Origin of the sequence: Sphaerisporangium perillae, assembly GCF_023276435.1 — a bacterium.
Taxonomy (GTDB): Bacteria; Actinomycetota; Actinomycetes; order Streptosporangiales; family Streptosporangiaceae; genus Sphaerisporangium; species Sphaerisporangium perillae.
Genome location: NZ_JALLPO010000062.1, coordinates 1 through 42,917, shown reverse-complemented (window position 1 = coordinate 42,917; position 42,917 = coordinate 1). Strand labels below are relative to the sequence as shown.

General features: G+C 66.4%; 41 protein-coding genes and 3 pseudogenes. 27 read left to right on the top strand and 17 right to left on the bottom strand.

What is annotated here, in order from left to right:
• From MYF83_RS38715 to MYF83_RS38705, 3 genes are all read left to right on the top strand, one after another.
• On the top strand, positions 1-685 hold a 685-nt coding region (locus MYF83_RS38715; RefSeq protein ID WP_248965790.1), incomplete at its 5' end, for a hypothetical protein.
• Between the two features lie 179 nt (positions 686-864).
• Positions 865-1,167: a DUF1905 domain-containing protein gene (locus MYF83_RS38710; RefSeq protein WP_248965789.1), complete on the top strand. Its 303-nt coding sequence runs from the start codon at positions 865-867 to the stop codon at positions 1,165-1,167.
• 19 nt (positions 1,168-1,186) lie between these two features.
• Complete coding sequence (locus tag MYF83_RS38705; protein WP_248965788.1) at positions 1,187-1,378, top strand: hypothetical protein; 192 nt, start codon at positions 1,187-1,189, stop codon at positions 1,376-1,378.
• Positions 1,379-1,527: 149 nt separating this feature from the next.
• On the opposite strand, the gene MYF83_RS38700 is transcribed toward MYF83_RS38705, so the two are convergent.
• A complete protein-coding gene (locus MYF83_RS38700) occupies positions 1,528-2,418 on the bottom strand; it encodes an SDR family oxidoreductase (RefSeq protein WP_248965787.1) in 891 nt (296 codons plus the stop codon).
• 153 nt (positions 2,419-2,571) lie between these two features.
• Between MYF83_RS38700 and MYF83_RS38695 the strand changes: the two genes are divergently transcribed.
• Positions 2,572-3,090, top strand: coding sequence for a TetR family transcriptional regulator (locus MYF83_RS38695; protein ID WP_248965786.1), 519 nt, complete (start codon positions 2,572-2,574; stop codon positions 3,088-3,090).
• A gap of 136 nt (positions 3,091-3,226) precedes the next feature.
• On the opposite strand, the pseudogene MYF83_RS38690 reads toward MYF83_RS38695, so the two are convergent.
• Positions 3,227-3,594, bottom strand: a pseudogene (locus tag MYF83_RS38690) (globin domain-containing protein); the annotation flags it as partial.
• Positions 3,595-3,621: 27 nt separating this feature from the next.
• Between MYF83_RS38690 and MYF83_RS38685 the strand changes: the two are divergent.
• From MYF83_RS38685 to MYF83_RS38675, 3 genes are all read left to right on the top strand, one after another.
• The gene (locus tag MYF83_RS38685) at positions 3,622-6,864 is read left to right on the top strand and encodes an ATP-binding protein (RefSeq protein ID WP_248965785.1); all 3,243 of its coding nucleotides are present in this window, start codon (positions 3,622-3,624) and stop codon (positions 6,862-6,864) included.
• A gap of 67 nt (positions 6,865-6,931) precedes the next feature.
• Positions 6,932-7,567, top strand: a complete 636-nt coding sequence (locus MYF83_RS38680) for a hemerythrin domain-containing protein (RefSeq protein WP_248965784.1) — start codon at positions 6,932-6,934, stop codon at positions 7,565-7,567.
• Positions 7,564-8,514 (top strand): pyridoxamine 5'-phosphate oxidase family protein, encoded by a 951-nt coding sequence (locus tag MYF83_RS38675; protein ID WP_248965783.1) that lies wholly within the window; start codon positions 7,564-7,566, stop codon positions 8,512-8,514. The genes MYF83_RS38680 and MYF83_RS38675 overlap by 4 nt, the downstream gene beginning before the upstream one ends.
• Before the next feature lie 540 nt (positions 8,515-9,054).
• Here MYF83_RS38675 and MYF83_RS38670 read toward each other — a convergent pair.
• The 3 genes from MYF83_RS38670 to MYF83_RS38660 form a co-directional block, all read right to left on the bottom strand.
• Positions 9,055-9,483, bottom strand: a complete 429-nt coding sequence (locus tag MYF83_RS38670; RefSeq protein ID WP_248965791.1) for a helix-turn-helix domain-containing protein — start codon at positions 9,481-9,483, stop codon at positions 9,055-9,057.
• A gap of 35 nt (positions 9,484-9,518) precedes the next feature.
• On the bottom strand, positions 9,519-9,743 hold the full coding sequence (locus MYF83_RS38665; RefSeq protein WP_248965782.1) for a hypothetical protein: 225 nt from the start codon (positions 9,741-9,743) through the stop codon (positions 9,519-9,521).
• Between the two features lie 192 nt (positions 9,744-9,935).
• A complete protein-coding gene (locus MYF83_RS38660; RefSeq protein ID WP_248965781.1) occupies positions 9,936-11,093 on the bottom strand; it encodes a DUF6236 family protein in 1,158 nt (385 codons plus the stop codon).
• Between the two features lie 960 nt (positions 11,094-12,053).
• On the opposite strand from MYF83_RS38660, the gene MYF83_RS38655 reads away from it, so the two are divergent.
• On the top strand, positions 12,054-13,322 hold the full coding sequence (locus MYF83_RS38655; protein ID WP_248965780.1) for an IS110 family RNA-guided transposase: 1,269 nt from the start codon (positions 12,054-12,056) through the stop codon (positions 13,320-13,322).
• Between the two features lie 523 nt (positions 13,323-13,845).
• Here MYF83_RS38655 and MYF83_RS38650 read toward each other — a convergent pair.
• The 4 genes from MYF83_RS38650 to MYF83_RS38635 all read right to left on the bottom strand — a co-directional run bounded on the left by MYF83_RS38650 (position 13,846) and on the right by MYF83_RS38635 (position 18,630).
• Positions 13,846-15,732, bottom strand: coding sequence for a hypothetical protein (locus tag MYF83_RS38650; RefSeq protein WP_504974999.1), 1,887 nt, complete (start codon positions 15,730-15,732; stop codon positions 13,846-13,848).
• 243 nt (positions 15,733-15,975) lie between these two features.
• Positions 15,976-16,701, bottom strand: coding sequence for a hypothetical protein (locus MYF83_RS38645; protein ID WP_248965778.1), 726 nt, complete (start codon positions 16,699-16,701; stop codon positions 15,976-15,978).
• Between the two features lie 100 nt (positions 16,702-16,801).
• Positions 16,802-17,521 carry a vWA domain-containing protein gene (locus tag MYF83_RS38640; protein ID WP_248965777.1) on the bottom strand — a complete coding sequence of 240 codons (720 nt, stop codon included), beginning with the start codon at positions 17,519-17,521 and terminating at the stop codon, positions 16,802-16,804.
• Positions 17,522-18,288: 767 nt separating this feature from the next.
• Positions 18,289-18,630, bottom strand: coding sequence for a nucleoside triphosphate pyrophosphohydrolase (locus MYF83_RS38635; protein ID WP_248965776.1), 342 nt, complete (start codon positions 18,628-18,630; stop codon positions 18,289-18,291).
• An 81-nt stretch (positions 18,631-18,711) separates the two neighbouring features.
• Between MYF83_RS38635 and MYF83_RS38630 the strand changes: the two genes are divergently transcribed.
• Positions 18,712-19,218, top strand: a complete 507-nt coding sequence (locus tag MYF83_RS38630) for a hypothetical protein (RefSeq protein ID WP_248965775.1) — start codon at positions 18,712-18,714, stop codon at positions 19,216-19,218.
• 191 nt (positions 19,219-19,409) lie between these two features.
• On the opposite strand, the gene MYF83_RS38625 is transcribed toward MYF83_RS38630, so the two are convergent.
• Both MYF83_RS38625 and MYF83_RS38620 read right to left on the bottom strand, forming a co-directional pair.
• Positions 19,410-20,963: a hypothetical protein gene (locus tag MYF83_RS38625; protein ID WP_248965774.1), complete on the bottom strand. Its 1,554-nt coding sequence runs from the start codon at positions 20,961-20,963 to the stop codon at positions 19,410-19,412.
• 906 nt (positions 20,964-21,869) lie between these two features.
• A pseudogene (locus MYF83_RS38620) lies at positions 21,870-22,114 on the bottom strand (transposase); the annotation flags it as partial.
• A 111-nt stretch (positions 22,115-22,225) separates the two neighbouring features.
• Here MYF83_RS38620 and MYF83_RS38615 point away from each other — a divergent pair.
• On the top strand, positions 22,226-22,792 hold the full coding sequence (locus MYF83_RS38615) for a hypothetical protein (RefSeq protein WP_248965773.1): 567 nt from the start codon (positions 22,226-22,228) through the stop codon (positions 22,790-22,792).
• A gap of 71 nt (positions 22,793-22,863) precedes the next feature.
• Positions 22,864-24,402 (top strand): annotated as a pseudogene (locus tag MYF83_RS44645) (ISKra4 family transposase).
• A gap of 23 nt (positions 24,403-24,425) precedes the next feature.
• On the opposite strand, the gene MYF83_RS43425 reads toward MYF83_RS44645, so the two are convergent.
• Positions 24,426-24,548, bottom strand: coding sequence for a hypothetical protein (locus tag MYF83_RS43425; RefSeq protein WP_279340658.1), 123 nt, complete (start codon positions 24,546-24,548; stop codon positions 24,426-24,428).
• Positions 24,549-24,565: 17 nt separating this feature from the next.
• Between MYF83_RS43425 and MYF83_RS38595 the strand changes: the two genes are divergently transcribed.
• From MYF83_RS38595 to MYF83_RS38575, 6 genes are all read left to right on the top strand, one after another.
• On the top strand, positions 24,566-24,769 hold the full coding sequence (locus MYF83_RS38595) for a hypothetical protein (RefSeq protein WP_248965770.1): 204 nt from the start codon (positions 24,566-24,568) through the stop codon (positions 24,767-24,769).
• On the top strand, positions 24,766-24,900 hold the full coding sequence (locus MYF83_RS43420; protein WP_279340657.1) for a hypothetical protein: 135 nt from the start codon (positions 24,766-24,768) through the stop codon (positions 24,898-24,900). Before MYF83_RS38595 ends, MYF83_RS43420 begins: the two co-directional genes overlap by 4 nt.
• Positions 24,901-24,985: 85 nt before the next feature.
• A complete protein-coding gene (locus MYF83_RS38590; RefSeq protein WP_248965769.1) occupies positions 24,986-25,795 on the top strand; it encodes a hypothetical protein in 810 nt (269 codons plus the stop codon).
• 130 nt (positions 25,796-25,925) lie between these two features.
• Positions 25,926-26,606, top strand: coding sequence for a hypothetical protein (locus MYF83_RS38585; protein ID WP_248965768.1), 681 nt, complete (start codon positions 25,926-25,928; stop codon positions 26,604-26,606).
• 1,237 nt (positions 26,607-27,843) lie between these two features.
• Positions 27,844-28,350 (top strand): HNH endonuclease family protein, encoded by a 507-nt coding sequence (locus MYF83_RS38580; protein ID WP_248965767.1) that lies wholly within the window; start codon positions 27,844-27,846, stop codon positions 28,348-28,350.
• Positions 28,351-28,553: 203 nt separating this feature from the next.
• Positions 28,554-28,781 carry a hypothetical protein gene (locus MYF83_RS38575; protein ID WP_248965766.1) on the top strand — a complete coding sequence of 76 codons (228 nt, stop codon included), beginning with the start codon at positions 28,554-28,556 and terminating at the stop codon, positions 28,779-28,781.
• Positions 28,782-28,840: 59 nt separating this feature from the next.
• Here MYF83_RS38575 and MYF83_RS38570 read toward each other — a convergent pair whose 3' ends face one another.
• The 5 genes from MYF83_RS38570 to MYF83_RS38550 all read right to left on the bottom strand — a co-directional run bounded on the left by MYF83_RS38570 (position 28,841) and on the right by MYF83_RS38550 (position 35,796).
• Positions 28,841-29,098 (bottom strand): hypothetical protein, encoded by a 258-nt coding sequence (locus MYF83_RS38570; protein WP_248965765.1) that lies wholly within the window; start codon positions 29,096-29,098, stop codon positions 28,841-28,843.
• 549 nt (positions 29,099-29,647) lie between these two features.
• Positions 29,648-30,631, bottom strand: coding sequence for a hypothetical protein (locus tag MYF83_RS38565; RefSeq protein WP_248965764.1), 984 nt, complete (start codon positions 30,629-30,631; stop codon positions 29,648-29,650).
• Between the two features lie 1,189 nt (positions 30,632-31,820).
• Positions 31,821-33,935 carry a serine/threonine-protein kinase gene (locus tag MYF83_RS38560; protein WP_248965763.1) on the bottom strand — a complete coding sequence of 705 codons (2,115 nt, stop codon included), beginning with the start codon at positions 33,933-33,935 and terminating at the stop codon, positions 31,821-31,823.
• A 912-nt stretch (positions 33,936-34,847) separates the two neighbouring features.
• A complete protein-coding gene (locus MYF83_RS38555) occupies positions 34,848-35,423 on the bottom strand; it encodes an ImmA/IrrE family metallo-endopeptidase (protein WP_248965762.1) in 576 nt (191 codons plus the stop codon).
• A 7-nt stretch (positions 35,424-35,430) separates the two neighbouring features.
• On the bottom strand, positions 35,431-35,796 hold the full coding sequence (locus MYF83_RS38550; RefSeq protein ID WP_248965761.1) for a helix-turn-helix domain-containing protein: 366 nt from the start codon (positions 35,794-35,796) through the stop codon (positions 35,431-35,433).
• 195 nt (positions 35,797-35,991) lie between these two features.
• On the opposite strand from MYF83_RS38550, the gene MYF83_RS38545 reads away from it, so the two are divergent.
• From MYF83_RS38545 to MYF83_RS38505, 10 genes are all read left to right on the top strand, one after another.
• Positions 35,992-36,264, top strand: a complete 273-nt coding sequence (locus tag MYF83_RS38545) for a hypothetical protein (RefSeq protein WP_248965760.1) — start codon at positions 35,992-35,994, stop codon at positions 36,262-36,264.
• A 7-nt stretch (positions 36,265-36,271) separates the two neighbouring features.
• Positions 36,272-36,709, top strand: a complete 438-nt coding sequence (locus MYF83_RS38540) for a hypothetical protein (RefSeq protein WP_248965759.1) — start codon at positions 36,272-36,274, stop codon at positions 36,707-36,709.
• Positions 36,706-37,200 carry a hypothetical protein gene (locus MYF83_RS38535; RefSeq protein ID WP_248965758.1) on the top strand — a complete coding sequence of 165 codons (495 nt, stop codon included), beginning with the start codon at positions 36,706-36,708 and terminating at the stop codon, positions 37,198-37,200. Before MYF83_RS38540 ends, MYF83_RS38535 begins: the two co-directional genes overlap by 4 nt.
• The gene (locus MYF83_RS44060) at positions 37,190-38,338 is read left to right on the top strand and encodes a ThiF family adenylyltransferase (protein ID WP_248965757.1); all 1,149 of its coding nucleotides are present in this window, start codon (positions 37,190-37,192) and stop codon (positions 38,336-38,338) included. The genes MYF83_RS38535 and MYF83_RS44060 overlap by 11 nt, the downstream gene beginning before the upstream one ends.
• A gap of 298 nt (positions 38,339-38,636) precedes the next feature.
• Positions 38,637-39,710, top strand: a complete 1,074-nt coding sequence (locus tag MYF83_RS38525) for an FtsK/SpoIIIE domain-containing protein (RefSeq protein ID WP_504975001.1) — start codon at positions 38,637-38,639, stop codon at positions 39,708-39,710.
• A complete protein-coding gene (locus tag MYF83_RS44055; RefSeq protein ID WP_308201571.1) occupies positions 39,707-39,961 on the top strand; it encodes a hypothetical protein in 255 nt (84 codons plus the stop codon). Before MYF83_RS38525 ends, MYF83_RS44055 begins: the two co-directional genes overlap by 4 nt.
• 28 nt (positions 39,962-39,989) lie before the next feature.
• Positions 39,990-40,685, top strand: coding sequence for a DUF2637 domain-containing protein (locus MYF83_RS38520; RefSeq protein WP_248965756.1), 696 nt, complete (start codon positions 39,990-39,992; stop codon positions 40,683-40,685).
• 17 nt (positions 40,686-40,702) lie between these two features.
• Positions 40,703-41,053 (top strand): hypothetical protein, encoded by a 351-nt coding sequence (locus MYF83_RS38515; RefSeq protein WP_248965755.1) that lies wholly within the window; start codon positions 40,703-40,705, stop codon positions 41,051-41,053.
• Positions 41,046-41,183 (top strand): hypothetical protein, encoded by a 138-nt coding sequence (locus MYF83_RS38510; protein WP_248965754.1) that lies wholly within the window; start codon positions 41,046-41,048, stop codon positions 41,181-41,183. Before MYF83_RS38515 ends, MYF83_RS38510 begins: the two co-directional genes overlap by 8 nt.
• A gap of 95 nt (positions 41,184-41,278) precedes the next feature.
• Positions 41,279-42,661, top strand: coding sequence for a replication initiator (locus MYF83_RS38505; RefSeq protein ID WP_248965753.1), 1,383 nt, complete (start codon positions 41,279-41,281; stop codon positions 42,659-42,661).
• Positions 42,662-42,917: the final 256 nt, after the last annotated feature.

Here is a 42,917-nt window from a genome sequence, read left to right as displayed (position 1 = left end):
AACGCCCGGCTTCTGGGAGGTTTCGGTGGGACGGGTAGAAGACGATCTGCGTGATCTCATCCGTGGGTGGGTAACAGCCGCGTGCCGTGAGTGGTGTTATCCGGATGTCTCTGAGCCGTACTTCGACGCCGTCTATGAGCGGCTACCGGTCGGCGTCCGGACGCTGGTGGCCTCGGGCCATCGGGACGGGCTGATCGAGCCGGTCGGAGGATATCGGTTCACGCTGCAGGGGTTGCCGCCTGGTAAGGGTCCCTATGCGTGGGTCAGCCGAAATGAGCAGGCGCAGGCGCCGGCCATCAACTGGGAGTACCTGATCCAGGCCGCCGAATACGCCCGGGTCTATGGGGCGCTGTCGTCCAAGGGCTATCTCATCGCGGTGGAAGACCGGCTTATGGACATCACCGTCTCCGACCCTGATGGTGCCTTGCGATGGTACATCGAGGTCAAGGAGCGGGCGATCGACGTACCCGGTCTCGTCGATCGGATCGGCGCCTACGGTCGCGAGGGTGTCGAGTTGAACGCACCCGACCGTGGCAACGATGCGCTTCGTAAGGCCAAGTATCTGATCCGGTACCGGCCCGTCTACCTGTCCGTCAGTGCCATCGGGCTTCGACGCGACTTCCAGGTCGCCTACGCGGCGGGGAACCGGTTCGCTCTGATCGACGACATGGTCCCGCTGATCTGATCCACGGCATCGGTTACGGTGCACACTCAAGCCTCACGTCCAGATGGTCGCCGGCACGGGTCGCCCGATCAGCGGCAAGCCCGTGCGTTCGACCGGTGCCCTTCGCTGCGGCAGGGAGCGCTTGGTGCGAATACCACAGACCACCCAGGACTGTCGGATCCGAGTGTCATGCTGAATTCGTGGTGGTCGTTTTCGATGCCGAGTTGTGGATATGGGATGCCCGGCGTGCTGACACTTGGACGTTCGTCAGCCTGCCTGCCGAGGCGTCCGATGAGATCCGTGACTTGGCAGGCGGATCGCGGCGCGGCTTCGGTTCGCTGCGGGTGCGGGTCACAGTCGGCGGGAGCACATGGAAAACCTCGATCTTCCCGGACAGCGGGCATGGCAGCTACGTGCTGCCCATCAAACGTGCTGTCCGCACAGCCGAAGCCCTCGACGCAGGTGTCATCGCGACCGTAACCGTCGAGCTCATCGACTTTTGACCACCGGGGCGCGGCCGCGATGACAACCGCCCTGGTCGCTCGCGGCGTGCCCGATTCGACCGCGGCTATCGCGGGTGAGCTGGGCGTCCTCGCCTTCAAGCGGGGGTACGCCGAATGGTCCGAGGGCGACCGTGACGCCAAGGATGAGCTCGCTCGGTACACCCTGGCGGCCCTGGACGAGCTGCGGGCGGCGAGCGCATCGCTGGGCTGACCGGGCCACTCTCACCCGCTCATCGGCAGGGTCGGACGTGCCAGACTTGCTGAGCTGCCAACGCCCGACCAGCGGCATGAGCGGATGCCGGGTCCAGGGCCATTTCGACCGTAATTCAGGTGTCGCCGTGCGACGTTCCTGTTCTTCGGTTACTGCTTGAAGTAGTGGCCGGCGTCGAGGTCGGCGATGAGTCCCGGTTGCACGGGATTCCACCCGAGCAGTTGCCGGGTTGCCGAGCTCGACGCTGGGCCGTTGAGGCCGAAGAAGCGCGCCATCCACCCGAAGTGGTCGCTGGCCTGGTCGGCGGGGATGGAGACCACCGGTAGGTGGAGGCCGCGACCGATCGCGTCGGCGATGAGGCGGGTGGGCACGCCCTCCTCGGCGGTAGCGTGCAGTGCCGCGCCGGTCGGCGCCTCGTCCACGGCGAGACGGACGAGGTTAGCGGCGTCGAGCCGATGCACTGCGGCCCACCGGCTGCTGCCGTCGCCGATGTAGCCGGAGAAACCCTTCTCACGGGCGATGCCGACCAGGACGGCCGCGAAGCCGTGATCGCCGGGACCGTGGACGGTGGGAGCGAACCGCACGGACGACGAGCGCACGCCGCGCGTGGCGAACGACATGGCCGCCTGAACGCCGGCGGTCCGCGGGTGGAGGCCCGGATCAGGCATGTCCCGCTCGGTCGCGACTCGGCCGGACGTGAGCCCGAGCACGCCCGAGGCGACCACGAACGGCCGGTCGGTGCCCGCCAGTTCCGCGCCGATCGCGTTGATCGCCGCCAGGTCAGTCTGTGCCGCCGCCTCCATCCGGGAGAAGTCGTGGTTGTACCCGAGGTGGACCACGCCGTCGGAGGCGGCTGCCCCGGCACGCAGGCTGTCGAGATCGGCCAGATCGCCGCGCTGCACCTCGGCACCGAGCCCGGCGACCGACGCGGCGGCGGTGTCGGAACGCGCGAGGCCGAGAACCTGATGCCCGGCGTTGAGAAGCTCGGGCATGACGGCGGAGCCGATCCATCCGGTTGCGCCGGTGACGAAGATACGCATGAAGACCTCCACAGGACCGGCCGATCGACAAGGCAACCGGTGATGTCACTTGATGACATCACCCTAACAGATGATGTCATCAAGTGACATGACTAGACTCCTGCCATGGGGCGATGGGAGGCAGACGCGAGCGGCCGGCTCCGCGAGGCGGCGATGCAGCTCTACGTCGAGCGCGGCTTCGAGCAGACAACCGTTGCCGAGATCGCCAAGCGGGCCGGGCTCACGGCGAGGACGTTCTTCCGCTACTTCGCGGACAAACGCGAGGTGCTGTTCGCAGGCTCGGCCGACCTGCAAGAACACCTCATGCGTGCGCTCGAGGCAGCCCCGAACTCCGCCTCACCCATGCAGGTCGTCTCGGCCGTCCTCGACGTCGCCGCCACGGCGCTGGGGCAGCACCGCGAGCACTCCCGACAGCGTCAGTCAGTCATTAACACCAACGCGGAACTGCGGGAACGCGAACTGATCAAGTTGGCGTCACTATCCGCCGCCCTCGCCGAGGGCCTACGCCGACGCGGCGTCCCGGAGCCGGACGCGAGTCTGGCAGCCGAGACAGGAATCGTCGTGCTCCGCGTCGCGTTCGAACGCTGGGTCAGCGAGCCGCATGGCGCAGACCTGTCGCAGACCATGCGCACCACGCTTGACCGCCTAAAGACCGTCACCACCGCTCGCTGAACCCGCACGGCACGGCAGGCGGGCCATCGACGGGCTCGCTGTTTACCGACTGGGAGACTGCACGTCAGCTCCTCGGTTTCGCGGTCCCGCCGCAGTCTTCGCTCCGGCGACGGCGAAGGCGTAGTTGTCAGTCAAGGTCTTCGGGGGTGTTAATCATCACCGCGGCGGTGGAGGTGAGGTAGTCCCACAGCAGCTGTTCGAGGTCCTGGCGCAGGTGCAACGCGTCGACGGCGGCGCGCATGTGGCGCAACCAGGCATCGTGGGCAGCGCGGTCGACGCGGAACGGTGCGTGGCGCATACGCAGGCGAGGACGGCCGCGGCGTTCGCTGTAGCTGCGCGGGCCACCCCAGAACTGTATGAGGAAGAGGGCCATGCGCTCCTCTGCCGGGCCAAGGTCTTCCTCCGGGCACATGGAACGCAGTAGCGGGTCCTCCGCCACGCCCTGTAGAAGCGGTGAACCAGTCGGCGGAAGGGCACGGTTTCCGAAAGAGTCCTTGCCGGAATTGCCCCGGAAGACTGCACACTTGTCCCGTGCGCTTTTCAGTTCTCGGCCCGCTGGCCGTCCGCGTGGACGGTTCGCAGGTGGACATCAGGGCCCGCCAGCAGCGCGCGGTGCTCTCCAGGCTGATCCTGGCCGACGGGACCGTCGTCTCGCTCGACGCCCTCATCGACACCATCTGGGGGGACAGGCCACCGCGCGAAGCGATCAACGGCATGCACGCGATCCTGGCCCGGCTGCGGCGCCTGCTCGAACCGGATCGGCCCCCGCGCAGCCCGGCGACCGTTCTGGTCAGCGAGGCGTCCGGCTACGCCCTGCGGATAGCGAAGGACGCGGTCGACGCGCGCAGGTTCACCGACGCGGTGCTCACCGGCCGGGAGCACCTCACGGAGGGCCGCCCCGCGCCGGCGCTCGCCCTTCTGGAAGCGGGGCTGGGCGAGTGGCGGGGCACGCCGTACGCCGAGTTCGCCATGGAGGACTGGGCTGCGCCCGAGGTCTCCCGCCTGGAGGAGCTGCGGCTCGACGCGATCGAGGCCCGCTGCACAGCGCTGCTGGAGGTCGGCCGTACGGCGCAGGCCGTGCCAGAACTGGACGCGGCCGTGCGGGAGCATCCGCTACGGGAGGAGCTGTGGCGGCTGCTCGCGCTCGGGCTCTACCGCTCGGGCAGGCAGGCCGACGCGCTCGCCGCCGTCCGGCGGGCCCGCGCCCGCCTGGTCGCGGAGCTCGGCGTCGATCCCGGGCCACGCCTGCGCGAGCTGGAGTCGATGCTGCTCGCCCAGGATGAGACGCTGCTCGCCCCGGCACCGCCGCCGCGCCCGGCGGCCCGTACGGCGCAGCCCCTCGCGAACCGCGCCGGGCCGCTGGGCGTGCTCCTCGGCGCGGCGATCACCGCTGCCGACCGCCCCGCCTGCGCTCTGATCTCCGGCGAGGCCGGGGTGGGCAAGACCTGGCTCGCCACCAGGCTCGCCGAATCGCTCGCCGGGCAGAGGTGGCAGGTCGCCTGGGGACGGTCGAGCGAATCCGGCGGCCGGCCCCCCATGTGGCTGTGGACCCAGGCGCTGCGGGCTCTGGGAGCGATCGGATCCGACCACGAGGAACGCTCCATTCCCGATGCGGCGCAGGCGCGCTTCCAGCGGCACGCCGAGCTGGTCCAGCGGCTGACGGACGCGGCGTCGGCGGTCCCCTGCCTGCTGATCCTCGACGACATCCAGTGGGCGGACGACGCCTCGCTCCGGCTGTTCTGCGACCTGCTCACCATGGCCTCCGGCACCGGGCTTTACCTCGTGGCCACGCTGCGCACCGGGGAGCCGGAAAGCCGGGAACTGGGCGAGCTGCTGAACGCGCTCACCCGGGCGGGGGCGGAGCGGGTGGAGCTGACAGGGCTGTCCGCGAACGGCGTCCGGCTGATCGCCGAGTCATCGGGGACGACGATGACCGACGAGGCGCTCGAGCGGCTGGTCGACCGGACCGGCGGCAATCCGCTGTTCGTCCAGGAGACGCTGCGGCTGGCGGCCTCAGAAGGCGTCGAGGCCGCGCTGGGTGCGGTGCCCTCCGGCGTGGCCGACGTGATCCGCCGCCGCGTCGCCCGGCTCAGCGGCCAGGACGTGCTCACCGCCGCCGCGGTGATCGGGCACGGGGGCGACATCCCGCTGATCGCCGCTGTCACCGGTAAGGCGGCGACCGCGGTAATGGAGGAGCTGGACGAGGCGGTGTCCGCGAGGCTGCTGCAGCCCGAACGGGCCTTCACGCATGATCTCATCCGGCATGCGATCTACACGGGCCTCCCGTCGGCGCGGCGGGTCGCGCTGCACCTGGCCGTCGCCGAAACGCTCGCCATCCGGCCGGGGGCCGACCCCGAGCCGGTGGCCGACCACTACCTTTCCGCCTCGCCCCTGGGCGCCGCCAACGCCGTGGCCTGGGCCCGCACGGCGGCGGTCGCCGCCGAGGGCCAGCTCGCCTTCGACGACGCCGCCCGATGGTGGGCCAGGGCGTGCGCCGAGCATGCCGCCGCCTCGCTTCCCGACCTGTCGGAGCGAGCCGAGCTGCTGCTGTGCGAGGTACGCGCCCGCCTGGACGCGGGGGATCTCATCGGCGCGCGCCAGGCGAGAAACCAGGCGATACGCGTCGCGGAGGCGGCCGGTGACGAGACGACCCACATGCGGGCGCTGGTCGCGCTCGACATGCCCGGCCTGTGGCACATGAAGTCCTACGACGAGATCGAGCTGCGCTTCGTCAGGCGCCTGGAGACCGCGCTGAGCGGGATTTCCGAGGAGGACTCGGAGCTGCGATGCAGGCTGCTCGGCACGCTGGGGATGGAGCTCTACGACGCCGGCGCGGACCCTCGCTGCGACAAGCTCACCGCCGAGGCGGTCGGGATGGCACGCCGGATCGGTGATCCCCGGCTGCTGGCGTTCGCCCTCAATGCCCGAGTGCTGTCTCTCATCCGGCCCAGGGCAAACGCGGAGCTGACGACCCTTGGCGCGGAACTCATCCAGGTCGGTGAGCGGCACGATCTGCCGGTGCATGCCTTCGTTGGAAGGTCCCTGCTCAGCTGGACGTGTGCCGAGCGGTTCGAGATCGCGGAAGCCGACCGTTTCTCCGCGGAGTGCGACGTGCAGATCCGGCGATTGGGGCTGCGCTTGCAGGGCGTCCAGCACGAGGCCTGGCGTGTGGCCCGGCTCGCCATCGCAGGACGGTTCGACGCCGCTCAGCGGGGCCTTGACGAGCTATGGGAGCGGTTGAAGAGCATCGGCGCGTTCGCGCCGGACGCGCAGTACATGGTCGTCCTTTGTTCGCTTCTGATCTGCTCCAGGCGGGCGGGCGAGATCACCGACGAGATGCTCGAGCGTTCAGGCATGCTGGCGATGGTTCCCGCCACCGCGCGCGACCTTGCGATCATCGCGGCTCACACACGTGGGGATGCCGGACGGGTGGCGGAGCTCGCGAGGATGCCCTGGAGTCCACCTGGAGACGACTGGACGCTAACGGCATTCCTCGCAATGCGGACCATGGCAGTGGTGGCCGCGGAGGACCGGGAGGAGGCGGAACGTACCCGCGCCCACCTCCTGCCCTATTCGGGAGGCATGGTGATGGGCGGCAACATGCTGACGTTCGGCCCGGTCGACCTCCACTTGGCCAGGCTGGCGCTTCTCCTCGACAGGCGCGACGAGGCGGAGAGCCTGCTCCACTCCTGCGTGGCCGACGCCGAACGGGAGGGGCTGACGTGGTGGGCGGATCAGGCTCGAGGCCTGCTCCGCGCAATCCCCAACCAATAGCCGCGCAAGAACCGCCCCGCACACTCGAAGGGACTCCGACAGGACCCTTCGAGAGAAAGCGGCGGACATGCCCACCACATCCACCACCACCCCGCCCGACCTGACGGCCTTCCTCGTCGCGCACAAGGCCATGAAGGCCGAGTACGGCCGGCTCGCCGACGTCGCCGCCGCCGTGGACCCGGCCGACGGCGACCGCGTCGCCGCGGTCGAGGCGCACATCGCCTTCATGATCAAATATCTGCACCACCACCACGCGCCCGAGGACAACGACATCTGGCCGGCGCTCCGCCTCGCCGACCCCTCCGCGGTCGCCGTGCTCAACCGGCTGGAAGCCGACCACGCCGACATCGACGTGCTGCTGGAGCAGATCGGCGACCGCGGCAGGACGCCGGCCCAGCGCGCCCCGATCCTGCGCGAACTCCAGGCACGCCTGGCCGACCACCTCACACTGGAGGAACGCGAGGCGGTCCCGCTGATCCGCCGGCACCTGACCCAGGAGTTGCTCGAAGAGGTACACGAGAAGATCATGAAGAGCTGGGACAAGCCCGACTTGCCCTTCCTGTTCGGGATCGCGGTCACGTACGCGAACAAGGCCGAGACCGACCATCTCCTCACCACCGTGCCCTGGTTCGTCCGGCTGCTGTGGCGCCTGGTGATGCGGCCCACGTTCAACAGGCGGATGCGGCAGGTGTACGGCGCATGAGCACCTCGCCCACCGGCTCCCCACCGCGGTCCGGAGAAGCCATCGTCACCTGGGACGACACACTCGACGACATCTTCGCCGGCGACCTGGTCGCCGCGCTCGCCTACACGACCCCGGGAGGCGGCATCGTGATGACCCCGGTGTGCCCGCTGGGCCTGCGAGACAGGACGCACGGCAGGATCGGGTTCACCACCGCCCTCGGCAACGGACGCAAGCTCGACCGTATGACCGCGGACCCGCGCATCGCACTGGCCTTCCACACCCGGCAGCACGGCACTTCATCCCGTCCGGGCTTCGTCCTGGTCCAGGGCACGGCCAGGATCGAGGAGATGACGCCAGAGGTCCACGCGGCGCTGGAGGAGCGGCTCGGCATCGTCCGGGGATGGCTCTGGGACCGCGTCATGCACTCCTACTACCACGAGCGGGTCGTCGTGTGGCTCGACATAAAGCGGATCACAGTCGCAACCGGGTCGCCGGTCCTCACAGGTGAACCGCCACGGAACATCGGAGCTCCGCGCGCGACGGCGCCCCAGCCGCAGCGGGCGCCCAGCGGAGGGTCCGGTCCCCGCCTGGACGCGCCGCAGGCCGCCCGCCGCGTGGCGGCGCAGCAGCATATGCTCCTCGGCTACCGGGGTTCCGACGGCCATCCCGAAGTCGTCCAGGCGAGCGTCGCCTCCGGCGACGGGGAAGGGATCACGCTGACCGTCGAAAGACCGCTGCCGCGCGGCGGGCGGCGCGCCTGCCTCCTCGGCCACTCCTTCAACGCCCGCGTGGTCGGGATGAGCATGGATCAGCACACAGGCTGGCTCCAGGTGGGCGACGAGGCCAGGTACGCGCCCCACACAGTCCAGCGGTACACCGTCCCGCGCAACAAGGTCATCTCCACCCTCGGCTCCGGCCTGGTCACCCACTTCCGGCAGCGCACCCGCCGACGCCGTGCCCCCTGAGCGGAGCGTACGCCGAGCCTCTCGCTGACTACCGCGGACGAGACGAGTACGAGAGCAGAGCCATCCACCGGCACGCTTCTGCAACATCGGCTCCGACGCGCTTAGGGCCGGCGCCCCACGCGCGAGCTGCCCACCCAGCTCATGGCGCAGCTCGCGCGGTTCCGCTCTGATGGAACGGCCGACCCCGGTCTCAGGGCTACGGTCTGACGCTGGTCAGCCAGCAGGTGCGGGTGCCGAAAATCCATCCGTGCAGGTCGCAGGGGCGACGGGCGATCACGTGCTCCCGTCTGCAAGACGCGAGAGCTTGTTGGTGCCGTTTATCGTGTCACCTCATGCGACCCGGGAGTATTCGTGTAGCAGGCCGCCGAGCCGATCTCGCGGCGTACGCTGCCCACCCACCGTTCCATGATCGCGTTCATCCGAGGAGCCTGCGGAGCGGTGAGCACCACGCGGATGCCCTCCGTTCTGAATACCTCATCGAACAGAGCGGTGAACTTGCGGTCCCGGTCCCTGATCAAGAATCGGAAGTCGCCCGCTCGATCACTCAGATCGAGCATCAAATTGCGGGGCCTGCTGGGCAACCCAGGCGGCGGTTGGGTTCGCCGTGACCCCTAGTACGTGGACACGGCGGGTGGCATGCTCGACCACGGCGAAGCAGTACAACCGGGCGAGCAGGGCCGTCTCCACATGGAAGAAGTCGGCGGCCAGGATCCCTTCCGCCTGGGTCTTCAGGAACTGGGCCCAGGTCGGGTCGCTGCGACGGGGTGCCGGATCGAATCCGGCCTTCTTCAGGATCGCCCACACGGTGGCGGGGGAGACCTTCCGGCCCAGGCCGGCGATCTCACCGGCGATGCGCCGATACCCCCAGGTCGGATTCTCGGCCGCTAAGCGCAATATCAGGGCACGGATCGTGGGCCGGGTCGGTGGTCGTCCCGGCCTGCGCTTGGGATAGGTCCACCGTCGCTTCACCAAGTCGGCATGCCAGCGCAGGAGCGTCCGCGGTGTCACGAACAAGTGTCGTCGGCGGACCGGGGCAGTAGGCGCGCCAGCGCTGACAAGATCGCCTTGTCCGTCCATGACAGCCGGGGAGTGGGGACCTGGCGGCGGAGGACCGAGAGTTGATGGCGCAGTACCGGGATCTCCACGTCCTTCGACGTTTCTGATCGGGCGAGCAGCGAGATCCAGCCAAACATCCGCAAGACGATCAAGTACAGCAGCCGCAAAGCCATCGCACGATTCTGCCGGAGCGAGCCGCCGAGCGTGTCAAAACCCCAGATCAGGCCCTATGACAGAGTTCTTGGCACCCACACGGTCCGGCAGAGCTATAGGGGCCTTGTGGAAAAGCAAGATCGTCACCATGCCGCCACCTGGGCGCAACCGCGAACTACACGCCAGTAGCGGTGAAGACTCGGAGGGGGAGATCACGGGCCGATGGGAGAACGGCGCGGCGGCGTGAATCGTTCTGCGGCGGCCCGGACGCGTTCGGCGAGGCCGAGCGGGGCAAGCCCTGTCTGAAGCTGGTGCAGGTACGCCATCGACGACTGCCTCAGTGCCTGCTCGTGGTGCCGCCGCCGTTGCAGGACCGCCGCCCATACGCCAAATGCGAACCCGCCCAGCCCGATCGCCGCAGCTTGCGGAGCGGACGGCTGCGTCGCCACCAGCGCCAGCGCGCTGGTCATCACTGGGGGCATGGCGGCCTGCACGTTGATCGCGCCCCACACCGTCTCCATCCGCTGGCCGCGCATGGCGCGCTGGAGATCGTCCAGGGCGGGCCGGATCCGCGTGTCGAAGCGTGACTGCAAGTGGTCGAGCAGAACGTCCCGTTCCCGGATGCCGCCCAGCTGCGTGGCTTCCGCTACCATCCCGTCCACCGCGTCTCTGAACCTCGCGCGCTCCCCGGCGTACCGGCTCCTGAACTCGACGATCCGCTGCACGGGAATGTCATCGAGGTTGCGGGGCAGCACGGCTGCCACCGACAGATTGACCAGCAGCGCAGCCCATTCGTCGGCCTGCGTCTCCGGCGTGGGCTGATCCAGTACGCCCGCCACCAGGCGCCGCGCTCCCAGCCCGGTGGCGCTGTGATCGAACTCGTCGTCTGCCAACGGCGCGGCACCATACCCCGGCGCCACCTGGGACCCCAGAACGAGCAGATAGGCATGGGCGAGCGTGGTGTGCATCCGGACCCGCCCCGCCGTCACAGGCGACCGCGCGGCCAGGTCCATCCCCGTCAACCGCTCGATGAGCTCCCCCGAGGTCTTCCACATCGCAAGCCCCTCACCGAGCTGGGCAGGCCCGAACGGCTCGGACGGCGGGACCGCGTATCGCGACAGATCGACACCCTCCAGCGCCGCCAGGAACCGTTCCGCCGCCCAGCGGACTTCCTCGGGGCGGGGCGTCACATGCCGGACGAATCCGGCCTCGATCAAGCCCACCTCGGCGTAACTGATGCGCGGAACGGTGATTTCGAGGTTGTCGGCGTGGAATCGGTAGAGCCGGTCCCAGTACAGCGCGGTCAGCTTCAGCCAATGCTCATCACGAAAATGCACATGCCGGTAGTACAGCCCGCACCATTCACTCATGCCCGCTCCTCAAGCTGCTCCTACCGAAGCAGGGGATCATCGTTGAAGCAACTAGGTAAGCAACAGTTCTTGAGTTGAGTTCGCCGGATCTTCCTTGCGTCTTGGGCTTGTGGCCTGCGACCTGCGTCTTCTTGTGTTTACCAGATCGATCATTGCATCCCGAAGTAACTTCACTCTCCATGAAGTCTCTGTCGCCGAAGTGACGCGAGGGCGGCGATGAAGGCCAGGAACTCCTACGGCTACGGCCAGGGGCAAAGTAGCGGTCTATCCGGCTTCCGGTGACGGCCCCGGCCCGGGCGGTGTAGGTGCCGCGATGGCCGTGGACTGCGCGTCCGGCGACCCCTGGATGGAGATCCGGGTGACGGCCCCGACTTTGCGGGTTAATGGACACATCGTGGCCACCCCCCTCCGCTCGTTTCTGTCCATCCGCGCCTGTCCGGGATGGAGCGGCGCGGGCGAGATCGGGGGACCTCCACATCATCGTGGCGCCCCCCAGCTCACCAGCGCTGAGTTGGAGGCACGAGACCTTGGGGTTGTGCCAGGGCCGATAAGCGGAAACGGATCCATGATCGTCCCGCGTATGTCCCGCGATCATTGGCCTACGGCTGCCTATGGTGGCACTCGGCTGCATGTGATCATTGAAGGAGAGCACGCTAAGCCCCAGGTCAAGGGCTAAGCGGCTGGTCAGGAGAGTGCCCCCGGCAGGATTCGAACCTGCGGCACCCGCTTTAGTCTCCAATCTCCCCCTGGTGGAGGAGGCCGTTCGGGCCTGAAAATCGGGGTGGTTGCTCGCTGACGTCGTCTCTCCTTGGTCGTTGAGGCCGTGCTTTAGTCGGACGCTGGGAGCCGCGCCTGTGGGCCTTTCACTGTTGCTGCGAGCACGCGGATCAGATTCGCATTCCGTCCCCTGCGGCTCCCGCGGGCAACCACCCCCAGCGCTCCCGGCGGTAAGGAGGCCCGATGCTCGACCCCACCCACGACACCGAAGAGATCATCGAAAGGGTCGCCGCGCTGGACGTCGGCAAAGCCACCCTGGTGTGCTGCGCCCGCGTACCCGACGACAAGAACTCAAGCCGACGGCTACAGGAAGTCCAGACCTACACAACGATGACCCGCTCGCTGCTGTCGATGGCCGATCGGCTGCGCTGCCTGGGCGTCACCCGCGTCGTCATGGAAGCCACCTCCGACTACTGGAAACCGGTGTTCTACCTGCTGGAAGCACAAGGCTTCGAGGTGTGGCTGATCAACGCCCGCGACGTCAAGCACCTACCCGGCCGGCCCAAGACCGATAAGCTGGACGCTGTCTGGCTGGCCAAGGTCGCCGAACGTCAGATGCTGCGCCCTAGCTTCGTGCCGCCGCCGGCGATTCGGCTGCTGCGTGACCTGACCCGCTACAGGGTGGACCTCGTCGAGGCCCGCACCGCCGAGAAGCAGCGGGTGGAGAAGCTGCTTGAAGATGCACAGATCAAGCTGAGCGTGGTGGCCTCCGACATCTTCGGCGTCTCCGGCCGCGCGATGATGGCTGCCCTGATCCGCGGGGAACGCAGCCCCAAGACGCTGGCGCAGTTGGCCCGCTCCAGCCTGCGTCGCAAGATCCCCGCGTTGGAGGAGGCGTTCACCGGCCGCTTCTCCGATCACCACGCATTCTTACTGGCCACGATGCTGACCCGGGTAGATGCGATCAACGTCGACATCGCCGCCCTCGACCGCAAGATCGAGGAGGAGATCACCCCTTTCGCCGCAGCGGTGGAACGGCTGGATGAGATCCCCGGGATCGGCCTGACCGCCGCTCACGCGATCATCGCCGAGATCGGCCTGGACATGAGCCGCTTCCCTACCGCCGCGCACCTGACCTCCTGGGCACGATTCGCCCCGACGGTCAAAGAGTCCGCCGGCAAGCGCAAGGGGAAGAACGCCACCGGGCACGGCAACCGCTACCTGGCGCGCACCCTCGGCGAAGCCGCGGTCGTCGTCGGCCGCACCGACACCTTCCTGGGTGAGCGCTACCGGCGGATCGTCCGACGCAAGGGCAAGAAGCGCGCCATCGTCGCAGTCGGCCGTTCCATCCTGGTCATCATCTGGCACCTGCTGTCCGACCCCGAGGCGCACTTCATCGATCTCGGCGCCGACTTCTACGCCCGGCGCACCAACCCTGACCGCAAGAAGCGCAACCACATCCGCGAGCTCGAAGCCCTCGGCTACCGCGTCACCCTCGAACCAACTGCCTGACCACTACCGTCGGCACGACCTGCTGCACATCACCACGTGAGGTTCGCTGCCGCGTGCCCGGCGAATGTTTGATTTTCGGATCAGGAGAGCGGTTGCGATGCTGCCCGATTACCTGGGCTGACCTGCTCGAACGCCGGGCATGACTCACGCTCTCTGCTTAATCATCCCGCGCATGTCCCGTGCCGCGGAATCGGTCAGCTCGTCACCGCGCGGGTTGATGGGAGAACCGCAGACGCGTGCGTGGTGGTGAGCGCCAGGGGTAGGTGAGATGGTCTGCTGTTTCGGCGAGTTGGGTCAAGGGGGCCTCATACAGATAGCTGCCGCCGATAGAGGCTGTTTCTGGCAGTGTCTGAACAACGCAGCACCCTTTGCCACATGAGCACTCGGCTCGCGGAAAACGTCGGTCCCCTACGGGCGAGTAGGCGGTGACTTAAGACAACGCCTGCCTCGAACAGGCTGAGCGGATGACCACAAACGGCGAGGCCTGAGGGCGGCTGAGACTGGTAGCGCGCGAAGGAAGGGTTCATCGGCCAATCAGGACGGTGCGTAGGTACCGCCCGTAGGAGATCTGACGGTAGGCGGCAATCTGGCGAGTGAGCGCCCGCTCCTCCTGGACCGCCGAGTGATGCTCAGCGCGCACGGTAGCCAGTCGCTGGTTGGCGTTTTGCAGCGACTGCGCTGCGGTCTGTACGGCGGCGCTGTGCCGGTCGGTCAGTTGCCGCAGTGCATCCGCCTGCTGCCGTACGAGGTCGCTCCGGCCCTTTTGACGGCCCCTTTCGACTTGAGCGCGTCTGTCCTTGAGCACGCGCTCTTCCGCGGAGAAGCGCGCCTCGATGGCGTTGCGTTGTGGGGCCGGAAGCGCATTCGGCATGTTCGGCTGCCGCAAGGCCCCCTGCACGTGAATGTTCCGCCACGCGACCAACGATGCCGCGCGAGACTCCCCGACCCCAGGCACGCGTACGGAAGAGCCGTTAGCGAGGATCAGATGGATCTCGGGATTTTGGTAGCCAGTGGACACGTAGTCGAAGTCGACCAGGTCAGCGGGAGTCGAGATGCCACTGACCGCCAGCCTGGCCACCGTCGTGTCGCCGATGCCGGAAATGGAACCGGCGCGCAACGTGATGCGCCGTAGATAGGCGTCCACCTTCTCCCGTTGCAACTCGTCGAGTGCGCGGCGCAGGTCCTCTGACTTCCGCGAGACGAGAGCCTGAATTTGGTTGTCGTGCGGATTGAGCTGCTGTGCCGTCTGCCGGTCGTACGTCCCGAGGTTCTGCCGCTGCCGGTCCTTGAGAGCCTGCAGTTCCTTCGCGTGCGCGTCCGCCCGCTTGGCGTTGTCCATCTGGATCTTGTCGCGTTCCTTCTCCGCATGCGCCGCGATTCTGAGGGTTTTCCTGGTTCGCCGGCGGACCGCTTCGAGCCGGGAGGCGATGGGCTTGCGCGCCCTCGGCTCGGGACGCAAGGCGTAGAGGGCCCTCGTTATGCCGATACCGAGGAGCGGGCCCAGGAGCGCAGCGACCTCGGGAAGGCCCGACAGCCACACGACCAGCCCCACGACGAGGGACAGCCCGAGGAGGGCCAGCCGGGCCAACAATAGTGCGGCCTGGTGGTCCTGGAAGGTAACGAGGGGAGGTGGCGGGGGGACTGGGATGTGCCCGCTCATCCACGTGGGTAGGCCCGCGGACGTGGCGGCCGGGGACGGGGCGACGGGGTGTGGACCGGTGTGGGCGCCGGCGGCCGACGGGAGGCCGACGCCCGGCAGAGGAGTCAGGGGCGGGAGGGCGGGCAGCGGCTGGGAGGCGAGGTCCGTGACGTAGGTGGCGAGGCGCTTGATGTCGACAGCCTGGTGCCCGACCAGGGCGGTGACGCGGGCCGAGGCAGTCATGTTGGCGAAGTCCTCGTCGGTGAGCAGCAGGTGCTCGCCATCCCGTTCGTGCAGGACCTGCCACAGCGTAGGATCCAGTGCGACGGTGACCAGGGACAGGTAGATCAGCCAGACGGAGAACCGGTCCAGTTCCGGGCCGAACTCCGCACCGGTGCGGTTGGGGGACTGGTAGTGGCGGTGGCCCCGTTCTGTCGCCGGTAGCCCGGCGAGCGCGGGCACGTACATGCCGTCGTAGTCGACCAGCTTCAACGTGCCGTCGGCGGCCACGAGGAGGTTGCCGTGCTGGAGATCGCCGTGGGCGATACCCACTCGGTGCAGGTCGGCGGCCAGTTCGGCGAAGCGTCGGGCCAGATCGAGCAGTGCGGCCTGGTCGCCGAGGTGGTCTTCGATCCAACGGATCAGGCTGATTGCCTGGACCCACTCCATCCGCAGGATGGGAAATCGCTGACCGCCCACCATGATGCCGGAGGGCTGGTAGTCGAAGCCCATCTTCCACCGGTGCGGGACCGTGTTGAGGTGCTCGCTCACAGCCCGGTAGCGCTTCTCCTGGTCTGGTATGTCCCTGGTGAAGCACTTAATTGCGTATCGCCTTCCAGACACAGTCTGCACTGAGAAGACGCTGGCGAAGTTGCCGGAGATGGGTTTGGGCCGCCCGAGTTTGTCGACCTGTAGCGTCGCCGACCGTAACTCGGCGTCTGTGAAGCAGAGGGTGGGATTCTGCAGCGCCTCGACATACTCACTGCCGCTGGGGAAGCGCCTCGTCGACATGGCTCACCACACCGCTACGTGGATCAGGGTGGCGTCGTCGTTGCGCATGTGTCCGCTCGCCCTTTCCTCGCCGATGAAGTCCGCGAAGTTCGGTCCGTCGGAGGTGCCGAGGTCCCGCAAGGTTTCCCAGGGGCGACCGCCGTGCTCGACCTCTCGCAGGAACCACGCGGCCACGGCGTCGGTGCACAGGTAGATGTCGTCCTGCTGCCGCAGGCTCCCCGAGTTCATGGCCACTCGCTCGGAGATGAGCAGGGAATCCTGGTTCCGGCTGTTGAGCAGGTTGGGGCTTGTGCCGAAGTCCTCTGATCCCGCTAGCGGATACGCCGTGATGAGCGCCCCGTCGCGAACCTGGAACAGGCAGCAGTCCCCGATCACGGCGGCGGCCCACCGTCCCTCGCCGCGCAGATCCGCGAGGTCCCCTTCCTGGGGCGCGCAGAAGCTGATAGCGAGCAGGGTGGCGTACGCTCCACGGTCGAGCTTGGGTTGCTCGTACCATTGGATGGGGCGCCCATCGGCCTCGCGCCGCGCGATGTAATCGCCGAGCGTCGCCTCCCATGATGCCGTCACCATGACCGCCTCGCGTCCGAAGCTATCGGCGGAGGCGAGTGCCTCGTGGGGAACGCTCACGAAATGGTCCACCAGTGACCGCGCCCACAGGCCGGCGAGGACGCTCTCGGAGGCACCGTCGGACAGGGCGACCCTGAGGGACGCGACGTCGATCTCTTCCACAGCCGAAACGCGGGGGTGGACCGCGTATGCGTCCTCGTACTCCTCCGCCTGGCCGCCGCCCTTGTGTAGGTGGTGGCAGGCGACGCTCCCCGGTATCCGGCTACCGTAGGTCGGTTGCACGGGTGCCGATGTCGAGGAACTGCACCACGGAGGTGATGTCGGCGTTGTACACGAAGCCGCGGGTGCTGTCGCTGACGGTGAAGCCTTCCTGCGCCGTGTACGACCGCATGTGGGAGGGCAGAAGGCTGGACATGCCGAACAGCGTGCGCGCGTAGTTGTCGGGGAGACCTGCTTCGGTGTCGGGGAAGGTGACGGGCGAGCCGCCTGCGTCGGAGACGTGCAGGTTGAACAGCAGCACGGCTCCGTCGGCACTGGTGAGGGAGCAGATGCCTGCGGCGGGGACGGTCGGGTCGCCGTCGTTCGCCTCGCCGTCGGTGAGGTTGAGGACAATCGGGGGGAAGCAGGCGGGATGCTCGCCGAGCCACCGGTCGACGAGACGGTGGGCATACTCGAGGGCCTGCCGCATCGGCGTGCCGCCGTTGCACACCGGGTCCATCCAGATCGGGAATCGCACGGTGCTCTCCACCAGGCCACCGGCCCCGTCGGGGATCTTCTTCGTGCGCTCCTCGACACGTGCCGGGTTGTCGGCGATCTGGCTGAGCGGCACGAGATCGCGTCCCGCGAGCGCGCCGCCGAAGGCGGACCCCACGTTGTTGTGCCCGTATCCCACCACGGCGACGTGGAAGTAGTCCCGTACGCCTTCCTCCTTGGCGCACTTGACCGACAGCTCGGTCAGGAGGCGGTTGATGGCATCGGACACCACCGACGCCTTGCTCGTAGGGACCTCACCTCCGATCGGATCACTCATCGAAGCCGACTGATCGACGAGAAAGACGAAACAGGTCGGATTCGACCGGCTGATCTCAGCCGTATAGGGCATGAACCCCGTCCTTTCCTGACAGGCGGACAGCCCGCTCTACCTGCGGGCGCGCAACACGGGAGAGAGGTGAGTCTAGGATTTGGAACGGTTCACGTCTAGTGCGGTGACAACTTAGGTTTTCGCGGGTTGCGACACGCCGTACGCCACTCGTGTCTTTGATCGTGATGCTTCCACTGTCGGTACTGACGTGATCGGTATCCAACAGCAGGAGGGACGCATAGCCGAGCCCGTGCGAGTACGGCGATTAACCCGACCATGAGGGACAGACGCTGTAGCAGCTGGTGAGGCGTGGAAAGCACGGCTCGATCCGGGTCCGCCGTGCGTTGATCATCATGGCCTCCGCCAGCGGTACCCCGGTGCCGGCGATCGCTCAGCTGGTGGGCGCTAATGAGGACACCGGCTGGGAAATCCTCATCTCGGCTGACGACGGAATCGGGCATGGGAAAGGTTAGACACCGACCGGCACCCTGCCGAGCTGTCGTGCTCAGCACTACGCCCACCTTCTGCACGATGTCGTTCAGCGCCAAGCCGCCGCCGGCGGTGTCCGGCGGCACTCCACTTATGGCAGGCTGGGTGCGGGTGGCGCGGCTGTTGTACCTCTCTGCTGTACTTCAGCCGACCCGCTCACCGTCGAAGATCGGCACGATTCACTCAGCTGACGTCACCTCGTCAAGCCACAGTCGGCGGCTGAAGCCACCCCGCTTGGCCCGCTTGTGGCGTGCCGCCTCCTGGACCTGCTCGTCGGAGAATCCAAGCGATGCCGTGAGGGCCGCCAGCACCTCGTAGATGTCAGCCAGTTCCCCTAGGCGATCATCGGGCTCGGCTTGGCGCAGCTCTTCGGCCTCTTCGGCGAGCTTGGCTATCAGAGCGGGAACCAGCTCCGACTCGTCAAGGACGCGGACCCTGGCCGTCCGGCCGTCGGCCTCGATAATCTCTGGGATCCGATCACGGACCAGCTTGCCGTAGATGATCGTCTGTTCCTGGCTCAAAATGTCACCCCTCTGGCCGATACTTCGCGTGTGGATTACCGACGCGGTGTGGTCACCGGTGAGAGCGTATGGCGTGCCATCGTGTTGTATGGCGCCAACTCGGCCACCTACAAGTTCGCCTTCGGCGCGACACTGCTGGAGATCGCCGCCACCGGCCGTAACCACGTCACGCTCGAGGAGCTAGCGCCGCGGTACGCCGAACTGCTCTGCCAGGCTCTTCAGCGCCAACCCCGGCAGGGCATCGCGGCCCGCAGCAAGTTCTTGGACGCCTGCCGCGCGTTCAACGCCGGCGAACTCGACCGGGACGCGCTGCACCGGCGGACCGTCCAGCTCGGCTTCAACAACGTCATCGACGCGTTCCCCCAGCGCTCGGTGCCGGCCAGGCACCGGTGCGCTACTACGAAGACCAGCGCAAGAACTCCGCCGCCCCAGGCCTCGCGCTGCGCGAGGAACTACTCGAACTCGCCCGATCAGTACACGCCCAAGAGCTCGACGCCGAAACCGCTGCCCGTTGGCGGCTGGGAGACGGCATGGGCGACCGGCATATCCGATGCCGTACTCGCCCTCCTCGCTGGTCTACGACCCTGACACCCAACACCTGATACTCCAGACCAAATAGCGCCGCAAGAGCATCACCGGAGTCGTCGCCGCCCTCAGCGGATATCAAGACGGCCGCTGCGCCTACTGCAACCAGTTTCCTCTCAGCTCAAGCTCGTACGGGACTGCCACGTCTCAGGGGCCGGGCAACGGAGGGGAAGTGTGACTGACGGCTGGCTCGATCACCGTGTGGTGCTGTTACCATGACGTTCCCGGTGGGCACGGAAGTAGCGTTCCGAGTGCGGTGAATGCGCCATGCAGCGCAGCCCTTCCAGCGCTTTGACCGCGGCGGACAAATCGGTCCCCAGATCAGTTGAGGAGCGGCGAGCACGGATCACGCCATGCTCATCGACGTACACCTCGCCCTGCTCGAAAAGCGCGTCGCAGCCGAGGACGCAGGCGAGCATCACGATCGCCAGGTCGCGCCGCTCGTCCTCGTCGGCATCTTCCCGTCGCTTGACGTGGGCCACGTGGAGGTAGGAGATCGGCAAGGTCCGGCCGCACAGGTCACACGTGGCGCTCGTGCGGTCTGCCAGGAGATAACGACGCAGTTTTGCCTGCTCCCGCCGCTGGGTGGCTACTCGAAGGACATCGGTGGCGCCATCATGGTCCAGCCCGGTAATCCGGAGCAGATCTTCTGGATCGGCGAGTGGCTCCTGGACGGGGAGGAGGCGCCGGGGAGCACCGGTCGAGGTGATACGACTATCGCGGAACTTCCAGCCTTCACGCTCGGCGAGGGTGTCGGCTGACGGTGCGGCGGCCATGATGAAGGGCTGCGGCGGACCGGTCCGAAAGGGGGAGACGCGGGGGAGCGGGTCGGCTCGGGCTGTGGTGCTGTAGGGGTCTTGCGTGAGAAGACGCAGGTGCTCGTGCATCCTGCGGCAGTCGTCACCGGCTGTGGTGCCATCGAGGTGCGCTAGCTCGGCGACCCCGCCCGGCCAGTCGCCCCGCCACAGCAGGTCCGCCACCTGCAGATCACAGATATTCAGTCCCCGGAGCTCGTCCTTGACCTGCTGGATCTTGCCATTGCGCGGATGGCCGTGCGCGAAGGCGTACTCGCGATGCAACGCCTGCAGCAGGCTGGTACCCCACACGACGATCCGTGATCGGGCCTGACCGCCCCGTGCTTGCAGACCCGGATCCTTGAGCGCGTGGTTGCGGTTGCGGTAGCGCAGGACAGGGGCCAGCTGGCGGGCCCAGTGCGAGAATGGTGCCCCGCCTTCCCCTCGGTACTGATGTAGCCGTGCGCACGGCCAGAACTCCTTCACCCCGCGGTGATCGCACTGTTCTCCGTTGTGCGGCGCCAAAGTCTCGTCGAATATCGGCCGCCCGGCACTGTCGAAGATGGCGAGTTCGCTGACCCGGCCGCAGCAGTCAGCGGTCCGGCCGGCCAAGAACACGACGGAAGCATCGTTACGCAATTCTTCGCGCAGGCGCATCGCGGTCTGCTTGGCAAGCAGGTCGGTCTCTGTCCAGCCAGGGCGAAGCCGCTGGTGGCGAGCCCGCGTGCGGGCGTAGAGAGGGGTGCGGATCTCAACGTCCCACTCGTTGGTCGTCAGGCAGTACCCGTTAGGCCGCAATCCGCTTTGCTTGATGGAGTCGGAGTCGGGGCCGAACACCACCGGTGTGCCATGGTCGAGGTGCTCCTGGTATGAGCACAGATCGGCGGGCAGCTCGTGAGCATGCCAAGTTCGCGGCTCGATCACGGCGTCCGAGGGGAAGAAGACCGACGACATTGGCTGAATGTACTGCAGCTTGCCGAGCAGCCGCGCCGATTAACCGGCGCGGTCGAAGGGGCGGTGCCTGTACGTCAGCCTCGCCCTCATCGGTGGGCTGAGGCCGGCTTTGGGCTTGTTAGGCTACGGGGCGGCCCAGTGCAACCTGCTCTTTGAACCACGCAGAGCTTGACGGAGGCTATGGTGGCGATTCAGTAGCAGCGCCGCTTTTGCAGGTCACTACCGCGGTCGAAAGACCGACATATCGGCATGATCAGAGTGGATTGAGATACGGTCGGCCTACTGGCAGACTACCCGCGCGGACAGCACGTTCAACAGTAAGGGCCTCGGATCCATCTCGGCAGATCTGAAAACGATATCTAAGATGCTCGCGGATATAGTTCTTGGTCAGTTGGTCAAGAAGTAGGCGGCCTCGGCCAATATCGGACTGCTGTTCTGGGATTAAAGCTGGGATAATGAAACGGTCGCAGATGTAAACGTTGAACTGGTCTCCCGATCGTCTTCCAGATGCATGCGAGTTAAGCCGTGTCCATAGGCCTATGGCCTTTTGTGCTTGGTCAGGGCGAGCGACGAAATCTTCGGCTTGCGCTCCTCGTCCACTCATGCCGACATAGATAAACTCGTCTCCCCGCCATATGGTATAAACGCCTGCTGCTTGACGAGGAACTTGATCGCTTGGCCACTCAGAGAACTTGAAGAGTGGTCCGTCCTGTAACGCGTTCACGTGACTGACAGTACAACCCCTAGCCTCGATCTTTCATGAGTGGGCTCTGGTCGCGTAGCGGCTAATGCCGACCTTGTTTTTCGCGGGTGGCCATGCTCGCGTTCCGACTGTCGCGTCGGGTGGCGGGTTCCACGGGCCCGGGTGGTTTCCTTCCAGGGGTTGTCGGGACGGGTTGGTGCTGGTCAAGGCGCTGGAAGGGTCTGCAGGCGGTGATCGCGGTGGCGATTAGGCCGGCCCACTTCCAGCGGTGGGACAGACGCAGCCGTAGGCGTCTACCGCCTTGGACCAGGCGGCCCGCAGCGGAGAACACGCGCAGCCGCAGGCGTTTGGGTTCCCAGCGGCGGGCCGGGTGGCTATCGAAGGCGAGCATCTGTATCCAGGCGGTCAGCTCGCAGGCCAGGGCGACCAGCTCGCACCAGATCTGGTTTGGGTGTAGCTCGCACTCAATGAGTGTCTGAGCTGGTCCTTTGCGGTCACGGCTGTTTGATCGGGGGACCGCCGTCTACCGTGGGTGCAGGCGTTTGAGGCGGTGGTGGCGATGGGTTCGTTGCTGGAGGAGTTGGCGCGGCGGGAGGCTGCGGTCCGGCAACAGATCGAGGAGATTCGCGAGCAGATCGCCGGTTTGGAGTCGCAGCTGGAAGCGCAGGAAGACCGGTTGTCGCGGCTGGTGATCACGCGGGAGACGGTGGAGGAGATCCTGGGGGCTGCGACCCGGCTGGTCCGGGAGCCCGCAGGCAGCGCCGGGGTGGTCGACGTGGTCGAAGCGGCGGACACGCAGCCGTCGGTGCTTGGTGTGGTGACGGTGCCGCCGTGGCGGCCGGGTCGGGGGGTGTCGGTGTTGCCGCGGGTGTACCGGGACGCGGTGGAGATCATGGTCGATGCCGGCGGGGCGTTGCGGGCTGGGCAGATCGCGGTGGCGTTGGGGTTGCCGGATGAGGCCAAGCGGGAGGGGCTGCGGTCGAAACTCAAGCGGCTGGTGGATCGTGGTTGGTCGCGTGAGGACGGGCCGGGGTTGTTCGCGGGTGACCGAACCGGTGGCTGTCGAGGTGGCCGGGCAGGTCGATGGGGTGTCGCGAGATCGCATCGCCTCGTCACCGGCTGGTGATTGTGACAGGGCTCTTCCGCCGTCAGGTTCGAAGGTGCCAACCGAGTCGTCCCGGATGAAGGAAGAGCCCTGTGGAGGCACCGTACGACGCAGCCGTCGCCGCTGACGTCTTTGCGGAGGCGAAGAACACCTTCAACTGTCTGATCGGACAGCTCACCGCCCCGGCGGCCGGAACGCTGACACATGATCAGCAGGAGGAAACGATCGTCGAGCGGGGGCGTGTGTTGCAACGCTGGCTGCTGCAGGCGCACCTTGATCTGCGGGCATTACGCGAGCGGCAACATGTCCACAGCGCCCGCCGTGGGGAGGCGGCCCTGGGGGTGGCCGGGACCGACGGCGTGGTGCGATGGTGGGTGAGATGGGGCATCACCGCCTGCTGGCCACGGTGGTCGGGACAGTGACCGTCACCCGATGTGCCTGGCGCGCCCCGGGAGTGAGCAACGTGTATCCGGCGGACGCGGCGTTGTCGTTGCCGATGGTGCGGCACTCGGCCGGGCTGGCGAAGCTGGCCGTCATCGAGACGGTGCGCGGATCGTTCGACGCCGCGCACGCGGCGATCACCGCGCGCCGCGGCCAGGTGATCGGCAAACGGCAGATCGAGCAGCTGGTGCAGGAGGCCGCGGTCGATGTCGACGCCTTCTACGCCGAGCAGACCCTCGTTCCGTGCACGCCGTCCACGGTGCTGGCACTCAGCGTGGACGGCAAGGGCATCGCGATGCGCCCCGGGGCGCTGCGGCCCGCGACCGCCAAGGCCGCCTCTCGAGCCAGGGCGACCTTCCGGACCCGGCTGGCAGCCGGGGAGAAACCAGCCCGTAAAAGAATGGCCACCCTCGGGGTGGTCTACGACGCCGAACCCGCACCCCGACGACCGCACGATGTGATCGCCGTGCCGGGTGGACGAGGCGGGCACCGTCCACCCCGAGCCGGACCGCGCGCGATGCGCAAGTGGCTGTGCGGCTCGGTCATCACCGACACCGGCACCGTTATCGCCCAGGTCTTCGATCACGCCGAAGCCCGCGACCCGACCCATGCTCGGCCCTGGGTCGTGCTCGTCGGTGGAGCCCGGCATCAGCTTGAGCTGATCGCGGCCGAAGCCGTCCGCCGCGGCGTGCACGTTCACATCGTCATCGATTTCGTCCAGTCTTGGAGAAACTGTGGGCGGCGGCTTGGAGAGTGCACCCGCCCGCCGCTCCCGCCGCCGAGGACTGGGTCGCCGCTCACGCCCTGGCGCTGTTGGCCGGGCACACCGCCGGGTCGTCACCAGCCTCACCACGCAGGCTTCCACGCTGAGCGCCCGACGCCGCGACGGCATCGACGCCTGCATCCGCTCCCTGACCAACAACGCCGAACACCTGCGCTACGACCAAGCGCTCGAAGCGGGATGGCCGATCGCGACCGGCGTGATCGAAGGCGCCTGCCGCCACCTGATCGCCGATAGATTCGATCTCGCCGGAGCACGCTGGGGCCTGGCCGGAGCCGAAGCGGTGTTGAAACTCCGCGCAGTGACCGCCAACGGTCATCTCGACGCTTACTGGCGCTACCACCTCGCCCGACAACACGAACGTGTCCACCAGACCCGCTACCAGGACGGATACGCCCTCACCGCTTGATCGCTCCGGTCACTGACGACGAGCTACACCCACCTGCTTTTCCACTGCTTCGGCGAGACCAGCGCCTCCAAGGCCAGCATGAACTCCGGGTACACCCTGCCCTCGCCGGAGTGGCCGTACGGCAGCGATGATGGACTCGGCAACATGCTTCCCACCAGGGCCGATGGCTGAGCTTCTGCCGCTGCACGACGACCGGCCCGGAGACTACGCGGAAGCGATCGAGGCCTACCTGCTCTCGGCCGGTATCAGCACCTCCTCTCACCGCATCTACCGGATCTCGTTGATGACATGGGCGTGGCTGGCAACCGGTGAGCAGCCGCCGCTCGGCCTTGACCCCCTTCGCCGACGTAAGGTGATCCCGCCATGAGCATCGGCCGCGAACTGATCAGTCCCGCCAGCCGCATCGCGTTTCGCGAGCTGGCCTCGCAGATCGTGCTCCGCGACATCGACAACCGATCGAGTGGGCCGAGCTGTCGGTTCGCATCGGCACAGAGGTAGATCTGGCGGAATAGCCACAAACCGACGAAAATCACCTCCAGTCCCGGGAGCGTTCCAGGGGACGCACTACCCCCCGAGAGGAACCATGAAGTATGCAAGGCCCGCACTCGCGGCCCTGGCGCTCGCGCTGGTGTCCGGATGCGGTGGGCAACCGGATGTCGCCACTCCGCAGGCCGTCCAACGGACGGCCACTCCGCAGGCCGTCCAGCGGACGGCCACTCCGCAGGCCGTCCAGCGGACGGCCACTCCGCAGGAGGTCATCCAGCAGCTCCAGGTGGCTGGCTACTCCTGTACACGCGATGACAGGGGGTTCGAGGGCATCCCTGACAGCAATGTCTCAGTGTGTGGCAAGGCGTATGCGTTTGTGTACAACAACAGCGATGAGCTTGAGAAGTACGGAACGCGGCCCGAGGTTTTCGATCGCATGGTGTACGCGACCGGGGGCTACTTCGGCACGAATATCGAGAAGTACCCTCTCGTGGAACTCGCTTGCGCCGACCAGGACTGCGCCGCCGCCGCACGCACGCTCAACTGGGGTAAGCAGGCTACGGACGAGCATTCTGACGAGACGCCGCAGCCGACCTCGACGTTTGTACGGCGGGCAGACGGTGGGAAGTTCGCATCCCCTCAAGAACTCATCGACACCCTCAACGAACTGGGTGTGGCCTGCGGGGATGCGGAGTTCGGAACGAGCAGGCTGAACGAGCCTGCGGGGAAGTGCTGGTCAGGCAGCGGAAACATCTACGTGAACATCACCAAGCAGATGAGGCTGCTTCTGCTGAACACCAGAAGTCGGCCCGTCGTGTATGGCCGGAACTGGGTGGTCCTCGCAAATGAGGACCCGGACTTCGCGGTCGAGGTCAAGAACACCATCGGGGGCGAGTACATCCAGTAAACCCCCTGAGCCTGGATCCACCGGCCGGTATTGGGAGTTGAACGCCACCCGGACATGACGATGCCCTCCGAGCTGGGAGGATGGGAGTTCTCTACGCTTCCGTCCGCCAAACCAAGAGGGCACGTCGTAAATGCGATTCTCTCACGCTCCCGCCAGGGCCCATGCGATCTTCGATGACGAACACCTGGTCGCCTACGCGGGCCTGGAGCCGGTGATGCGGCTGGCTGAGCGCTGCGACCTGGCCGGACTGGCGAGCGAGCACGTGACCGTCGCCGGCCCCCAGGGGGCCGGCACCCCCGCCAAGCTCGCCTCGATCGTGGCGGGGATGGTTGCCGGAGCCGATTCGATCGACAATCTGGACGCGTTGCGGCACGGCGGGATGGCCAAACTGTGCGACGGCATTCGGGCCCCGTCCACGCTGGGCTCGTTCCTGCGGGCGTTGAACTGGGGAAACGTGCGGCAGCTCGGGAAGGTGGGCCGCGCCCTGCTGACCCGGCTCGCCGCGCACACGCCGCTGTTGCCCGGCGCGGACGTGCTGGCCTTCCTCGATCTGGACTCGATGCAGAAACGCATCTACGGGCGAGCCAAGCAAGGCGCCGGGTTCGGCCACACGAAGATCCAAGGCAAGAGTGTGCTGGTACGCGGCCTGAACGTGCTCGCCTCGACACTGTCGACTCCGCTGGCCGCCCCGGTCATCACCGCCACCCGCCTGCGCGGTGGCACCGCGAACTCCGCCCGCGGCGCCGCGTCCTTCGTCGCCGAGTCGATCGGCTCCACCCAGACGGCTTGGAATCAATCATCTAGCCCCTGAGGGGCACTCAAAGGGCGTCACCTGGCGCACACGCGACGGTCGATCCACTGCGGGTTCGTTCCGTAGGCGGCATTGGATGGAAACCAAGGCGTCGAGATCGTCGTCTCCGAAAACCCGACCGGACACCCGATGGGCCGGGGTGGGATCAGCGGTGCGTCACGTCCAGGCCTTCCTTCTGGTCCTCTCATCCCGGGCAAGCCCGGAGGACCTGGCGATCCCTCGATCCCGGGCGCACCCATCGGCCCGGCGGCTCCTGGCGCGCCTGGTGCTCCGTCGAACATCCCGGTCATCTTTGCGACGGCCAACCCGCCGGACAGCGCCACGACAGCGCCAACAAGGGCCCCGAGGAGCGCAGCCCGGAAAACCTGCTTTCTCCCCGCAGGCGCTGCTAAAGGCGCAGGGGCGGGCGTTTGGACGGTCATCGCATGGTCTCCTCGGGTGGTATGTCCCCGAGACATAGGTGAGACGCGTGGTGCGGGAAAGTGGTTGGCCCGCCGTCGATTCAGTCACTTAAAGAGGGTCGCCCTACCGGCCGTTTCTCGGCGTCCTGGTGGCCACCCGCCACCCTCCGCCCTCCGCCCTTGCACTCGTCCGGGAGCGACGGAAAGACGTTGCCTCTGACGTCGGTCTCCCTCTCCCTGTTAACCACCCACCCGAGCTTGCCCGTCCAGCTGCACCGCGATTGCCGCCCTCGGCTGGGTCTCCGCCGTCGATTCGATCGAATCGACGGCTGCCCTACGACGACTTACGGCGATTGGCCAGCGGAACAACTCGACCAGATCAGCCAGCCGCGGCGGACCGCGAGACCCACGCCGAGCTGCTCCGGATGATCAACAGCCAGGCCTAATCAGGCGTGTGCACAGGACTTTGGACATCTGTGCAGGCGACTTCGGACATCGACACAGGCACCAGTTGGCCAGGACATCATCGCCCAGCATCCCAGCATCAGGCCCCGTACAGCCGAGCGGGGGCCTGATGCTGGGGTCCCAGTAGCAATGGAGCAGAATCCAACAGACCTCCCCTGACCTGCGGTGACGTGGTGTTGTGCGCCGAGGCAGAAGGACTGTCCGCCCTGGTTATTGGCGCTGAGGGCTGGTCCGCGGGTCGGCGAGGTGCTCCACCTCGATGCCGTTCGTGCCGATCCACTGCGCTCCCACGCCGCGCAGGATAGAAAACCACAGGTCAAGAGGGGGCAAAGCGGACCGGGCGGGTGATCAGCAGGCGATATCCGTACTGCATGCTGATCGCATCCCCGCGGCGTCTCGCCGCTGCCGCAGCCTGCCTGCCCGCCCTGCTACTGGCCCCTGTCGCGCCGCCGGCGTCCGCCGCTCCTACCGAGCTGCCTGAGCCGTCGCCCGCCTCGATCGCTCGCGCTGAGCTCGCGGAGCTGGCTGTCGCCCAGCCGCACGCCATGACTGGATACTCGCGGGCCCGATTCCCGCACTGGTCGGATCAAGGTGACTCGTGCAGCACCCGCGAGGTCGTCCTGGAACGAGACGGGGAGGACGTGCTCCGCGACTCCCAATGCCGCGCTGTCACTGGCACATGGCACTCGCAGTACGACGGCAAGAAGCTGACCTCAGCCAGTCAGGTGGACATCGACCACGTCGTGCCTCTGGCGAACGCCTGGCGCTCGGGGGCGGACGCCTGGAGTACCGCCAAGCGGCAGCAGTTCGCCAACGACCTGACCAACCCGCAGCTCATCGCCGTCTCCGCCACCTCGAACAGGGCCAAGGGCGACTAGAACCCCGCCCAGTGGAAGCCTCCACTGCGGTCCTACTGGTGCGTGTACGCGCGGGCGTGGACGGACGTGAAGCACCACTATGGTCTGGCTGTGACCGCAGACGAGAAGACAGCGCTAGACGGGATGCTCGACATCTGCACAGACACCCAGCACCCGTGATGGAGAGGCGCGAGTCCCGAGTCGAGGCGGGCCCTGGGGGTGTGATGACCGACGAGGTTGGCGTCATCACCGGAGACCTCACGCTGGTCACAGAGGTCGCAGGGGACCAGGCCGCCATCCGAGTCCAGTACACCGGGGCGGAGGAGTGGTACACGGTCGCCGGAGGGCCATTGAAGGTCGTCGGGCATGACGGGCACTGGGTCCACGCTGCGATGGTCCTCGCCGTTGAACACGGCCTGCCTGAAGGACTCCAAGGGTTCGACCTCACCTGAGCAAGACAGCGCCCCGGCATCCCCACGCGGGTGCCGGGGCGCTGTCGCATGTGCGAGGGTCAGGCGCGGTGCCACCTCCACCGGATGTCGCCGCTCGCGAAGGTGCACCGGTACCGCTTGTTTGTGATCTTGGCGTACCCGTACTTCTTGTGTGCGGCCGCGGGGCAGAACGCCCCGGGGGTGATGCACACCCAGTGGTTGCCGGACTGCCTGTACTTACACGCCGCCGCGGCGGTGGAGGCGTCAGCGGCGCCGATGGCGGCGGGGGTGATGAGCAGGCCGCCGGCCACGACTGCGGCGGAAAGTATCGAGCTCACCGATTTTCGGGCCAGGCCCAGCGATCGCCTTGCTCGGGTGACGGAGACTGTGGTCAGAGGGTTGGGAGCGACTGTCGAAGAATGCTCTTGTACGGGGGACGTTCCTGTCAGTGCTGCTGTCACCTTTACCCGGGTAACCCGGTGACGAGGCCCATGGCTGCAGCAGCCTTGCCAGCGGGTGCGTCTTGGCCGGTCGCAGACGAAGCTCGAATTGGGCCCCTTCTGTAACGCTTAGATCGCTATATAAGACCCACCTGTTTTGGGTCGACCGTAGGCGACTCTGCCTACGACGTCGGAAACGCTGCCTCGGAAGATGCCACTGCTGCCAAGGCGGACTTCGTCGACATGTAAAACTCTATTGCAGAGCAGGAGGGGCTACCCGATCGCGAGGGCGCGCCTCGCGCCCCGCTCTTACTTCGGGTGCGCGGCAGGTTCTCATTGCCGTTCTGCAACTAGGCATGGTCGCCCGCGAGCGCAATGAACCGTGGTCGTTGAGGTGAGCCGCCGACGGTCGTCAGTCGCGCGGTACGAAGGAGTTGCCGAACTACTCTACTCGTGCCAGATCGGTAAGATCACTTTACGTAGCCATCGCTCATACTCGTCGATCTTCTTCCGTTCGAACCCGAAACCGACTGACGGGGCTTCCTTTAACAGCCGTTTAGCTCTTGGCAGAAGTTCGGACATTTGTTCTGTGTCTCCGGCCCGCTTTGCTCCGCGCATCTCCGTTATCAGACCAGACAGCGAGTCGCGGAGTGGGGATGACACGTTTTGCGATGCTGTACGGCTCCTTAGTCGAGCCATCTGCTCCTGGGTAACTACCTCTCTTCGACCGCGAGCCCAGTGCTCAAGCAGGTGGAGTTCATCACGTTCTCGGTTGAAGAGTACATTTCTGGGCATGATCTTTTTAGCCTCGGCGATCAGCCTCTCGACCTTACTCAGGTCATTACGCGCCCTCGCGTCCCGGAGTTGTCGAAGAATCCTGTCTAAAGATTCGTGCGTAGCGTGATCTTTTGTGACATGTTCGCCTTTGATGGTGGCGCGGATGACTTTTTCGTCAACTGAAGTAGTTTCTGCCTGTGGCGCAGAATCCACGCGTTCGATTCCTGGAGCAGAGATAATCAACAGAGAAGTCTCCGACGCCCATCTCTTGTCGGCTACAGCTCCCCCTGATAGGCGGTAGGTTGCGTCGACGTCGAAATTGAAAGGTTGATCGGGAAGCCGGACTCGCGCCTCGGTAATCCACCCTTTCTGTTTGTGCATAACGTGAGCAGGGAAAGAATGGGAGCCCTCAGGTATTCCGGGGCCACCGACTGGCTTGGCGGCGTCCGAAGGGAAGATGGTTATATCCTTGGCATCGAGTGGGAAGCCGTCAGTGCCTCCGTCACGGTCTATGGGAGTCTGTGGCGTGCCGGTGTGTGGCAGAGCAAGTCTTACTTGTTGGCGCAGGGCTTGCGTCAGCAACCCTTGCTCTGTGAACTGACATTCATGCAGGTCGTTCCAGAAGAGGTTGCCATCGCGCGTTTCCGTTCCCACTTGGACAACTCGGTTTCCCGACCGCTGGTCACATCGGACGTGGAAGGCATGCCCGTCTCGATCAATCAAATAGCGTGCGGACAATGCGGCACGTGGACCGAACATCCAATCGGGTGTTCTCCCGCTGCTCCGAAAGTTGCAGTCTGTTTCTATCCACGTGTCCTTAGGAAGGTTGGTGAATTGGACCTGGATGATCCGTGTGTCGTCTCGCGGCCATACGGTCAGATCCGTGCATGTACCCTCACGTAGGCGTCCATCGAACCGATTCGCCTTGGTGTCGTAGATGTCATGGGCTGTTAGGCGAGAGAGGCCGTTGTGAATATAAAGATGGTCCGCGCTGTCTATGCCGGTATTACGCCGAGTACAGGTTGGGGCCATGCCGTCGGTGTTCGGAAAGTGCGCAAAATGGCATTGGCGATCCCTGTAGAGCTTCGCTGAGAGCTGTTGACCGCATCCGCCCAACCATTCGCCACACCACAACTCCTGACCCTCGTTGTCGTGACGGAAATAAATGGCGTCATCATATTCGGGAGGAACGGTAGCGGGTTCATGCGAGTACGGATGCCCGAAGACAGCCGTTTGCACGCGGCGGGTGTCGACCGAGTCGCGGCGACGGAGACGATCAATGGAACTCACGTACAGAATATGCCATTAGAACTCCTTTGCCCGCAACATCTGGCTACCTCGCCTTTGAGCCTTAAACGGCTGTCGAGCGCAGCTCGTCTCGTTCGACCATGTAAACCACACCTTGAGTCACGGCGGCCACCTCGTTGCTGGCGTACTGGCCGGCGAGCCCATGGGAGGCAACCATGAGCACTGTGGCGCACAGCGTGCAAGCTCACCGGCCGCCACACCGCGAAAAGCGTGAAGCGAGCTCTGATCGGCCATTGCCGCCGCGGACGCATGACAAAACCCCTGATACCAGTCGACCACATCGATGGGATAGGTCGATGGCTGACAAGCCGTATCGGCGACGTCTGTCGAAGGGCGGATCCCTGCGAGTCGCCGTACCGCAGCGCGGTCGCCGAGGCCGCGGGACCCGTGCTCGGCGCCTCGGCGGGCGATCAGCGGGCGGATGCCCGAGGCGCGGACCAGCCGACATCGCACTGTCCGACTTCGGTACCGCCGTGGATACGCTTTCCGTGGGCAAGGGCGACAGCCTGTCCCACGCCAAGATGCGTCGGTTGGTTTACTTACTGCTTGTTCGCGCCGGTATGCCCAGAATCAAGTATCCCGCCACCTCGGCGATCTCGTACAACGCCAAGGAGCGGCTGAAGAGGTCGGCGATGGACTGTGCGATGCGTTCGGCCTCAGCCGGGTCATGCCCCGCCACTGCCTTGGCGATCTCGCGCAACGCGGCGGCCGGGCTGCCGGCGATGGAGGGTGCGGTGCGTTCGGCCTCGGCCAGCAGGGCGCGGGCATGGTCACGGTCATGCCGGGCCACCACCTCGGCGATTCCGAGCAAGGCGTGGGCTGCGTCTTCGGGTTCGGCGATGGAGCGTGCGATGCGTTCGGCTTCAGCGGGGTTAAGCCTGGCCACCACCTTGACGACCTCGTGCAACGCGTGGGCTGCGTCTTCGGGCTCGGCGATGGAGCGTGCGATGCGTTCGGCTTCAGTCGGGTCACTCCCGGCCACCACCTCGGCGACCTCGCGCAACGTGTGGGCTGCGTATTTTGGAATATCGGGGAAGGAGCGTGCGATGCGTTCGGCCTCGGCCAGCAGGACGCGGGCATGGTCACGATCATGCCGGGCCGCCGCCTCGGCGATGTCAAGCAACGCGTGCGCTACGAGTTCCGGGTCGGTGATGGAGCGTGCGATGCGTTCGGCCTCGGTCAGCAGGGCGCGGGCATGGTTACGGTCATGCCCGGCTACCACCTCGGCGATCCCGCGCAACGCCAAGGATCGGCTGAAACAGTATGGGATGGAGCATGCGATGCGTTCGGCCTCGGCCAGCAGGGCGCGGGCATGGTTACGGTCATGCCCGGCTACCACCTCGGCGATCTCGTGCAACGCGCGGGCCTGGCTGTCAGGTTCGGTGAAGGAGCGGGCTATTCGTTCGGCCTCAGCCGGGTCAAGGCCGGCCACCACCATGGCGATCTGGCGCAAGGTGTCGACCTGCCACGGGAGGACGGTGATGGAACGTGCGATGCGTTCAGCCTCGGCCAGCAGAGCGCGGGCATGGTCACGGTCGTGCCCCGCCACCACCCCGGCGATCTCGCGCAATGCGTTGGCCGTGGGGTACGGGCCGAATATGGAGCAGGCGATGCGTTCGGCCTCAGCCGGGTCATGCCAGGCCGCCACCACGGCGATCTCGCGCAATGCGATATCGCCTCGGAAGGTGGAGTGCACAATGTGTTCGGCCTCGGCCAGCAGGGAGCGGCTATAGTCAGGGTCGGTGATGAAGCGGGTGATGCGTTCGGCCTCGGCAATGCGCCATTCATTCTCGGACCGAGCGGATCGCAGGCTGGCGGCGGTGTCGGTGGCACTGGCGGGTCGCTCGTCGGGGAGTTTAGCGAGCAGAGCGGTGATGAGGCGATCGACATCGGGGCTGATACCGGGCCGCAGTGCACTGGGCGGAGTGGGTGTTTTCGTGGCGTGCATGTAGGCCAGGGCCCGCAGATCCGTGGCAGGGAAGACAGGCTGGCCACTGAGCAGGTGATAAAGGGTGGCGCCGAGGGCGTACAGGTCGGCGCGGTGGTCCACCTCGTAGCCTTCGAGTTGTTCGGGCGGCATGTACAGCAGGGTGCCGATCATCGTCCCGGTCGCCGACAGGCCGGCGGTTGCGCCATGCAGGCGGGCGATGCCGAAGTCGCAGACCTTGATAGTGCCGTTGTCCAGCAGCATGAGGTTGGCAGGCTTGATATCGCGGTGCACGATCCCGGCCGCATGCGCGGCGGCTAGCGCGTCAGCGGCCTGGACGCCATAGTCCAGGACGCGGCCGAGTGGCAGGCCACCGGGGTGGTCGTCCAGAACGGACTTCAGATCGCGTCCTTCCAAAAACTCCAACACCAAGAAGGGAAAGGTCAGCTCGACGCCGTTGCGGGTATCCCGGTGTTCGCCTAAGTCGTAGACAGCGGTGATATTGGAGTGGTTCAGACGCGCGGCTGCTCTTCCCTCGCGTCGAAACCGTGCTAGGGCCTCATGGCGGAGCCGGTCGTCGCCCAGCAGGTTGGCCAGCAACAACTTGACCGCCACCGGCCGGTCAAGCACCTGGTCGACGCCCCGCCACACCTCGCCCATCCCGCCCCGGCCAAGCAACCGCTCCAACCGGTAGCGGCCAGCCAACTCAATACCGGCTCGCACATCCCACCTCCGCACACCTCAGGGCCGACTGCCAAGGCATTTGCTCCCAACATCATCGCCGCCTGGCGGACCGGACTCGGCAGTCTCAGCGTGTGAGCCTGTGCGAGGTCACGCAGCGCCCTAAAAGAAGGGCTCGGCGGCCCGACATCCGATGAGCAGTTCGTGGCCCCAGCTCACCGCGCGGACGTCAGTCTCTGGACAGAGCTCGCTGGCTCGTGTTGCAAGGAGACGTCACCGTGCGGACGGCTCAGGTCACGATCATGGCCCTCGTCTTGCCGGGAGCGCATCCGCCCTTGTGAGGGGCACGGCACCGGAGCTCACCGTCTGTGGATAGGAGTCAAGCCCCGGGTTTCAAGTAGGAGTCATCCGGTGCCGTGCACTGCTATTAGGTCTCAAGCATTGCTCGCGGTGACGCCCGTTCCTACGGCTCTACCGGCAACGCATCCGAAGCAGATTCAGCCTGACATTGAGATCCGTAGGTCCCCAAACGATCTCCAGGATGGTTCAGACCCGTTCGACGTGCAGTTCGACGAGGCTCCGGCTGTTCAGATCAGTCCGGCTCGGTCCGGCAGGATGTGCGGGTTAGCATATGAACCCTCAACCCGTACTTGAGGGTCCCGAACTGGCCGTGTCCGCTGTTCACGCGAAGGTGCGGAGAGATGGCTATCGAGCCCACCCGGCTTGACGTTGGCGCAGCTCGGCGCCCTGCCGGGGCACATCGCAGAACCGCAAATGTGCAACGTGATCGATAGGTCACTGATTGTGGACGCCGATTTGCGCTCACCTAAACACGCGAGTACGCCCCCGACGTCTTCGTCGGGGGCATCCTCGTGTTTCACTCCGCAGTCCGAAGCGACAACGCGCAGGTGGTCCACGAGATCCAAGCCGGACGAACGTGGTACCGGCCGACAACTACCGGCGGCTTGCAGGCTGGCGAGTCTTGCTCTGCCGCAGCCTTTCGGCGCCGCTCATGTTGAGGCGGTACCGGAGCATCTCGGGGCTGATGCCGTACTTGCGCTGAGCGACGTCCGCTGGGACGTTCCGCGTGACGAGACCTCGTGCGGCTTGGTCTGTAAGCAGTAGCTTTCCGCCCAGACAGTCCGCCTCGTCCTCCATCTCCTGGTTCCAGCGGCGGCAGCCACTGGCGTTGAACGCAACGACGGGGGTGTGCAGAAGCAGGCCATGCGCGAGCTCGTGGCAGATGCTGGAGCACTGCCGAGGAAGCCCGTGCGCGTCGTTCACCACGATGCGCCGCTCCGAGCCGTTGAACACGGTCGCGGCACTGAGCGACTTGTCGTCCTCCTCCAGCAGGCACAAGACTGCTGGCTCTACTCGGGCGATGTCGCTGAGCTTCTGAATCTCGATCTCCAGGAGCGCAGCTAGCTTCCACGGGTCCAGCGGGTCGAAGTTTCCGAGCTGAAGCTCGGCTCGGACGGACGCGGCGATACCGTTTGCCTCGCTGTGGAAGCCTGTGCGCAGTTTTCCCACAGTCGGCTCAACCTTCCGTCATCTGGCGATACATGACCTCGATGACCTTCTCGATCGCCTCGGCCTTGCGGTCGTCCAGGTTCTTGTCGGCGCGCAGGTAGGTCGATACGCCAGCGAGCGTGCCGTGCGCTTCCTGCCTCGGCTGCGTCCGACGAACGAAGTCGTCGGCACTCAGTCCGGCCCAGTCCACCAGCGCGGCCAGACTGTCGACATCGGGTCGACGGCCTTGGGCCAGCCGGGTCAGCGTCGAGGGACTCACCTTGGCCTCGTCCCCTACCTGCTTCCAGCGCAACCCTCGTTCCGCTCGGGTCCGATCCAGCGCCGCATAGAACGCTGCGGCGTCGAAGCGGCCCTTCTCCGGCTCATCGCTCATCCCGTCTCCCTCGGCTCGTCGAACCACTCCATCATTGCATGGGTGAAATGACTTGCACTATCGGCATCTCCGTGGCAAGGTCAATTTCTATATCGGCACCCGTTGCGATGTAGCAATTGCAGCACGCCGAGGGTTCCCCAGTCGAAGTCCGCCCACCCTCCGGCACCAAGATTCCCTCCACGAAAGAGAGCAGCTATGCCCAACAAGCCCCACGACATCGAGGTCAAGGTCACGTTCGCGACCGCCGACCGGCCGTACCGCCGCGAGTACGCCGACTCGGTCACGATCGGCACCGTGCTGGGAGACTCCCTGGCGGCCTTTGGGGTTGCCGCTGACGGCACCACCCGGTACTACCTCAAGCACGACGGTGACGAGGTGCCCGTCGACAAGACAGTCGGGGAGATCGCGGGCCACGCCCACGTTCTACACCTCAAGCTGCGCACCGAGACGATCCAGGGCGCGAGCTGACCCGGTAATGGATATCGAGAGCACGATCACTCTCGCACGGGACGTCCCGCAGGTGGAGGAGTTCCTGTCCTCCTCCGGCGGGCGGCTGGTGCACCGAGAAGAAGACCCTGCAGGTCTTTACTGGGCGGTCGTTCAACCCACCGCTCCCGCCAGCACCCAGTTCGTCGCACGGATTTCCTGGACGGTCTATCCCCACCGTCCACCATCGTTGCTGTTCGCTCCTGCGATCAGCCTGCCGACCAGTGATCCGCGGGGCTGGCCCGAGGCGAGTGGATATCGCGCTCCGAACGACATCTGCAAGCCTTTCACCGCCGAGGGGCAGGCCCTCCACACGGAATGGGCGACCGGCCCGCATGCCTGGCGCAACACCGGCAATCCGTTCCTATTCGTCGTCGAGAACCTCGTCGAGGACATCAACCGGGTCGGGGGTGCACGAGCCGCATGAGCCAGCCCAACCTCATCGTGCCGACTCCAGCCGCCATCCGCCTTTGCGCCGACATCCGCCGGTATGGCCAAGCCGGCGTCGAGACCGGCAGCCTCCTGCTCACGAAGCTCGGCGACTCAACGGTGAGTGTCGTCGCGGTCGCCGGCACGACCGGAATCGTCCGCAAGTACGGGTTGTTCATCATCACCATGCCCGCGTTCGACGCGATCTTCACCTGGGCCGAAGGCAACGAGCTGCAGGTCCGCGCGATGGTGCACTCGCACGCCGAAGGAGCGTTCCTGTCCCGAACCGACCGGGAGGGTGGCCTGCGGGTGAAGGGCTTCCGCAGCGCGGTTGTCCCCACGTTCGACAACCCGCCCGAGAACCCCGCCTTGTGGCGCTGGTGGACCTTCACATCGGACTGGACACCGACTCAAGCGCCACGATGCGACCCGACGGTGACCTCGACTGACAGTGTTGTCTTCGACGGAGATGGTGTACGTGCCGACTGACTACAGCCGCAGCCTCCTGCTCGCCGGGACCGCCGGGGGCGGTGAACCGGACAGCCTTCGCGCTCGGATCGAAGCGTCCCAGGTCCACATCTCCGTGGACACCACTGTGCCCGGCAGCAGCACGTGCCTTCGTGTCCTTGTCGCAGACCTGAGGCGCCTGCCCATCCAGCTCAACCTCGACCCCGGTCACGGATCTAGGCGCCTGAGTGACGACCTCGTAGACCAGGTCGTACACATCGCTGCCAGTATCGACCCGGAGCGCCCGATCACGGTTGGTGCTGCACCACCGGACGCGCTTCATGTACAGGTCGGTGTCGACCACGCTGCCGCCCACCTCAATGGCGCCCCCGACGGACACGGCACCCACATCCGGCGGCCCGGACACCCGTTTCCGAAGTTGCGGTACGCTGGCAGCGGCCTCGGCGCCGTCCTCACCGCCGCTATGCTCACCGGCGAGATCTTCAAGACGGTCACCGCGCTCCGACCAGGATCACATCGACACATCGATGCGCTCGACTTCTGCCCAGTCGCACTCTTCTCACCGCATGAGCAGGCGCCCCAGCACCTCCATGTCGTGCGGCTCGCGCTTATCGGCGCAGGTGCAATCGGCACCGCCGTCGCGCTCATCCTCGATGCACTCGAAGCAACCGGAGAACTGACCGTCGTCGACCGCCAGATCTTCGAACCGCCCAACGTGATCACCTACAGCCTCGGAACCGATCAAGACGCCGTCGCCCGACTCCCCAAGGTCGACATCGTCGAAGCAGCACTCCAACGCATGGACATTCGCCGCGTTCACGGGACGGTTGACGACTTCATCGCCCAGATCGACGTGGGCACCAAGCCGATGCCGCAGACGGTGCTCGGCGCCGTCGACAACATCGCGGCACGCCACGACCTCCAACGCGTCTACGCCGACCTTGTCCTTGACGGCGGCACGGGCGGACGCGCCGGCACCACGGTCAGCCTGCACGAAGGTCTTCCCATAGGCCCATGTATGCGCTGCTATTTCCCCACCGGCACCACGACATTGACCGCCGAGCAGCGCCTCCACCAAGCTACCGGCCTACCGCTGGCGCGCATCGCCCGAGGCGACGAGGCCCTCACTGAGGACGACCTGCATGGCCTACCCCGCTAGGGTCGTCGGTTGCTCGAACAACACCTCGGAAAACCCGTATGCGGTCTCGGCCGTGTCATGGATCTGACCACTGTCAACGGCGACAACAGCTAGAGAGTTTTGAAGGTGGGAGTTACGTTACGTAAGTGTCGCCTGCTGGTTGCGTGACGGCTGTTCGTCGTGGGTCTATGCAGGAGGGATGAGGTATCCCGAGGGTGGCGGACTGACCGCTGCGGCGCGGGCCCGCCGGGAGCGGGCCCGCTTCGACTTGCTCCGCAAGCGCGTACTGCTCACCACGTGAGCCAGCCCGACTGGGCTCATAACGATCACGAGATGTGGGCCAGATCCAGTTTTCACCCGTCGTCGACACTACCGCTCGTACTGGCTGCTTGTCGGCTACACCCTCACCGCGATCAGCGTGCGGGCCACCTGGCGCAAGGTCGCCCTCGGCTGCGCTCTGACCAAGAAGCAACAGCGTTGGTGGTTCACCGTCGTTCCCCGCGCGGTCGCCTCGACCGGCATCGTCAAGGTTCGCCGCCGCATCCAACGGGTGGCCGTCGACGTCAAGCCGTGGATGTGGCTGCCCTTACCCACGCGGCACGGCTGGCGCGTCACCGTTCGCCTCCTGGAAGGGCGGATCCCGGCCGACTACAGCCAAGCCGCCGAACGGCTCGCGCACGCCTGGGGCGTGCACGCCGTCCGGGTCTCCTCCCCGCGCCCCGGGCGGATCGTGCTGGCCGTGACGATCCGCGACCCGCTGGTCCGCCTCGACACCCTGCCGGCCTCCGGAGAGCTGCTAAAGGTCATCGTCGGCAAGCTGGAGACCGGCGGGCCATGGACGATCGACTTCCGCGCCGTCCCGCACTGGCTCAATGCCGGTGCCACCCAGTCCGGCAAGTCGAACCTGGCCAACGCGCTGATCGTCGGCCTGGCTCCGCAACCGGTCGCCCTGGTCGGCTTCGACCTCAAGGGCGGGGTCGAATTCGCCCCGTACGCTCCCCGTCTGTCGGCGCTGGCCACCAACCGTGCGGAATCGGTCGCGCTGCTCGGTGACCTTGTAGCCCTCATGCTCGATCGGATGGGCCTGTGCCGCGCCGGCGGTGCCCGCAACATCTGGCAGCTCCCGGCGGCGCTGCGGCCGGTGCCGGTGGTGGTCCTGGTCGATGAGTTGGCAGAGCTGTACCTGATGGCCGACAAGTCCGAGAAGGACGAGATCGCCAAAACCTCCACAGCCTGCTGCGGATCGCCCAACTCGGGCGAGCGTTCGGCATCTACCTGTTCCTGTGCGGGCAGCGGATCGGCTCCGACCTTGGCCCCGGTGTTACCGCGCTGCGGGCTCAGTGCTCGGGGCGGATCTGCCATCGGGTCAACGACCCCGAAACCGCGACCATGACCCTTGGCGACCTCGACCCCGCCGCGCTGGTCTCTGCACGCGCCATCCCGGCCGAGACGCCCGGCGTCGCCATCGTCGCCTCTCAAGACGGCCAGTGGTATCGCGCTCGCTCCTTCTACGTGGCGGAGCAGATCGCCGAACATGCCGCCCGTACCTACGGGCACCTGACCCCGTCCTGGGACGACCTCACCTGCCCGGAGTACCGCGGGGAGGTGACCGAAACCGACATCCCCGAACTGCAGGACGCCTGACCCACACGCGATCAGAAAGGGGGAGACGATGCGACGCTTCGCCGGTTGGCTGGCCGACTCCGGACCGGTCATCATCCTGGCGGCAATCGCCGGCGCCGGATCGTTCACCCACATCCGCGACACCGCCACCGCACACGGACAACACGGCTGGATGGCCTGGGCCATCGCGGTCTGCGTCGACCTCACCTGTGTCATGGCCGCCCGCGAACGCCAGCGAGACAAGAAGACCGGACGGGCGCGGACCGGTTGGGCCTCCTGGCCCACTCTCGTCCTGACCGGTGGCGTCGTCCTGTCCCTGGCCGCCAACCTCCATCAAGCCCAACCCTCTGCCTGGGGCTGGCTGGTCGCAGCCACCCCGGCCGGCGCGTTCCTCGTCGCGGTCTCCATGCTCGAACGCCGCTCCACCGGACCGCGCCCTGCACCATCCCCGGACCCGTCCTCACTCCCGTCCCCGGCATCAGGCACCTCGTCCTCGTCCTCATCGCAACTCGTCCCGCCGTCCTCGACGGCTCCTGAACTCGTCCCGGGTCACCGGGACGACAGGGACGATCGGTCAGGGCCCTCCCCGGAACTCCTCGACTACGCCCGCAAGGTCGCCAGCGACTACCACGCCCAGCACCACAAACCGATCAACCGTGACAACCTCCGCGCCCGCCTTGGTGTGTCCAACCAACTCGCCTCCGACCTGCTGCGCCACCTCCGAACTGCATCCGAACCCATCTAGAGAAGGGAGAACCCATCATGATCGACAACCGTGCCGCTTTGATCTCCGGTCTTCGGGACCTGGCCGACTTCCTCGACACCAACCCAGACATCCCCACCCCGTCCCCGGAGGTGACCGCCTACTACTTCCCCGACCGCGCCGCCGACTACCAGATGTGCACCGACATCGACAAAGTGGCCGCCTACCTCGGCAGCGAGATCGAGGCCGATCACCCCCACAGCGGCCACTGCGGCACCTCGATCAGGTTCGGCCCGGTCGCGTACAGGGCCGTGGCGGTGCTTGCTGAACGTCGTGCCGGATACCAGGCCGAATGCAGCTACGAGGGCTGCGTCATCCCCGACGACCGCCCTGTTGACGGCTATGTCTGAGAGCGACACGGCAGACGAGGTGATCGTCATCCGTTACCGCTGCTGCACCTGCAACGGCACCGGAGTCGACAGCCTCGGCGACACCTGCGCCGACTGCTTCGGCACTGGCATGGACAACCTCGGGGCCTAATGCCCCGGGCGCCCCCGGCCTGGCCGTACATCCGCCAAGACGCCTGCCAGGTCGGGGGCCATCCTCCACCCAACGAGTGAAAGGAGGACTCCATCTTGCCCGCATCAACCATCGATCCGCACGCGATCGCCAGCTTGGTCGCACGCCTCGACAGTCCCGACTACGACCGGTGGGCCGCACAGATCCGCCGGACCGGCGGATGCCGACAGCCCATCAACATGCGCGGCACCGTCCTGCACGTCGACCCCGCCAACGGCCAGCGCCTGCACACCTACACCACCCACAGCGAACCCGGGGGCGTGCTCCGCCTGCCCTGCAAGACCCGGCGCGCGAGCCGCTGCCCTGCCTGCGCCAAGACCTACCGCGGCGACACCTACCAACTCATCCGCGCCGGCCTTGTCGGCGGCAAGGGCGTCCCGCCCTCGGTCAGCGGGCATCCATGCCTGTTCGTCACCTTCACCGCACCCTCGTTCGGGCCGGTACACACCCGGCGAGAGAACAACGGCAAGGTCCTGCCCTGCCACTCTCGGCGCGACGCCACCCCCTGCCCACATGGGCATGTGGCCTCCTGTAGTGCACGGCACCACGCCGACGAGGAGATCCTCGGCGAGCCACTGTGCCCGGACTGTTACGACTACACCGGCTCGGTACTGTTCAACGCCGTCGCTTCCCTGCTGTGGGCACGCTTCGCCGACGCGCTGCGCCGCAGACTGGCCACAGCAGGCGGGCTCAGCCTTCGCGAGCTGCGGGAGCACCTGGTCCTCTCCTACGCCAAGGTCGCCGAATACCAACGCCGCGGCGTCGTCCACCTGCACGCCGTCATCCGCCTCGACGGACCCGACGGGCCTACCTCTCCGCCCCCGGCCTGGGCGACAACCGACGTGTTGACGAGTGCCGTGCAAGGTGCCGCCCCCGCCGTCTCCGTCAAGATCTCCACCACCTCACACGAGCCGGTACGGGTCCTGCGCTGGGGGCGGCAACTCGACATCCGGCCCATCACTCCCGGTGGAGACCTGACCGAACAGGCCGTTGCGGCCTACGTCGCCAAATACGCCACCAAAGCGGCCGAATGCGTCGGCACCCTCGACCGGCGCATCTATCCGCTGGAAGACCTGTCCACCCTCGGGCTTCGTGACCACCCCCGGCGGCTGATCTCCGAATGCTTCCGCCTCGGCGCCTTGCCTCATCTGGCCGAACTCCGGCTCGCCCATTGGGCTCACATGCTCGGCTACCGCGGCCACTACTCCACCCGAAGCCGCCGCTACTCCACCACCATCGGCAAACTCCGATCGGTACGCATCGACCATGCCCGAAAGCACGAGATCACCACGGGGCGACTCCCGATCTTCTCGGAAGACCAGCCGGTCACCATAGCCCGCTGGGCCTACGCCGGCCGTGGCCTGACCTCCGGCGAACAACTCCTCGCCGCCGCGCTGGCCGGTACTCCCCAGATCGGTGGCTCGGACGGTGCCCGATGACACGCCCAGACAAGCTGCTGACGCTGCCTGAGGTCCTCGACGAACTCGGCGGAGTCTCCCGCCGGACCTTCTACCGCTGGCGTGAGCTGGGCCGCGCCCCGGTCTGCCTCCAGCTCCCGAACGACGAACCCCTCCCTGCCAAAATGGATAGAGGTAGCAAACAGGCGCAAAACTCTGCATCGAGGGTGGGGAAGGAGACATCCCTTCGTGGGAGCGAGCAAGCCGGATCCGCAGATCCCTGACCCGCAGGTGCGTG

Bases quoted from the DNA above. Each gene is read 5' to 3' on its own strand.
- MYF83_RS38705 (WP_248965788.1), top strand. From the start codon at position 1,187: ATGACAACCGCCCTGGTCGCTCGCGGCGTGCCCGATTCGACCGCGGCT.
- MYF83_RS38700 (WP_248965787.1), bottom strand. From the start codon at position 2,418: ATGCGTATCTTCGTCACCGGCGCAACCGGATGGATCGGCTCCGCCGTC.
- MYF83_RS38695 (WP_248965786.1), top strand. From the start codon at position 2,572: ATGCAGCTCTACGTCGAGCGCGGCTTCGAGCAGACAACCGTTGCCGAG.
- MYF83_RS38680 (WP_248965784.1), top strand. From the start codon at position 6,932: ATGCCCACCACATCCACCACCACCCCGCCCGACCTGACGGCCTTCCTC.
- MYF83_RS38675 (WP_248965783.1), top strand. From the start codon at position 7,564: ATGAGCACCTCGCCCACCGGCTCCCCACCGCGGTCCGGAGAAGCCATC.
- MYF83_RS38665 (WP_248965782.1), bottom strand. From the start codon at position 9,743: ATGGCTTTGCGGCTGCTGTACTTGATCGTCTTGCGGATGTTTGGCTGG.
- MYF83_RS38660 (WP_248965781.1), bottom strand. From the start codon at position 11,093: ATGAGTGAATGGTGCGGGCTGTACTACCGGCATGTGCATTTTCGTGAT.
- MYF83_RS38655 (WP_248965780.1), top strand. From the start codon at position 12,054: ATGCTCGACCCCACCCACGACACCGAAGAGATCATCGAAAGGGTCGCC.
- MYF83_RS38625 (WP_248965774.1), bottom strand. From the start codon at position 20,963: ATGTCGTCGGTCTTCTTCCCCTCGGACGCCGTGATCGAGCCGCGAACT.
- MYF83_RS38615 (WP_248965773.1), top strand. From the start codon at position 22,226: ATGGGTTCGTTGCTGGAGGAGTTGGCGCGGCGGGAGGCTGCGGTCCGG.
- MYF83_RS43425 (WP_279340658.1), bottom strand. From the start codon at position 24,548: ATGTTGCCGAGTCCATCATCGCTGCCGTACGGCCACTCCGGCGAGGGC.
- MYF83_RS38595 (WP_248965770.1), top strand. From the start codon at position 24,566: ATGGCTGAGCTTCTGCCGCTGCACGACGACCGGCCCGGAGACTACGCG.
- MYF83_RS43420 (WP_279340657.1), top strand. From the start codon at position 24,766: ATGAGCATCGGCCGCGAACTGATCAGTCCCGCCAGCCGCATCGCGTTT.
- MYF83_RS38590 (WP_248965769.1), top strand. From the start codon at position 24,986: ATGAAGTATGCAAGGCCCGCACTCGCGGCCCTGGCGCTCGCGCTGGTG.
- MYF83_RS38585 (WP_248965768.1), top strand. From the start codon at position 25,926: ATGCGATTCTCTCACGCTCCCGCCAGGGCCCATGCGATCTTCGATGAC.
- MYF83_RS38580 (WP_248965767.1), top strand. From the start codon at position 27,844: ATGCTGATCGCATCCCCGCGGCGTCTCGCCGCTGCCGCAGCCTGCCTG.
- MYF83_RS38575 (WP_248965766.1), top strand. From the start codon at position 28,554: ATGACCGACGAGGTTGGCGTCATCACCGGAGACCTCACGCTGGTCACA.
- MYF83_RS38550 (WP_248965761.1), bottom strand. From the start codon at position 35,796: ATGAGCGATGAGCCGGAGAAGGGCCGCTTCGACGCCGCAGCGTTCTAT.
- MYF83_RS38545 (WP_248965760.1), top strand. From the start codon at position 35,992: ATGCCCAACAAGCCCCACGACATCGAGGTCAAGGTCACGTTCGCGACC.
- MYF83_RS38540 (WP_248965759.1), top strand. From the start codon at position 36,272: ATGGATATCGAGAGCACGATCACTCTCGCACGGGACGTCCCGCAGGTG.
- MYF83_RS38535 (WP_248965758.1), top strand. From the start codon at position 36,706: ATGAGCCAGCCCAACCTCATCGTGCCGACTCCAGCCGCCATCCGCCTT.
- MYF83_RS44055 (WP_308201571.1), top strand. From the start codon at position 39,707: ATGACCCTTGGCGACCTCGACCCCGCCGCGCTGGTCTCTGCACGCGCC.
- MYF83_RS38520 (WP_248965756.1), top strand. From the start codon at position 39,990: ATGCGACGCTTCGCCGGTTGGCTGGCCGACTCCGGACCGGTCATCATC.
- MYF83_RS38515 (WP_248965755.1), top strand. From the start codon at position 40,703: ATGATCGACAACCGTGCCGCTTTGATCTCCGGTCTTCGGGACCTGGCC.
- MYF83_RS38510 (WP_248965754.1), top strand. From the start codon at position 41,046: ATGTCTGAGAGCGACACGGCAGACGAGGTGATCGTCATCCGTTACCGC.